The organism is Providencia rettgeri (assembly GCF_001874625.1).
Taxonomy (GTDB): domain Bacteria; phylum Pseudomonadota; class Gammaproteobacteria; order Enterobacterales; family Enterobacteriaceae; genus Providencia; species Providencia huashanensis.
This window is the reverse complement of record NZ_CP017671.1, coordinates 1-57,671: the sequence shown is the minus strand read 5'-3', so window position 1 is coordinate 57,671 and position 57,671 is coordinate 1. Positions and strand designations below refer to the sequence as shown.

The window sequence follows — 57,671 nt, the reverse complement described above, 5'->3', positions numbered from 1 at the left end:
GTGTATTATTTTTATTGGCAATTTCAGCAGCCATTTGTACCGTATCAAGAGGTGACTCTAATTGCATTAAAACAGCATCAGCTTCGATAATTTTTTGTTGATAGCTAGCAAGCCTTTCTGTCGTCAATTGTGCATTTGCGCCTGCACTGATACCAATAATGTTTTCACCTTGTTGGTTCACATAAATCAATGCCACACCAGTAGTTTCATCTTGAATGGCATCAATACACTCAGTTTTAATATTATCCAAACTAAGCTGTTTTTTAATACTAGAACCAATGCCATCATCACCAACACAAGCAATAAAAGTTATGTCAGCACCGCTTCTACCCGCGGCGACAGCTTGATTTGCGCCTTTACCACCAAATGCAACTTGATAGTGATCACCCCTCACCGTTTCACCCGGCTGCGGAAATTGCTTAACATTTAATATATGATCAGCATTGATACTACCGAGAACCACTAGCTTTGCTGTAGCCATAACGTTTATTTCCTTTTTATTGTGACGTAATAACCCACAAACTAAATGAACCGCCGTTATAATAGTAAACGGCGGTTTTTATTTTTTATTGTTTTACCACTAATTCCAATTCAACTGGAACCGTAGATTCAACTTTTTCACCTTTTAAGACTTTATCCGCTATCTGTACTCCAACGATACCGATTTGGTCTGGGCGCTGTGCTATGGTTGCCCCTAATTTACCGCTTTCTACTGCTTTGATGCCATCATTAGTGCCATCAAACCCAACAACAAGAACATCAGAATAACCAGCAGTTTGTAAAGCTCTTAAAGCACCTAGAGCCATTTCATCATTCTGAGCAAATACCGCTTGGACAGTAGGATGTGCCGTTAACAAGTTTTGCATGACGTTCAAGCCTTTTGTTCTATCAAAATCAGCAGGTTGACTCGCCAGTAAATTAAATTTATGCTCTTTTGCTCCAGTATTAAAACCTTCACCACGCTCACGCGCTGCTGAAGTACCGGAAATCCCTTCTAATTGAATGACTTTTGCTTCATTACCCGTTTTTTTTGCGATATAGTCAGCCGCCATTTTCCCACCCATGCGGTTATCTGATGCCACATGGCTGACAACTTCACCTTTATTTGCTGCTCTATCTAATGTGATCACAGGAATGTTAGCTTTGTTAGCCATTAAAATAGAATTCCCGACCGCGTCTGAATCAGTTGGATTGATTAACATAAGTTTTGTGCCACGCACAGTTAGATCTTGTACGTTTGCCAACTCTTTAGCTGGGTTATCTTGAGAATCTAAGACGATCAATTCATACCCCAGTTTATCAGCTTCTTTTTGTGCGCTGTCTTTCATCGTCACAAAGAATGGATTGTTAAGTGTAGAAATAACTAATGCAATGCTATCTTTCGCCATCGCATTAACACTGACCGTTGCACTCAGTGCAACCGCAGATAATAGTGTTGCTAATTTATTCATCTTCATAATAATTTTCCTGTAGGGTTATTTTTTATTATCAACAAGTACCGCAAGTAAGATGACGACAGCTTTTACAATCATCTGATAGTTTGACGAAATACCTAATAAGTTTAAGCCATTATTTAGAAAACCAAGGATCAAGGCACCAATCAAGGTTCCGACAATGCGGCCTTTACCACCAGCAAGGCTGGTACCACCAAGAACAACCGCAGCAATGGCATCCAATTCATATCCATTACCCGCCATTGGTTGTGCTGATGATAAACGCGCAACTTCGATTACACTCGCCAATGCAGCTAACAAGCCACATAAGGCATAAACGATAATTTTAATGCGGTCGACGTTAATACCAGATAGGCGAGTTGCTGATTCATTCCCCCCTAATGCATAGATATAACGACCTAGACGTGTGTGATGCAACATGTACCATGCAGCCGCAAAAACAATGATCATTAACCAAACAGGGGTCGGAATGCCAAATGGACGCCCAATACCAAACCAACCAAATAAATCTGCGTTATCACTAAACCCTGTATTAATAGGGCTTCCGTCGGTGTACACGCGAGTAACCCCACGTAGTAATAACATCATGACTAGAGTTGCAATAAAAGCTTGAACTTTACCTTTTGCGACAATAACACCGGTACATGCGCCAATTGCAGCCCCCAATGCTAATGCACCAGCAACAGCGACTAAAGCATTTACATCAGTACTCACCATAGAAGCTGCCACAGCCCCAGTTAATGCTAATAATGAGCCGACAGACAGGTCAATTCCTGAGGTTAAAATGACCAATGTCATTCCAACAGCCATAATGGCATTCACAGAGGTTTGTTGTAAGATATTGAAAAAGTTATTAACCGTAAAAAAATTAGGGCTTAATGTCGATACGATCGCAATTAAAATTAATAGTGCTATTAATGATTTTTGCTCCATCAGCCATGCTTTGCTGAACCAGCGTTTTGATGATGCGGTAGTTGAACTCATGCTGATAACTCCTGAACTGAGCCATAATGTTTACCCACTGCAGCAGCCATTAAGGCTTCCTGAGTTGCGTCTTTGGCGGAAAACTCCCCACTGATATGACCTTCATGCATAACCAAAATACGGTCACTCATTCCAATCACTTCTGGCATTTCTGAAGAAACTAAAATGATACTCAGTCCTTCTTTCTTAAATTGGTTAATTAATTGATAAATTTCTTTTTTGGCTCCAACATCAACCCCGCGAGTTGGTTCATCAAGGATCAGGACTTTAGGTCGCGTCATTAACCCCCGAGCAATTGCCACTTTTTGCTGATTACCACCAGAAAGGTTGCCAATAATTTGGTCCATTGATGGCGTTTTAATATTGAATAATCGAATGAAATCACTGACAGTTTGTTGTTCTTCTTTATGTTTTAAACTACCACCTACGCGGCTAAAATAACGTAGTGCCGTCAATGACATATTTTCTTTCACTGACATGCCAAGTACTAAACCATCACGTTTGCGGTCTTCAGAAATATAGACAATGCCGTTATTTAGGCCATCTTGAGGAGTTCTTAATGTGACTTCCTTACCTTCAAGAGTAATAGTCCCTGTTTTCTTCGCTGCCGCGCCATAAATAATTTTCATCAATTCCGTGCGACCTGCCCCCATCAACCCTGAAACCCCTAAAATTTCACCACTTTTTAGACTAAAACTGGCATTAGTGACTCCAGGACCGGATATATTTTGCAACTGTAAGCGCACACTACCAGTAGGAACATCAACTCTCGGATACTGATCTTCTAGTTTTCGTCCTACCATCATTTCAATTAGCTTTTCTTCTTCTAATTCGCTAACAGTTTTTTCACCTATAAATTGGCCGTCACGAAAAACAGTTACATCATCGCAAATTTCAAAAATTTCTTTTAGCCGATGAGAAATGTACACAATGCCACAGCCTTGCGCTTTTAAGTCTTCAATAACTCTAAATAAAGAAGCTGTTTCTGTATCAGTTAAAGCATCGGTTGGCTCATCCATGATGATAACTTGGGATTGATAACTCAGAACCTTAGCTATTTCGACCATTTGCTGCTCACCAATAGAGAGCTCAGCAATAGTTTGGTGGCTGTTATAATCAAGATTAAGACGTTGAAGAAGTTTGTCTGATTCACTAAACATCTTTTTCCAGTCGATTTTGCCAAATACATTAACAAATTCTCGACCAAGAAAAATATTCTCCGCGATAGTTAATTCAGGAATAAGATTTAGCTCTTGGTGAATAATACCAATGCCTGCTTCTTGGGAGTTTTTAGGGCCATTAAATTTTACTTCTTTGCCTAGATAGCGGATTTTACCTGCATCTTTGCTATAGATACCGGTTAGTACTTTCATCATGGTTGATTTGCCAGCCCCATTTTCCCCCACCAGCGCCATGACTTTTCCAGGATAGACATTTAATGTCGCCCCATTAAGGGCTTTTACCCCTGGAAATGATTTATCGATCCCGATAAGTTCTAATAAAGGTTGCATAATCACCTCAGAAAGTCACACCAGAACAAAGAATAATGTTAGCGAACGGTGAACATTCTCCGGTGCGGATCACCGCTTTACTGTCATGAGTCAGTTGTTTAAAACGTTCATGGCTGCAATAGATAATTTCAATCGTATTATTTTGAGTGACTTCTAGCTGTTGTAAGTGAGTTAAAATAGCATCTTCCATTTGTGGGTTATTGGTACTAATTTCCTCAGCTAGAATGGCTTTTTCGACTTGCATCTCTTGAGTAATAACACTTAAAACTGACATGAAATCGGGTAAGCCTTGAGTAATGGCTAAATCAATGCGCTCAGTTCCTTGAGAAATAGGCAAACCAGCATCAGCAAGCGTTATTTGGTCCGTATGACCTAACTTGGCAATTACAGAGGTCACGTTGGCATTAAGTAAAACACCCTTTTTCATTTTTCACCGCCATTCTAGTAAGCGAAACGTTTCGCTCATGTAATCATAGTAAAGATGAGTTACAACTCAATATTGATGGTTAATATTTGTGATCAACATCGAAACGTTTCGTTAGCGTTAAAAAAATAAAAAATGATAACTAATTGAATAGCTTAAGCTGAATCGTTTCTATTGATTCATAAATAAACATAAAAAAAACATTCAAAAACAATTAAAAATTGTTTACAAAGATTTTTTGATGAAAAATGCCATTTAAATTCATTTTAAGCTCATTTTATGGTGACATATCAAATGTAATTTAATATAGGTTGAATTATTTATCTTTAACCGTTGCGATAAGGAATAAAAAATGAATATGACATCATCAATAAAATCAGTTAATCCAGCAACAAATAAAGTAGAAAAGATTTATCAAGAAATGAGTGCGGAGGAAGTCGATACAATACTCAGCAAAGCAGATAACGCCTACCTGACTTGGAAAAAAAGCTCATTTACAGAGCGAGCAGTAATTTTACATAACATAGCAAAAACTATGCGAGATAAAAAAGAGCTTCTCGGAAAAATCTGTACAACAGAAATGGGAAAACTATTAAGTGAATCGATAAGCGAAGTCGAATTATGCGCAAATATTTTTGACTACTATGCGAATGAAGGAAGCCGTTTATTAGCGGATAAAGAAATTGATGTTAAACACGGAAAAGCCTTCTTAACTTATGAACCTATCGGAGTACTCCTGACTGTTCAACCATGGAATTTTCCATTTTATCAAATAACTCGAACAGCTGCTGCTAATCTAATGGCAGGGAATACCATTGTTTTAAAGCATGCTTCAAATATTCCCCAATGCGCTGAAATAATGGAAAAAATATTTATTGAAGCAGGCCTACCGGATGGCGTTTACAACAATTTATTCATTCCTGGCTCAAAAGTTTCAGCTCTTGTTTCAGATGAACGAGTCAAAGCCGTATCTTTAACAGGAAGTAAACCTGCTGGTTCCAATTTTGCCTCTGAAGCAAGCAAAGTAATAAAAAAATCAACACTTGAGCTAGGAGGGAGTGATGCTTTTATTGTGCTAGCTGATGCAGATATTGATAGTGCGGTTGCGACAGCGACTGCTGGCCGTCTATGGAATGCAGGGCAAGTTTGTGTTTCACCAAAACGTATTATTGTATTAGAAAACGTTGCGAAAGAATTTATCGCAAAAGCAAAAGCAATCTATGAAAAAATTATTGTGGGTGACCCAATGGACCCAGCTACGCAACTCGCCCCATTAAGTAGCGAAGGAGCAGTAAACGACGTTATTAATCAAGTTGAAGTGGCTGTAAAAGAGGGAGCAACACTGGTATTTGGCGGTAAGCGATTAGAGCGTGAAGGGGCGTTTATGCAACCCACAATATTGACAGATATAAAACCGAATATGAAAGCTTATCATGAAGAAATATTCGGCCCAGTACTTTGTATTTATGCTGTAAAAAATATAGATGAAGCCATTCAATTAGCTAACGCGACTGAATTCGGTTTAGGTGGAACTGTCTTTGGTAAGAATGAAGCGGAAGCAATAAAAGTGGCTCGCCAAATAGTCACAGGGATGGTTTATATCAATCATACGACAGGAATTGCCCCTGAGCTCCCCTTCGGTGGAACTAAGCTTTCTGGTTATGGTCGAGAACAATCACTTGCGGGCATTCGTGAGTTTGTGAATGAAAAATTAATTCGAGTTACCACGCCAGATGCACCTTATTAATAATTATTAATCCTCAGCGCGGGCTCATAGTTTTATACTCATGAGCCCACCCAGTTCAAATCAGCTCTCTTTCGATTAAGATTTTCTCGCCTTAATACAGCTACACACGATTTAAATCAAATAACACAAAAGAAAAATGACAAATTTGATTGCACTGTTTATAAAAGGACGGATAACCTAAGAATTAAGCGTAACTACAACATTATTGAATTTTGTTATTCAATGAAAGGAATATCGATGCAATTATCTGAACGGATAGCTCAACTTAGCAATTACCTTGAAAGCGGTTTATATGAACGCCAGCAGGCTATTCGTTTATGTTTATTAGCCACATTAAGTGGGGAAAGTGTTTTTCTCTTAGGCCCTCCAGGTATTGCAAAAAGCTTGATAGCGAGACGAATGAAATTTGCTTTTCGCCATGCAAATGCGTTTGAATACTTAATGACACGTTTTTCGACTCCCGAAGAAATATTTGGCCCACTATCAATACAGGCACTAAAAGATGAAGGGCGCTACCAACGGCTAACTAAAGGCTATTTACCTGATGCTGAAGTTGTCTTTCTTGATGAGATTTGGAAAGCCGGCCCCGCTATTTTAAATACTTTGCTAACGGCAGTAAATGAACGCAAGTTTCGTAATGGTGACGAAGAAAAACGTATTCCGATGCGGCTATTAGTTACCGCTTCTAATGAACTTCCTGATGCAGATAGTAGCCTAGAAGCACTATTTGACCGTATGTTAGTGCGTATTTGGTTAGATAAACTACAAGAAAAACAAAATTTCCGCGCACTTCTAACTGGAAAATCATCCTTAGATGAAGCACAAGTACCTGAACATTTAAAAATCAGTGATGAAGAATACCAACAGTGGCAACAAGAAATACCGAAAATTACGCTACCCGATCACTGTTTTGAGCTTATTTATCAACTACGTCAACAATTAGATGCAACAGATAAGCAAGTTTATGTTTCTGACAGGCGATGGAAAAAAGCGGTTTATCTACTGCAAGCAAGTGCATTTTTCAATGGTAGAAGTAGTGTATCCCCCCTTGATATTGTGCTACTAAAAGATTGCCTATGGCACGATATGCAATCCATGAACACCTTGCCTAAATTATTGCAATCTCTACTGCAAGAGGATGGCTGGCAACAACGTAAATTAATGCACGAAATAGAGCTAACTTACCAACAATGGATGTCATCAACCCAAGATCAAAACAACCAAGACGCATTTAAAGTAAATAAAAACAATGCAATGTTTGCTCGCAAAGCCTCATATGTACTCCCAGAGAATATTGCTGAAGGGCGTATTACGCTATTTTTACATCGCCCATTGCAGTTACATAATATGAAAGTCACCTTTGTGACAACGGATAAAAAATCCCTGATAAACTTTTTAAATAAAGGAACAACGTTATCAGCTCACCTCAACGGAATTGGTTTTGCCCAAGAATTGGCCGCAGAGATTAATAATTTAAACCAAATTCAATTATTAGATGTGAGTCACCAATCATCGACTTTATATCTACAGGATAAAACAGCAAGTAACATACCTACGATAAATAACCAAGAATGGTTAGATAAGTTGGATAAAATTCAAAATGATATCCAAACAGCTCGCTATCAATTTGAAAAACAGCAACCAAATTTATTTATCGAGCCCCATTGGATAGCAGATATAGAACAAAGCTTTATTAACGTATCCGAGAGACTCATCCAACTACGCAACCAAATCACGGGTAAAGTGGCTGAATAATTATGATGAGTTTAGCCACACTCGAAATGCTACTTTCGGTTAATGAAGGTCAATTAATTGAAGAGATCATTATTTCTCTTCTCGCTACCCCACAATTGGCCGTATTTTTCGAAAAACACCCACGTTTGAAAAAAGCCTTACTAAAAGATTTATCCAGTTGGAAAAAAGATCTCAAACAAAGGATGAAAGATGCACTCGTCCCTTTACAGCTTTCTGAAGAGTTTGAGTTGTATCGCCAGTCATTAGGAATTTCCACTGATGCTTTTTTTACCCAACTCCCTACTGTAATTGAAAAGCTTCATCAACTTGATTCCCCTTTTTATCGTGAAGCTTATCAGTTACAGAGTGGCAAAATAGAAAACCGTAGTGCAAGACAATCACTGTTTGTCCAAAGATGGCGTATTAGCTTAATTTTTCAAGTTACGACTCTTCATAAAGAACTGTTGGAGCAAGAAAAAGAACAGTTGCTGGCGGAATTACAGCGTCGGCTAGCGTTAAGTGGAAATTTAGAAGATATACTCGGTGAAAATGAGCGAGCAGCAGGCCGCTTATGGGATCTAAGCAAAGGTGCCAATATGACCTCAGCTTATAATGACCAATTGTTAAATCGTTATAGTGAGTTTTTACGCCAACAACCTGAACTGGAAAAAATAGCCCAATTGTTAGGGCGCAGCCAAACAGCCCAAGCCATTCCAGATGATAGCGTCATACTTGAACCAATGACTATCATGGAAAAAGTCCCTGAAACTGTCCCCGAACAAGTTAATGGTTTAAATCAAAGCGATGATATTTTACGGTTATTACCCGCGGAATTAGCCATGTTAGGACTTGAAGATATAGAGTTTGAGTTTTATCGCAAATTGCTTGAAAAACAACTTTTGACTTATCGTTTACAAGGTGAGAGTTGGCAAGAAAGAAAAATACTTCTGCCAATCACACATCATCATAACGAAGAGCAACCAAGAGGACCATTCGTTGTATGTATCGATACCTCTGGTTCAATGGGGGGGTTAAATGAACGATGTGCCAAAGCCTTTTGCCTTGCCCTGATGAAAATTGCGCTGGCAGATAACCGGTCATGCCATGTCATGTTATTCTCCACTGAAATAGTGCACTACAATTTATTATCTGCCGATGGCTTAGATCAATGTATTCGTTTTTTACATCAGACCTTTAAAGGTGGGACCGATCTCGCCGCTTGTTTGCAAGAAACAGCAATAAAATTGGAGTCAAAACAGTGGGCTGATGCAGATGCAGTGGTAATTTCTGATTTTGTGGCTCAACGTTTGCCCGATGAATTAATTCAGAAGATTAAATCAATGCAGAAGATGGGGAAATACCGCTTCCATGCGGTATCCGTATCAAATTATGGGAAACCCAGCATCATGAAAGTTTTTGACCATATTTGGCGCTTTGATACTGGGTTAAAAAGCAGGCTACTACGCCGCTTTAATCGCTAATTACAGCATACCTTCAACTGACTCTTGCATTTCTTCGCCCCACACGCCACATTGTACTTGGCCAATGTGTTGACGTTGCAGAAGCAACATCACTAAACGTGATTGACCAATGCCACCCCCAATAGTTTGCGGCATTTCACCTTTCACTAACGCTTGATGCCACTCTAATTCCATACGCTTTTCATCATTTGTCAGGCCTAATTGGTATGTCAAGCACTCAGGACTTACACGAATACCCATAGAGGACAGCTCAAAAGCATCTTGTAATACTGGGTTCCATACAATGATGTCACCGTTTAAACCACAAAAACCATCTTCATTTTTTGTCGTCCAGTCATCATAGTCTGGTGCACGTACATCATGTGATTCACCGCTCGATAACTTACCGCCAATACCAATCAAGAATACAGCACCCAGTTCTTTCGCGATAGCGCGCTCACGACCTTTAGCGTCTAAGTCAGGGTAACGCTGTAGTAACTCTTCACTGTGGATAAAGTGAATTTGGTCTGGCAGGAACGGTGCCAAACCAAATTCTTTACTTACGGCAGCTTCTGTTTCTTTTATTGCCTTATAGATTTTACCCACTGTCTGTTTCAGATAAGGAAGAGTACGCTCCTCATCTGCCATCACTTTTTCCCAATCCCACTGATCAACATAGACAGAGTGGATAGGGGTTAAGCGATCCTCGTCCGGACGCAAAGCTTTCATATGTGTATATAAACCTTGGCCTTTACTAAAACCAAAACGACCGAGCGTTTTACGTTTCCATTTAGCCAATGAGTGAACGACTTCGAAGGTTGCACCTGGAATTGATTTCACTTTTACTTGAACGGCTTTTTCACTACCGGATAAGTTATCTTGTGTACCATCACCTAAACGGCTCAGGATTGGGCCTTGAACCTCAATTAAGCCTAATTCCTTTTCGAGTAAACGTGAGAAATATGATTTAACAAAACTAATTTGTTGCTGATGTTCGATGAATGACTTGTCCATAATTTTGTACCCATAATTTGATTGCTGTATTAGCTGATGTATAGATTAAGCAACAAAACGAGGTATAAATTCAATATACTTCATTAAAAAAAGCCATTGGCGTTTATTTTAATCAAAAAAAAGGGTATAAAAATGAATAATCGTTAAAATGGAGGTGAAATAATGCCTGAAAATTATCAAATCGATAATCTCGATCGTGACATACTTCACGAATTAATGGGAAATGCACGTACACCATATGCGGAATTAGCAAAAAAATTCTCTGTTAGCCCAGGTACAATTCATGTTCGCGTAGAGAAAATGAAGCAAGCTGGAATCATTCAAGGAACTCGTATCGATATCAGCCCAAAACGGTTAGGTTTTGATGTCTGCTGTTTTATTGGCATCATTTTAAAAAGTGCTAAAGATTACCCAACAGCACTAAAAAAACTGGATGCCTTAGAAGAAGTGGTTGAGGTTTATTACACAACTGGGCAATACAGCATTTTTATCAAAGTCATGTGCAAGTCAATTGATGCGTTACAAGACGTACTTATCAACAAAATTCAAACGATTGATGAAATACAATCCACCGAAACGTTGATCTCCTTACAGAACCCAATCTTGCGAACAATTAGCCCTTAGAAAAAAAAATTATATAACCACATTATCCACAGGTAGATCCCAGCTCATTCACAGCGTACAATAGCCAGCAATTATCGTGAAAGAGAATCACCATGACAAAAGTAACCTTAATAAGTGGCAGTACAATGGGCAGTGCGGAATATGTTGCAGAGCATATGGCTGAGATTTTGGACGAATTAGGTTATGAAACAGAAATTCAACATGGTCCTAGTCTTGATGACTTAACACTTGAAGGGTTATGGCTGGTGGTTAGCTCTACACATGGTGCAGGTGATTTACCAGAAAACATTCAGCCTTTATTTGAAAGCATACAAAAAGAATCCCCAGATCTAAGTAAAGTTAAATTTGGTGCAGTCGGGATCGGTAGTTCCGAGTATGACATTTTTTGTGGTGCGATCCACAAACTTGATTCGTTATTAAGCGAAAAAGGGGCAAAAAGGATCGGTGAATGTTTTGAAATTGATGTCCAGCAACACGAAATACCTGAAGATCCCGCGGGGGAATGGGTTAAAATTTGGGCAAACGAACTATGATTTGGTTATTAAACCAGCAGTCAGCTGTGGATAACTCAGGGAAGATCACGGTATTAACCGGTAGTTATCCATAGTATAAGTTTTAGGTCGACCACTGCCTGTGTATAAGTCACCTTTTTGATCCCAGCTTATACGCAATAGGATCACGGATCATTCACAGTATATGATCCTTTACACTTTTATGATCTTTAAAGTGAAAATCCACTTATCCACAGAAACGAGCGATCCTAATAATAGATCTAATAAAGAGATCTTTAAATAAAAAGATCTTAATACTATATAAGGGAGATACCTAAAACTTGGTGTCTTCCTAAAACTTGAGTAGAATCCTCTCCTCAAATGCACAGTCAGCATTTTCTAACGTTTAAGGTTCACACATGTTTTATCCAGAGCAATTTGACGTCATCGTAATTGGTGGTGGTCATGCCGGTACTGAAGCAGCAATGGCAGCTGCACGTATGGGGCGTCAAACCCTATTACTGACTCACAATATTGATACATTGGGCCAGATGTCTTGCAACCCAGCCATTGGTGGGATCGGTAAGGGACATCTGGTTAGAGAAATTGATGCCCTTGGTGGTTTAATGGCAACTGCAACTGACAAAGCTGGCATTCAATTTAGAACATTAAATGCCAGTAAAGGGCCGGCAGTACGTGCAACTCGTGCACAAGCAGACCGCGTTCTTTATCGACAAGCAGTTAGAACCGCTTTAGAAAATCAACCAAACTTAATGATTTTCCAACAACCTGTTGAAGACTTAATTGTTGAAAATAATCAAGTCACAGGCGCTGTTACCCGCATGGGCTTAAAATTTAAAGCAAAAGCAGTGGTATTAACGGTAGGGACTTTTCTTGATGGAAAAATTCATATAGGTTTAGAAAACTACAGTGGTGGTCGTGCTGGTGACCCGCCATCAGTTTCCCTTTCTCAACGTTTAAGGGAATTACCATTACGAGTTAACCGCTTAAAAACGGGAACTCCACCACGTATTGATGCAAGAACCATCGATTTCACCCAGTTAGCACAACAACTAGGTGATAATCCTATGCCTGTTTTTTCATTCCTAGGCTCACAGGATCAACATCCACAACAGATGCCTTGTTACATCACTTACACCAATGAAAAAACCCATGATGTGATCAGAAATAACCTTGATCGTAGCCCAATGTACGCAGGGATCATCGAAGGTATAGGCCCGCGTTATTGCCCATCGATCGAAGATAAAGTGATGCGCTTTGCAGACAAAGACTCACATCAGATCTTCTTAGAACCCGAAGGCTTAACCAGCAACGAAATCTATCCAAATGGTATATCCACCAGCTTACCATTTGATGTCCAAATGCAAATAGTTCATTCCATGAAAGGAATGGAAAATGCAAGGATCATTCGCCCTGGTTATGCTATTGAGTATGATTTCTTTGACCCTAGAGATCTCAAACAAACTCTAGAAAGTAAATTTATTAATGGCCTGTTCTTTGCTGGTCAAATTAATGGCACAACAGGTTATGAAGAAGCTGGTGCTCAAGGGCTACTAGCAGGCCTTAATGCTGCACAATATGCCTTTGGGTTAGAAGGTTGGTTCCCTCGTCGTGACCAAGCCTATATTGGGGTTTTAGTCGATGACCTGTGTACTTTGGGGACTAAAGAACCTTACCGCATGTTCACTTCACGTGCAGAATACCGTTTGATGCTGCGTGAAGACAATGCAGATTTACGTTTAACTGAAAAAGGGCGTGAACTAGGGTTAGTTGATGACGTTCGCTGGGCTCATTTTAATAACAAAGTTGAATTGATTGAAAAAGAGCGTCAACGCTTAAAAGATATTTGGGTTCATCCAAAATCTGATAACCATGCAGAAATCGACGCAATTTTAACGGTACCAATATCAAAAGAAGCTAACGGGGAAGATTTACTACGTCGCCCTGAAATGACCTATAAAATGTTAACCTCACTTAACCTTTTTGCTCCAGGTATTGATGATCCTCAAGCTGCCGATCAGGTTGAAATACAGGTTAAATATGAAGGTTATATCGCTCGTCAAAAAGAAGAGATCGAAAGACAGCTACGGAATGAAAACACGATATTACCTATTGACCTTGATTACAAACAAGTCAAAGGGTTATCTAACGAAGTAATGGCTAAACTGAACGACCATAAACCAACATCCATAGGCCAAGCTTCACGTATTTCAGGTATTACCCCGGCTGCAATCTCTATTTTACTTGTTTGGCTTAAAAAACAAGGCATGTTACGCCGGAGCGCATAAAAATGGATTTATTATCAAAACTTAACCAATTGTTAGCAAAAGCGGATATCAACCTAACAGATAAACAAAAACAGCAATTAATTGGTTACGTTGAGTTATTAGTTAAATGGAACAAAGCCTATAATCTAACTTCTGTACGTGACCCGCAACAGATGCTGATTCGCCATATTATGGATAGCATAGTGGTGAACGGTCAACTCAACGGGACCACGTTTATCGATGTAGGAACAGGCCCTGGCTTACCAGGGGTTCCTTTAGCTATTGTTCGACCTGAGTCCCACTTTGTTTTATTAGACAGCTTAGGGAAGCGCATACGCTTTTTAAAACAGGTTCAACACGAACTTGGTTTGACGAATATCGAACCTATTCAATCTCGTGTTGAAGAATACCCAGTTGGGTCTGGTTTTGATGGAGTTATCAGTCGAGCTTTCGCGTCATTGGATGATATGTTGAGCTGGTGTCACCATTTACCCTCCCCGACAGGGCATTTTTATGCGCTCAAAGGTATGATCCATAATGACGAAATCACCTCATTACCTGAGCAGTTTAAGGTTGAATCAATCATTGAACTGGAAGTTCCTGAACTTGATGAACAACGCCATTTAGTTAAAATATCTATAAAATAAAGTTGCTTCTCGTCAAAAAAATTTATCATTTAGAGCGATAGCCGAAGGTTTAAAAAACTGACGGCTATTATTATTTTTAACGGGGTAGTTAACACTCGAATTTTACGTACTGTTTACACGGCAATAACGAATAAGTTTCCAAAACAGCGTTTTGAAAGTAAATATAGGGTTAATTGCCAATTTTTACTTAATCGATTTAGCTTGATAGTTAGTTAATATTGAAATATTTGCTTTATAGCAGCAGTTTTTTGTTCAAAAATTGAATTCTTTAATTATTTGATTTACAGATTAATTCTATTTTTTCTTACGAAGAAAATTGAATGAATAAATAAAGCGAATAATACGAAGTGTGATATTGATCACGTTTAACTGTAAGTATGTAGCAAATCATTAACTATTTATTAATTATTACTGCGACAATTCTGCGCTAACTCGAAAAAATTAAATATTTATTCACCTTTTCGCTACTTACTGATTGAATTCATTTCGCCTGCCCGTATAATTTGCTCGTTTTTGTCTCTTGACACATTTAAGCAAAGGCAGTTTTATACAACACTTAGCGTTTCTGAGGCTGAGAAGAGCTGGGAGTATCAAAAAAGTTATGTCTGTATCCCTTTATGACAACAAGCATGCTGCAAAGCAGTTGTCTGTTCAGTTTATAACTTTAGTGATCCTCAGTGGGGCTTTCTGTGCAAATAGTATAGAATGGGGGGCCTCTGCTCTTGCTGGTGGGTTAGCATGCTGGTTACCAAATATCGTATTTATGCTGCTAGCACAATTTCAGAAAGCAAAGGAAGAGGATGAACCTGTCCGCATTGCCTGGTTCTTAGCATTAGGAGCAGGGCTAAAGGTTGTTACAACTATCGTTGTTTTAGTTGTTGCTTTCGGTGTGTTCAAAGCGTCATTAACACCACTGGGTTTGACCTATTTAGCGGTGCTAATTGTTCAGATTGTTGCACCAGCCGTTTTTAAACGGTAAGTATTTTTAAACTACAAAAGGGTAAGAGGCATCATGTCTGCATCAGGAGAAGTGATGACTACAGAGGATTACATAGGCCACCATCTGAGAAACCTTCAGTTGGACCTGAGTACCTTTAAGTTGGTCGATCCCCACGCTAGTCCAACATTTTGGACGTTGAACATTGACTCGCTTTTTTTCTCAGTAGTTCTCGGGGCTTTGTTCCTGTGGCTATTTAGAAGAGTTGCAGCCAATGCGACTAGTGGCGTACCCGGTAAGTTACAGACTGCAATAGAACTGATCATTGGTTTCGTTGATAACTCAGTCCGTGATATGTATCACGGGAAGAGCAAAGTTATTGCTCCTTTAGCATTAACTGTGTTCGTCTGGGTATTCTTAATGAACCTGATGGATTTACTCCCAATTGATTTCCTTCCGTATATTGCTGAGCATTATCTCGGGTTACCTGCATTACGTGCAGTACCAACCGCTGATGTTAGTGTCACCTTATCGATGGCTATTGGTGTGTTTATCCTAATCCTCTTTTACAGTATTAAGATGAAAGGAATTGGCGGATTTACGAAAGAGCTCACTATGCAGCCTTTCAACCATCCTGTTTTTATTCCTGTTAACTTGATTCTTGAAGGGGTAAGCCTGCTGTCAAAACCTGTATCACTCGGTCTGCGACTGTTTGGTAACATGTATGCAGGTGAATTGATCTTTATTCTTATCGCGGCTCTGCTTCCGTGGTGGTCACAGTGGTTGTTAAGCCTACCTTGGGCTATCTTCCACATACTGATTATTACGCTACAAGCCTTTATTTTTATGGTTCTGACTGTTGTCTATCTGTCGATGGCATCTGAAGAGCACTAATTTAATTATCAATAATTGTATTAACTGAAACAAACTGGAGACTGTCATGGAAAACCTGAGTATGGATCTGCTGTACATGGCTGCCGCTGTGATGATGGGCTTAGCGGCGATCGGTGCTGCGATCGGTATCGGCATCCTAGGTGGTAAATTTTTAGAAGGTGCTGCTCGTCAGCCAGATTTAATTCCTCTGCTGCGTACACAGTTCTTTATCGTAATGGGTCTGGTCGATGCTATTCCGATGATTGCTGTTGGTCTGGGCTTGTATGTAATGTTCGCTGTTGCTTAATTAACGTTACGGAACACTTTAAGAACATTAATTCACTAATGAATAAGAGGTATTGTCTGTGAATCTAAATGCAACAATCCTCGGCCAGGCTATCGCGTTTGTCCTGTTTGTTTGGTTCTGTATGAAGTATGTATGGCCACCGATTATGGCGGCCATTGAAAAACGTCAAAAAGAAATTGCTGACGGTTTATCTTCCGCAGAACGTGCTAAAAAGAACCTGGAACTGGCGCAAACCGACGCAACCGACCGACTGAAAAAAGCGAAAGCTGAAGCACAAGTCATCATTGAGCAAGCGAATAAACAACGCACTCAAATGATTGATGAAGCAAAAGCAGAAGCAGAAGCAGAACGTGCAAAAATCGTCGCACAAGCGCAAGCTGAAATTGATGCTGAGCGTAAACGTGCACGTGAAGAGTTACGTAAACAGGTTGCGATGCTTGCTATCGCAGGTGCCGAGAAGATCATTGAACGTTCCGTGGATGAAGCTGCTAACAGCGACATCGTTGATAAACTAGTCGCTGAACTGTAAGGAGGGAGGGGCATGTCTGAAATTGCTACTGTAGCTCGCCCCTACGCCAAAGCAGCTTTTGACTTTGCTGTGGAAAACCAATCTGTTGAAAAATGGCAGAATATGCTGGGCTTCATCTCAATGGTGTCGCGTAATGAACAGGTTGGTGAGCTGCTTTCTGGTTCTATTGCACCAGAAACATTAGCTAAAACGTTTATCTCTGTTTGTGGAGATGAAATTGACGAGCATGTTCAAAACTTGATTCGTGTTATGGCAGATAATGGGCGTTTAACTACGCTACCAGAAGTATTAACGCAATTTATTCAATTACGTGATGCTCTGGAATCAACGATTGAAGTTGATGTACTTTCTGCAAACGAGTTGAGTGAACAGCAGTCAGCTAAAATTTCTGCAGCGATGGAAAAACGTCTGTCACGCAAAGTTAAGCTGAATTGCAAAATTGATAAGTCTGTTATTGCTGGAGTGATCATTCGTGCTGGAGACCTCGTCATTGACGGTAGTATCCGCGGTCGCTTAGAGCGTTTAACTGACGTCTTGCAGTCTTAAGGGGACTGGAGCATATGCAACTGAATTCCACCGAAATCAGCGAACTGATCAAACAGCGTATTGCTCAGTTCGATGTTGTGAGTGAAGCTCACAATGAAGGTACGATTGTATCCGTTAATGACGGTATCATTCGTATTCACGGTTTAGCCGAAGTCATGCAGGGTGAAATGATCGCGCTGCCAGGCAACCGTTACGCCATCGCATTGAACTTAGAGCGTGACTCTGTTGGTGCGGTTGTTATGGGTCCTTATGCCGACTTGGCAGAAGGCATGAAAGTAAAATGTACTGGTCGTATTCTTGAAGTTCCAGTAGGCCGTGGTTTACTTGGACGTGTCGTGAATACACTGGGTCAACCAATTGATGGTAAAGGCCCTGTTGAGAATGATGGCTTCTCTCCAATTGAAGTTATTGCTCCAGGTGTTATCGAACGTCAATCCGTTGATCAGCCTGTACAAACTGGTTATAAATCAGTCGATGCGATGATTCCAATCGGCCGTGGTCAGCGTGAGCTTATCATCGGTGACCGCCAGACAGGTAAAACTGCTCTAGCGATCGACGCAATCATTAACCAGCGTGATTCTGGCATCAAATGTGTTTATGTCGCTATCGGTCAGAAAGCATCTACAATTTCTAACGTAGTACGTAAACTCGAAGAACACGGCGCTCTGGAAAACACCATTGTTGTTGTTGCGACTGCATCTGAATCAGCAGCTCTGCAATACCTTTCCGCATACTCTGGATGCGCAATGGGTGAATACTTCCGTGACCGTGGTGAAGATGCACTGATCGTTTACGATGACCTGTCTAAACAGGCTGTCGCATACCGTCAAATTTCACTGTTGCTGCGTCGTCCACCAGGACGTGAAGCATACCCAGGTGATGTTTTCTATCTGCATTCACGTTTACTTGAGCGTGCAGCTCGTGTTAACGCTGAATACGTTGAAAACTTTACTAAAGGTGAAGTTAAAGGCAAAACAGGTTCATTGACGGCTCTGCCTATCATTGAAACTCAAGGCGGTGACGTTTCTGCATTCGTACCGACTAACGTAATTTCGATTACAGATGGTCAGATCTTCCTGGAATCTAACCTGTTTAACTCTGGTATTCGTCCAGCGGTTAACCCAGGTATTTCAGTATCTCGTGTTGGTGGTGCTGCTCAGACTAAAATTATCAAGAAATTGTCTGGTGGTATTCGTACAGCACTGGCTCAGTATCGTGAACTGGCAGCGTTTGCTCAGTTTGCTTCCGACCTTGATGATGCGACTCGTAAACAGTTAAGTCATGGTCAGAAAGTAACTGAATTGCTGAAACAGAAACAATATGCACCGATGTCAGTAGCAGAGCAGTCATTGTCTCTGTTTGCGGCAGAACGTGGATTCTTGGATGATGTTGAGTTAGCGAAAATTGGTGCATTCGAAACAGCATTAGTTTCATATGCACTGCGTGAGCATGCTGACCTTATGAATGAAATCGGCCAGGCTGGTAACTATAACGATGATATCGAAGGTAAGTTGAAAAAACTGCTCGAATCATTTAAAGCAACTCAGTCCTGGTAATACTATTCGGCCCGTGAGTTTTTATGGGCCGTCTGGTTAATAAGGAGAAGCAGTAATGGCCGGCGCAAAAGAGATACGTTCCAAGATTGCCAGCGTGCAAAACACGCAGAAGATCACTAAAGCGATGGAAATGGTCGCTGCGTCCAAAATGCGTAAATCGCAAGAACGCATGGCGGCTAGCCGTCCTTATGCGGAGACCATGCGCAGTGTTATTGGTCACCTAGCGTTAGGTAATCTGGAATATAAACATCCATATCTCGAAGAGCGTGAAGTTAAGCGCGTAGGGTATTTGGTTGTTTCAACAGACCGTGGTCTGTGTGGTGGTTTGAACATTAACCTGTTCAAAAAACTCCTTGCAGATATGAAATCATGGTCTGAGAAAAATGTTCAGGTTGATTTGGCTTTAATCGGCTCTAAAGCGGTTTCATTCTTTGGTTCTGTTGGCGGCAATGTCGTTACACAAGTAACCGGAATGGGGGATAACCCAACGCTTTCAGATTTGATTGGTCCAGTTAACTCTATGCTACAAGCCTATGATGAAGGGCGTTTGGATAAACTGTATGTGGTGACTAACAAGTTCATCAATACAATGTCTCAGGAGCCAACTATTCTTCAATTATTGCCATTGCCTGCAAGCAATGATGAAACATTGAAGAAGAAATCTTGGGATTATATATACGAACCCGATCCTAAGGCGTTGCTGGATACCCTGCTACGTCGTTATATCGAGTCGCAGGTTTATCAGGGCGTCGTTGAAAACCTGGCTAGTGAGCAGGCCGCACGAATGGTAGCGATGAAAGCCGCTACTGATAATGGTGGTAACCTGATCAAAGAGTTGCAGTTGGTTTACAACAAAGCTCGTCAGGCCAGCATTACTCAGGAGCTTACCGAAATTGTTTCGGGTGCTTCCGCGGTTTAACAGCTAGGTTTACGAATTACGTAGAGGATTCAAGATGGCTACTGGAAAGATTATCCAGGTAATCGGCGCCGTTGTGGACGTCGAGTTCCCTCAAGATAGCGTACCAAAAGTGTATGACGCTCTTGAGGTTATGAACGGTAAAGAAAAACTGGTGCTGGAAGTTCAGCAACAGTTAGGCGGTGGTGTTGTCCGTTGTATCGCAATGGGGACATCAGATGGCCTAAGCCGTGGTTTAAGTGTTGTTAACTTAGATCACCCAATCGAAGTACCAGTAGGTAAAGCAACTCTAGGACGTATCATGAACGTTCTGGGTGAGCCTATTGATATGAAAGGTGATATTGGCGAAGAAGAACGCTGGTCAATTCACCGTGCAGCACCTAGCTATGAAGAGTTATCAAACTCAACAGAACTACTGGAAACCGGTATCAAAGTAATGGACTTAATCTGTCCATTCGCGAAAGGTGGTAAAGTTGGTCTGTTTGGTGGTGCGGGTGTTGGTAAAACAGTAAACATGATGGAACTTATCCGTAACATCGCGATTGAGCACTCAGGTTACTCAGTATTCGCAGGTGTTGGTGAGCGTACTCGTGAAGGGAACGACTTCTATCATGAAATGACCGACTCTAACGTTTTGGATAAAGTATCACTGGTTTATGGCCAGATGAACGAGCCACCAGGAAACCGTCTGCGTGTTGCGCTGACTGGTCTGACTATGGCTGAAAAATTCCGTGACGAAGGTCGTGACGTACTGCTGTTCGTAGATAACATCTATCGTTATACACTGGCGGGTACTGAAGTATCAGCACTGTTAGGTCGTATGCCATCAGCGGTAGGTTATCAGCCAACGCTGGCGGAAGAGATGGGTGTTCTGCAAGAACGTATTACCTCAACTCAAACAGGTTCTATCACTTCCGTTCAAGCGGTTTACGTTCCTGCGGATGACTTGACTGACCCATCACCAGCAACCACCTTTGCTCACTTGGACGCAACGGTAGTACTGAGCCGTCAAATCGCATCTTTGGGTATCTACCCAGCGGTTGACCCTCTCGATTCTACTAGCCGTCAGCTAGACCCACTCGTAGTTGGTCAAGAGCACTATGATGTTGCGCGTGGCGTTCAGTCTATTCTGCAACGTTACCAAGAACTGAAAGATATTATCGCAATTCTGGGTATGGATGAGTTGTCTGAAGAAGACAAACTGGTTGTTGCTCGTGCTCGTAAGATCCAGCGCTTCCTGTCTCAACCATTCTTCGTTGCTGAAGTATTTACCGGTTCACCAGGTAAGTTCGTTTCCCTGAAAGACACTATCCGTGGTTTCAGTGGTATCCTGAACGGTGATTACGACCACCTGCCAGAACAAGCGTTCTATATGGTTGGTACCATTGAAGAAGCTGTGGAAAAAGCTAAAAAGCTTTAATCCAGCTGACAGGAGGTTGATATGGTAGCTGCAATGACATACCACCTGACTGTTGTTAGTGCTGAAAAACAAATGTTTGAAGGCCTAGTACAGAAAATTCAGGTGACAGGTAGTGAAGGTGAGCTGGGGATTTACCCGCAGCATACCCCGCTGCTGACTGCCATAAAACCGGGCATGGTACGTATTACCAAGCAGTTTGGTGAAGAAGAACTAATTTACCTCTCCGGCGGTATTTTAGAAGTACAACCAAACGGTGTTATCGTACTCGCTGATACAGCGATCCGTGGTAAAGATTTAGACGAAGCTCGAGCAGTGGAATCTAAACGTAAAGCGGAAGAACACGTCCGTAAAGCACACGGTGATGTTGATTATGCTCAGGCATCGGCAGAACTTGCAAAAGCAATAGCCAAACTTCGAGTGATCGAATTGACTAAAAAGCTAATGTAATGATAGCAGTATAGAAAAAAGCCAGTTGGTTAACCCTAACTGGCTTTTTTATTTGAACGAAATATGTAGTAATTTATAAAGGAAATAGGTTTACTTTCATCCCTAAGTTGGAGTTTCAGGAAAAATGACTGTGCAAAGAAAAAGTGTCGTGATTTTAGCTGCCGGTAAAGGCACACGGATGTATTCAAATCTACCTAAAGTTTTGCATTTACTTGCGGGCAAACCGATGGTGCAGCATGTTATAGATACAGCAAAATCCATTGGTGCATCAGATATTCATCTGGTATACGGACATGGCGGTGATTTACTGAAGGAAAAACTGGGTGAGCAAAACCTAAATTGGGTATTGCAGGCCGAACAACTTGGAACGGGCCATGCGATGCAACAAGCTGCACCAAACTTCCAAGATGATGAAGACATTGTCATGTTATATGGTGATGTCCCATTGATTGCCAAAGATACCTTAGATCGCTTAATTGAAGTGAAACCTGATGGTGGAATTGGTTTACTGACCGTTATCTTAGATAATCCAAGTGGTTATGGACGTATCATTCGTGAAAATAATGAAGTTGTCGGTATTATTGAACAGAAAGATGCGACTGAAGAGCAACGTAAGATCCAAGAAATCAATACTGGTATTATGGTTGCTAGTGGTAAAGATTTTAAACGTTGGTTGGCTCAGCTAAACAACGATAATGCACAAGGCGAATATTACATTACAGATGTCATCGCATTAGCGCATAAAGAAGGGAACAAAATTGCAACTGTTCATCCTAAACATTTAAGTGAAATGGAAGGCGTGAATAACCGTCTGCAATTGGCTGCGTTAGAAAGGGTTTATCAGAAAGAACAAGCTGAAAAACTGTTATTAGCGGGGGTGATGCTAATCGACCCTGCACGTTTTGACCTGCGCGGAACATTGACTCATGGTCGTGACATTATTATTGATACTAATGTGATCATTGAAGGCGATGTGACATTAGGCAATAACGTCCATATTCAATCTGGCTGTATTTTGAAAAACTGTGTAATTGGGGATAACTCAGTTATTAGCCCATATTCAGTAATAGAAAACTCTGATTTATCATCAGAATGCACGGTTGGCCCTTTTGCGCGTTTACGCCCAGGTGCTAAATTAGCGGCCAAAGCGCACGTAGGTAATTTCGTTGAAATGAAAAATGCGTCTTTAGGGTTAGGTTCTAAAGCTGGCCATTTGAGTTACCTCGGTGATGCACAAATTGGTGATAACGTGAATATTGGTGCTGGAACTATCACTTGTAACTATGATGGCGCTAATAAACATAAAACCATTATCGGTGATGATGTATTTGTAGGCTCTGATACCCAATTAGTCGCGCCAGTTTCAGTGGCAAAAGGTGCAACCATTGGTGCTGGTACGACAGTGACTCGTGATGTGAATGAAGATGAGCTTGTTGTTAGCCGTGTAAAGCAAATGCATATAAAAAACTGGCAACGTCCAGTTAAGAAAAAATAAGTAAATATTAAGGAGTGATAGCGATATCTCTCCTATGATAAAAACGCTAATAAATAGCAAAGATTAAAATAGCTACCTAAGGTAGCAATATAAAAATAAATATCCCCATTTTCTACAAGGCTGGGGAACAGTGAAAACTGTACAACAATTAGGTTACGACAAAATAAGGGTCTCTATAGAAAGAGCCTTTTGTCTAGGAATCAATAAAATATGTGTGGAATTGTAGGTGCTGTTGCACAACGTGATATCGCAGAAATTTTGTTAGAAGGTCTTCGTCGTCTTGAATATCGTGGTTACGACTCAGCTGGTATGGCTGTTGTTGATCACGAAGGTCATCTACAACGCTTACGTGAAGTGGGCAAGGTGCAAATGCTGGCGGAAGAAGCGGAAAAGAACCCTGTATCAGGTGGAACGGGGATTGCGCATACTCGTTGGGCGACTCATGGTATTCCAAGTGAACGTAATGCTCACCCGCATACGTCAGGTTATATTGCAGTTGTTCATAATGGTATTATTGAAAACTACTTAGAACTGAAAGAAGAACTGAAAAAACTCGGTTATGTCTTTAGTTCAGAGACTGACACTGAAGTGATTGCTCACCTTGTTCACCATGAACAACAAAAAGGTGGGTCACTGGTGGAAGTGGTTCAACGTGTTATTCCACAATTACGCGGTGCTTACGGTACGGTAATTATGGATAGCCGTATTCCTGAATTATTAGTCGCCGCACGCTCTGGTAGCCCATTAGTTATTGGCTTAGGTGTGGGTGAAAACTTCTTAGCATCGGACCAATTAGCACTACTGCCTGTGACTCGTCGTTTTATTTACCTTGAAGAAGGTGATGTCGCGGAAGTTACTCGCCGTACTGTTCGTATTTTTGATAATAACGGTGCCCCTGTTGAACGCGAGCAAATCGAATCAAATGTTCAATATGATGCAGGTGATAAAGGCGTTTATCGTCATTACATGCAAAAAGAAATTTACGAACAGCCAATGGCAATTAAAAACACCCTTGAAGGGCGTTTTGACAAAGACAATGGCATCGATTTGAGCGAATTAGGCCCTAAAGCTGGTGATATTTTATCTCAAGTTGAGCATATTCAAATTGTTGCTTGTGGAACATCTTACAATGCAGGCATGGTTGCGCGCTATTGGTTTGAATCCTTAGCAGGTATTCCATGTGATGTGGAAATCGCTTCAGAGTATCGTTATCGCAATCCAGCACATCGTAAAAATAGTTTAATGATCACGTTGTCTCAGTCAGGTGAAACGGCGGATACATTAGCGGCATTGCGTTTATCTAAAGAATTAGGTTATCTGACTTCTTTAGCTGTTTGTAATGTTGCAGGCTCTTCATTGGTACGTGAATCAGAATTTGCGTTGATGACAAAAGCGGGTGCAGAAATTGGCGTGGCATCAACCAAGGCATTTACTACACAATTAACTGTTTTACTGATGTTAGTGGCGTATATGGGGCGTTTAAAAGGCGCAAACCCTGAGCTGGAAGAAAATATTTCCCATGCATTACATGCGCTCCCTTCCCGTATTGAAAGCATGTTGTCTCAAGATAAAGTCATCGAAGCATTAGCGGAAGATTTTTCTGATAAGCACCATGCATTATTCTTAGGTCGTGGTGATCAATTCCCTATAGCAGTTGAAGGGGCATTGAAATTGAAAGAAATTTCATATATTCATGCGGAAGCTTACGCTGCGGGTGAATTGAAACATGGTCCATTAGCGTTAATTGATGCAGATATGCCTGTCATTATTATTGCTCCTAATAATGAGTTACTTGAAAAGCTTAAATCAAATATTGAAGAAGTGCGTGCTCGCGGCGGTTTATTGTATGTGTTTGCTGATAAAGACGCGGGATTTGAAGCCAGTGAAAATATGAAAATCGTTTCTTTACCTCATGTTGAAGAACTGATTGCACCAATTTTTTATACTGTCCCATTACAATTACTGTCTTATCACGTCGCATTAATTAAAGGTACTGATGTAGATCAGCCTCGTAACTTAGCGAAATCTGTTACGGTTGAGTAATTAATAAATTGATTAATAAAGGGCTCATTATTTAACCGTAATGAGCTTTTTTTTCAAATTTAAGCAATCTTGAACATATTTGTGTTGATTGTATACGTATAGAAAATAAAAAAGAAAGGCAAGAAAAAGTTGAATATATTGATAACCTCTTCTTTATAAAAAAAGAAAATGCGTTAAGTATCAATGATCTTTCTTTTGAAAATAGTGTTTTTTTACTTGCACTTATACGGTGTTGTGCTGATGAAAACCTAATGTATTTAGATAGCCTTGATAATCGGAGGTATGAAAAATTAACACCGAATTATAATTTTGATCTGTTAATTATAGAACAGCTTTATACCGCTGGTTTAGTCACTCATTTTCCTGCATCAGGGGCATTTTCCTTGTAAGAAAAATGACCCTGTGTTGTGGAATAGTATCGTTAGTAAGGATGTTATTTCACTTTCCTTTCAATTTTGGTAAAAGATCTTCTATTTCAGAATAATAAAAAGGCTTTTCATTATTCGTTTTAAGTGGGTTTATAGTAAATATATCCTTATAAATTTCATGTATTGTTAGGGTTCCTAATGAGGGATATTTTTTTAACCCAGTAGCTTGTGCTACAAAGTCGACATCAATAACATATTTTTTTCCATTATTATCTATTTTAACATTTCCTTCAGAACCATAATCAAATAAAATACGCCCTTTCTCTTTTACAAAGTCAAATGCATTTTTTCCAGTTATAGACTTACCATCGACATATTTGGTAATTAGTACTTGTTTACCATTTTTTAATGTGATTCCTCGAGAAAAATCATTATCCCTATTTATTTCATTTAATACATTTGAACAGCGAGAGTACTCGGTGTTTTTATTACTTTTCTGTATATTGTCATCATTGGGTATTTTGATAACAAAGTTACCTATCCTATAGGCGGCTCCATATACCCCTTTTCCGATGAGATCGCCGGAACATAGGACTATAGTATGATCATTATTCCCTGTTGGAATGAATGTTTTTCGGTGGTTTTTAATTAAATTAATATATTGTGAGGGTAGTATTTTATTTTGTGATTGAGTGTAAATTACATTTTTCTCCCTAATTATTTCAGAAAATAAATCTATATTACCTATACTTTCTATGTTTTTTTTATCGCTTTTTATTTTGTTTGATATAATTTCTTTTTTATAATTTAGTTCTATGTTTTTGTTTGCTATATTTACTATCTTGTTTTTTAGTGTGACCTTGTTGGAAATGTTATATATTTTATTTGGGTTATGTTTATAATCAACATTGATAATAATTGGTCTCATAATAATCTCCATTTAAATATGTTGTATAATGATATTAAAATTAAGAGATTATTTATTTTAAAAAAGGATGTTATGAGTCGTTTTTCAATAAGTTAATCATATCACTAAATATAGATTGCCATTCATTATCATCGATTTCCATTAATCCCATATAGCGCAGCATAAAAGCGCCTTCAGTTGCTAGAAAAATAATTCTTGCCTGTTTGCCTTTTTCTGTGGATGTATCCAGGTTTTCAATACGTTCACGATACCAAATACGTGTACTTTTAAGGTATTCCGGCGTTTGTAATAATGACGCCATTAAGGCCGCACCTTTGGCCATTGAGACTTTATCGTGCTCATGGGTTGCTTGTAGATGGGCTAAAATTTTCCTTTCTGGGCTATTATCTTGCTCAATAACTCGGTTGAATACTTCATCATAGGATCGGCCCCAACGTTCAAACATCGCATCGATAAGGGCCTCTTTATTGCCAAAGCAGTACTGAACTCCACCTTTAGAGATCCCCATTGCTTTTGCAACAGCATCAATAGTCAGGGCTGCGGCCCCTTGTGTAATGACGATTTCTTCAGCGGTATCCAGTACCTTATCGCGATCAATCGTTCGTTGACGTCCCATTTAGAAAAACCTCTTTTCAATACATACGTATGGATTTATATTATAGCACGATCATCAATAAAGCGTGATCAACTAAACTCATTGAGAGAATTTTATGTTAGCCGATTATAAACGCTGGATAGTACTTCTGTTAGTATCAAGTGTGTTATTTCTTATAGTTATTGATGTTACTGTGCTTTATACCGCACTGCCCAAGTTGACTCATGATTTAGGTGCGACCGCATCTGAAAAACTATGGATTATGAATGCTTACCCATTAGTGGTTGCAGGTTTATTGCCTGCTGCGGGAATGTTAAGCGATAAAGTGGGTCATAAGCAGATGTTTTTATTGGGGCTACCATTATTTGGCATAGCGTCATTATGTGCGGCTTTTTCGCCAACGGCGATGAGTTTAATTTTATCTCGAGGCTTCCTCGCGGTTGGTGCTGCTGTAAGTATGCCAGCGACATTAGCGATTGTTAGGAATATTTTTTTAAACCCAAAAGAAAGGGCGCTCGCAATCGGTATTTGGTCTGCTGTGGCATCAGGTGGTGCCGCTATTGGCCCTTTAATTGGCGGTATCTTACTTAACCATTTTTGGTGGGGTTCTGTTTTTTTAATTAATGTTCCTGTTGTGTTATTAGTTTTACCATTTGCTTATTGTTTGGTTCCTAAATGCGGTGGGAATAACAACAAAAAAATCGATGTACTGGGGGCTATTTTAGTTTTGATCGGGCTTATCAGTTCTATTTATACATTAAAAGAAATAGGTAAAGCTTATACAGATTGGACTGCTGTAATGGCTTCAGGGGTTATTGGTGTGGTCTTTTTGGCGGTCTTTAGGCATCGGCAAATCACATCGGAATCGCCAATGATTGATTTTGCCTTATTGAGAAATCCTAAATTTAGTGCTGGTATCTTGATGGCAATTATATCCCTTGTGGTTATTGTTGGGGTCGAACTGCTGCTTAGTCAGCGGTTGCAGTTGGTACTAGGTTATACGCCATTTGACGCGGCGCTTTATATCATGCCTATTCCTATTGCCTCGTTGATCTCAGCCCCTTTAGCGGGGGTGTATTTGCATAAGTTAGGTGAAACAAAATTAGCTGTTTTAGGGTTTACATGTACCTTAATTGGTGTTGTTGGTTTAGCGTGGGTATTTAAAACATCAACAGGTTTATTATTACTTTCATTCTTATTTTTGATTGGCTTTGGGTTAGGGGCTATTTTTACTACGGCTTCTACAACGGTAATGTTAAGTGCATCCGAAGAAAAAGCAGGTATGGCAGCTTCTCTTGAAGAGGTTGCTTATGAAATTGGTAGTGTACTTGGCGTGACTTTTATGGGGGGGTTGATGAGTGCTGTTTATACGTTAAAGCTATCCCTTCCAGATGATTTAGCGGTCAGTAATAAGGTCTATGATAGCATTGATGAAGCGTTGCTGGTTTCTGAAAAGCTACCATTAGACAGTGCTAACAGATTAATTAATCAGGCTAATATTGCTTTTGATCATGCCTTTTTAGTGGTCATGATAGCGACGATTGTTGTCTTGCTTGTTAGCATATTGGCTCTACCGTACTTTATGCGTACTAAAAAACACTGAATTAATTAAAAATGGGAGCTAGGTTGCTCCCATTTTAGTTGGATTTAATTATTTCACTTTACGGATCATGATGATAGCCATCAACGGGCTAAGGGCAAATAACGCAAATAGCCAGATAGATGCCTGTTGTGCCCCCAACATTCCGCCGGGGCTGATTAGCCCACTATTGTTAACAACGACACCAACAAGAGCTGCTGATAAGGCCGTGGCATATAGCTGAATAGTAATTATTGAAGAAGATGCAAGGTTTTCTTCCCCTTTTGGCGCATTATTAAATACACGTAGAACGAGGTGAGGCCAACAAATGCCAATACCTAGCCCAACGCCCGCCATAGCAATTAAGTAAATAATAAATAAAGGTAAAGATTCGATCAGTTTCTGGTTATGCGTCAATACTGCTAGAACAATCAGAGATATAAATATGATGACCGGCCCGACTCTTATAATCTGAATGACTACCTTACCTGTTTTATTTGCACTAAATAGTGCCCCTATTGTCCAGCCAGCAGCCATGATCGCAGTTAAGTACCCTGCATATAATGGTGAAAAGTGATGAATGGTTTGAAGAAAATAAGGTACATAAATTTCTGTTGTCATGCCACCAACAAGTAAGCACATAGTTAAAAAAATCACACCAAGCTGATTTTTTAACGAATAGGAGCCGGTTGGTAATAAACGTTTTCCGTTTTTCCCATCTAACAACACAATAATAATAAGTGTGGCGAGGCCAATGAATAAGCCAATCAGGTTTACTAGTAATTTTTCCGATAAGCTACCAATTGAAATAGCAAGAACTGAGATAACAAGTAATGATATTGCTAAGAAAGGAATTTTAGCCGTTTGAGGTGGCTGGTTTTGCCTTTTTGGTAGTTGTCCGATGACAATTAAGGATAAAAAAACGGCTACAGGGAGTAGGGCCCAAAATGCCCAGCGCCAATGACCTCCCTCTGCAAAAATACCACCAATGGCTGGGCCACATAAGGTCGCTATTCCCCACATACCAGAAACGACGCCCATCGCCCGTGACCATAAATTTTCTGTGAAAACAATTCGGATCAAAGCATAACTTAGTGCGAATAAAATCCCCCCACCAAGTCCTTGTAGCGCTCTCCCTCCAAGTAATATCAACATAGATGGGGAAGCCGCACACCAGATAGACCCAAGGGAAAATAATATTAATGCTATTAAATAGGCAAATTTAGGCCCAAAGCTATCTAAAATTTTGCTGGAAAGCGCTGAACCGACAATTGAAGTTGCCACAAACAACGTGGTATTCCATGCATAATATTCAAGACCACCAATATCGTTAACCACACTGGGTAATATGGTTGTTACGATATAAATATTAATAGCGTGTAAGGCAACGCCTCCAGTGAGCGCTATTGTGAGTAATGCATTGGAACCACTGAGTAAATCAGCCCATTTACCCTGTGCTGTTGTTGGTGTTTTATTGCTCATAGAGAGACCCGCTAGACGGAATAGTCAGAAAAGAGGTATTATCCAAGTAATGTATTGGATAATAGAGTCGTATAATGATTAAAGCAAGTAATTACTTTGATAATTTAAATCTCACTCAAGCCGTAGATAAAGTCCTTTTTTGTATTAAAACGAAAGGGCCAATATCTACAGCAGTAATCGCTAAAGATTTAAATCTGACGGGGGAGGCTGCACGGCAACACCTTCAAAAGTTAGTTACTTTAGGGTTAGTGGAAGGTGCTCAGTGTATGTCACAAACCGGAGCGGGAAGGCCTCGGCAAAATTGGGTTCTCACTGAATTAGGGCACCAGCGTTTTCCTGATACCCATGCGCAATTAGCTCTGCAATTAATTGATTCTGTTCGTACTATTTTTGGTGATGAGGGTTTAGAGCGCCTGATAGGCCAAAGAGAAGAGGAAAGCCGAGATAAATATTTTGCACGTTGTAAAGGTTTGGCATTGCCGGAACGTTTAGCAGCATTAGCAGAAGTCCGGAGCGAGGAAGGCTATATGGCGAAAGTTGAGCAAGATAATGACAGTTGGTTATTTATTGAAAATCATTGCCCAATTTGTGCTGCCGCGACGGTTTGCCAAAACTTTTGCCGTTCGGAATTAACTTTATTTAGCGAGGTAGTCGGTGACGAGGGGAGTGTTGTGCGTGAGCAATACTTGCTAAATGGTGCGGCACGTTGTGTATATCGAGTCACAGTTAAAAACTAAATACCAAGAAGTCTTGGTATTTAGTTATCAAAATAAGCTTATTGATAAACAGTGAGTGTTTCCGTTGATTCTATATGTGGCGCTAGTTCTTGTTTATCTAACCATAATGGTTTTTTACCGAACTGGTTGTACAGTGAAAGCTGGTCTTGGTAATGGGGTGAGCGTTTGCCTTGGGGCGAAATAAAACCACTTTGACCAGGAGCAACAACATCCCACGCTTGAACACCATTTTCAGTAAATACCACAAGGTCATTTTCTGTACCTCTATTATGGTATTCATTTTGATGGAAATTTTCTTTTGCTAGAGCCTGTGGAACCCCAAAGAAATTATTTTCACGGAAAGTTAATGCAGTAGCATTGGTTTGCCAGTTTGCAGGGTCGTCGCCGTATTTATCTTTCATTTTTTGGTAGGTGGTATCCAGTGCTTTTCGGATGATAGTATTCTTGGATTGACCTGAAAAAATATCCACTGTTTGAGGAATAGCGGAGTCATTACCCAGTAGTGATTCATAAAGTAACTTGGCACCCGTGCTAATATTTAATGACCCTGTAGGCCCTTCTTGTGTGGTTTCATAACCACTTGCAAGATACCATTTATCAAATGGGGCTGGGATCGTTTGGCCTAATGTAGTTTTGAGCATCTCTTTTAACCAAATATCAAGGATGGCTGAACCAGGGTGAATATAGTGTTTACCATCACTGGATAATTGGTTTATACCATCCCATTGTTTGAGTATTGAGACTAATTTGGCTGCGTTATCACTAGCTGGTAAGGCTTCAGTAGCTTGGCTTAAATAAGGCATAAATAAACGCCGGTTGAGGTCAACACGGCTAGTCTGTTGTAAAATACTCCACATATCATCTGATGTTAATTTATCATAAGAATCTATGAGGTTATCTATCTCTGTCACTCTATCCGCACTGCCCCAGAGAAAAGCAAAAAGGTCGCTCGCAGGGTAATTTTTTGCGGGGGAATTATTCCAGTTAGCGATATAACCTGATTTAGGGTTATACACTTTAGGGTTGTTTTCGAAGGGTTGCATACCTTTCCAATCCCAATCACCTGTTCCTGGAACAGGTAAACGCGGATCATGGTTAGCTTGGCGATCTGGGTAATGACCGGTGTGAACATAGCCGATGTTTCCGTCTTTATCGGCGTAGTACCAGTTAATTGTGAGGGCTTGGTCCTTTGCTTGGTTTAGCCATTGCTGCCAATTTTGTGCTTGCCCTTGTTTAACCCATGCCATTAATGATGATACTTCTTTCCCATCCCACGCGCGAGATTTACTGTAAGCGGTGTGAGTAGAGTCGTCGCGCTTAATAATATTGCCATGAACTGTACGGTAAACAGCAAAGGTAACCGGTTTTTCGCCTTTTACGTTGATTGTTTCTTGGCGTGTTAGCATTTTTTTCCATTGGCCTTGATGTAAATAATTATTGGGGTTTTCAGGTGAAACTTCTTCAGCAAAGATATCAACACCATCGCCAAACCCTGCCGTTGACCCCCAAGAAATATGGCCATTATGACCGAATAAAATAGCTGGGTAGGCAAAAGGAGTATTTCCAACAATGTTAAACCCTGCACCATGCAAACCAATACCATAGGTATATGCGGGGTTAAACCAACCGAACTGAGGGCCGTTGAGTAAAATAGCGTTTGCGCCAGAAGCTTTATTTTTCCCCACTAACCAAATATTGCTGGTGGTGGGGTAGCCCGCAATCCCATTAGCTCCACCTTGTTCGTACTGTTGGGAAATTAACGCATTGTTTTGTTTAGGGGAAAGAGCAATAAGTTTACCTGAGTTATTTTTAGCGGGTCGATCAAACATGGGAGCCGTTAAACGGTAATCATTAATTTGATTCAATTGTGTTGTTATTTTGTTATTTTTTGAATCTGAATAGGTAAATTCTTGCGGTGAGATGGTTGTTGGTGCATTGGGGTTATTAAGCCAATTAATTTGGTCAAAGACTTTTACTCCCATTTGTTCACCATACTTATCTTTCAGTGCAGTAAGTAATGCAAGGTTATCAATTTCACTGTTCATATCAGAAAAACGATTTGCCATTGTACCAACCATGATCATGGCAACATCAAAGCTATCCCATTGTGAAGGTAAAAAACCATAATCGATAAACTGCTTAGGCATTAATTCATTTGGTTTTTCATTAACTTGTTTTATCCATGCATTCATTCCATCAGCATAACCTTTTAGAATATCTTTCTGTTCTGTCGGTAAATGAGTTATTTGTTGATGAATAGAATCTGGCCAATAGTTAGTTCTAATATCTTTGTCAAAAGCGATGTAATCTTTACCTAACACTTCTGAAACCGTGCCCTGTGTGCTGCGTTTCGCCATTTCCATTTGGAACAGCCTGTCTTGTGCGACAGCATAACCATACCCATAAAAAAGGCTATAAGTATCATCGGCATAAATATGAGGAACACCATAGCTGTCTCGTTCAATTTTCACTTGTGTAGTGTGTGCGGCAAGTGAGGTGAATGACAAGGTGGTTAACCCGAAAACCATTGCGATAGGTATGACTTTTTTTTTCATCGGTTGTGTCTCCATTGTCGTTATTGTTTTTTGAGACTAGCATTATTACATTGTTAATTATTGGTTAATTTTAAGTTAATTATTAATATGTGAATCAAGCTCACAAAAAGGGATACGTAAAATGGGAAAAAAGATAAAAAATGAGTCAAATGGTGGGGTTATTTGAGCGAAGAACAACGCGTTTTTTTGTCGTAACGATTAGCCAACCATGCGTAGGTAATACCAGCTAGGGCACCAGCAATATGGGATTCAGTAGAAATATACAGGTTAATGGGGAGCAAGCCGCTAGCCATCGTACCAAAATAAAATAACACGAATAATGCAATGGCAATATCAACCCATTTTCGCCGTAAAAAGCCTTGGGCAATGAGTAAGCCCCATAGACCAAAAACCCAGCCACTAGCACCGATATGGATAGCATTACGGCCTAGTAACCAAACAGCTAAACCACCAACACTGATAATAAACAATGATGCCAGTAGATAAGCTTTAACTGTGCGATGAAGTAGCAAGGCACTTAAAATGATAAATGGCGGTAAATTGCTGAATAGATGCCCCCAACTACCGTGGATAAAGGGGGCAAAAAAAATGCCTAGTAACCCGGTCATGGTTCGAGGGACAACCCCAAAGGGGGTTAACCCACCCGCTGTTAGACTATTAATTAACTGAACAATAATAAAAATTGCTACCAGAAAAATTAATAGCCTAATACGCGGGTAACCTTGCAAAAAGTTCATCAGGGGTTACCAAGGGCTTGGACGCTTTCTACTAATGAAGCTAGCTGGCCCACGACCCGATCACCAATATCGGCATTATCGCCACCAAGTGCTTTATTACGCATGAAGTCTTTCTTAATTTGCTGCCAGCGTTTAGCATCTTTCTGAGAAAGAGTGCCACGTATTTCAGCCAGTTTAAGTAAGTTTTCTTCTGCACCAGTGGTTAAAAGTTGAGCTTCCCCAAGGTAGTGGTCATCAAGTAACCTTTCTAGCTCATCGTCATTCATAACTGAAGAAACCTTTTCACTCAATTTATTCATGTTTCGATAGCTACCTTGTAGGCGGAAAGCCGGCTCTGTACGGTATTTATCTGATTGGGCTGCACTTGCGATATACTGTTGGTTCACCTTCAATACAATATCTCGTAACTTAATCATTTTTTTGATTACTGAAGTAATTTCATTTATTTCAGCATCAGAATATGGGTAGCTGAGTGAGTTAGTTGAGATTGATTTCCCCATAGCTTTGTCGACAAATAAGTAGAGGTCATTAAGGTCCCGTAACGCTAGAGGGGCTAATACAGGGTTAGATGTGAGGCTATTTTCGATATAACTCAATGCAAAAGCATCATCCATCCCACCTAATACTTCCCCGAGGTTATAGATATCAGCACGGTTTGCTAGCATATCTGGAATACGGAACACTTCTCCTGACTCGGTATAAGGGTTACCGGCCATGACGACACAGAATTTTTTGCCTCGCATATCATAAGTTTTGGTTTTTCCTTTCCAAACCCCTTCAATGCGCCTTGTTCCATCACATAAGGAAATAAATTTCTGTAAAAACTCAGGGTGTGTATGTTGTATATCATCGACATATAGCATCACATTATTCCCCATTTCGAGGGCTAAATTCAGCTTTTCAAGTTCTTGCCTTGCCGTGGCATTAGGTGCTTGTTCGGGGTCAAGGGAAAGCACATCATGCCCAAGAGCAGGGCCATTAACTTTCATAAAAATTAACCCTAAGCGATCTGCCGCGTATTCCATTAAGGTAGTTTTACCATAACCTGGTGGGGATATCATTAATAGTAGCCCCATTAGGTCGGTGCGTTTCCCTTCCCCAAGAGCCCCTATTTGTTTCGCCATATTGTCACCAATAATTGGCAAATAAACATCATTTATCAATTTATTACGAACAAATGAACTCAGTGGTTTGGCTTTGAACTCATGAAGTTTTAAGCGACTACGTTCTGTGGCAATAATGCGTTGTCGTAATGCTTGATACTGGCGAAATTCAGGAATAAAACGTTTCCTTTGCCCACGCATACGACCAAAGTAATTATCTAAACTTAAGGATAAAGTCTGGTTTTCAATCGTTGGATGCTCACCTAGCAAACCGCTAACTTTAAAGTAAAGGTCAGCTTCACTATAACGGGCAGAGGCGACTTTATCTAATATGATAATCGCGATTGCACCTGGTATATAAGGTTCTAGATGAGAAAATTCAGGTACAGAACATAGCCCTTGTAGCCAGTTTTGAATTAATGACCAGCGTTGAGCATAGCGAGTACCTAAGTTTTGTTGTGAACGATTGAAATCGAGCCACATATGCGCATCTTCCAATCGGCTTTGTAATGCGAGCACTAATTCCCTAGCATATTTACTATAAACCAATTCTATGGGTGTTCTCGCTAAGGCAAAACTTAGATATTCAGCAGCCTGAGTCTGTACATACCCTTGGCATTGAATTGGGTTATCTTGTAAAAATAAGCTGATACCAGCTTCAATTTCGGCTTGTAGGTCAAGTAGGGCATTATCATTATGGAATAATTGGTGAATATTCATTGCCGTTCTTGCGCGTTCCGGCCATTGAGCAGGGTAATCTTCGTTTTGTACTTGTTCCCAATAGATTGCAGCAATGGCACGGGCTGTTGGGTTATAACGTAGAAGGTCTGCATTTTCACCGATTGGCAGTAATTTTTTCAGTAGTGCAACGGCATCATGGTCATGAATACCTTTTTCATAGCCTTCTTTGTAACGTGGGCTAGCAAAATCACGGACAATTTTCTCAAGTTTTTCTGGGGAAGTTAACGCACTTTTTAGAAGACTAAAATCCAGCCCGTCTTGGCGCTTGGTTGCCGCATAAATAATAGAATAAGCAAGGTATTCTGAACGATAAACGGTATCAGACTCAGATTCTAGTGATGCACTCCAATAAGGTCGTAACTGTGATAACTCTGCATTCTCAATAGGTTCTTGGAAATCAGTCCCTGTTAGATAAACCCACAGTTGATCATTCTTAGGTAAAATCGTTAGGTCTAGTTCTTGGGTATTCACACTAAAACGGTGACGACCCAATTTAATGATATTGCCGCCATCTTCAAAAATATCTGTTTTATCCCTTAGGACGCGGATAGCTTGGTCGCGAGAGGCTTTTAAACGAGCATCGATATCATCTGCCTTAACGTTATCGTTAATTTCCCTTAGTTTTTCAATAATTTCGCGAGTTTTTAATGCGAGGGGATCAGATGCGAAGAAAGCGTTAAGTTCATCTTGAGATTGTAAACGGGCGGTTCTACGTTGCAAGCTATCGAGTAGGCGATCTGCTGCGGTTAATAAGTTTTGAGCACGACGTTGGCGGTCGTCAATTAGAACTTGTTTATGGGACTCAAAGGTTTCGAGTAATTCTTCACGTTTAGCAAGAATATCATCGAGAAATTCATCATGGCTACTAAACTGGCTTTCCAGTTCTTCTAATTGAACCAGTAATCTTGATAGCTGATCATCACAACTTTCAGGGTCAGAGGCAAGGGAAAGTGCATTGGTGATCCCTTGGCTAAACAAGCGAAATTGAGCCCCAAATTGCGCGACAGTTTCCACGCTACTTTGAGATTTTCGTTTTTGTTGTAAGCGAGCACGAGACTGGTTTAATTGTGCATATATTTGTGAGATAGCATCAATAATACTTGTTTGTTGAGTGACATCGTTAAAAGACAATGATGCCATTAAATTGGATAACATATCTAAATCAGCAGACATTTTTTCCATGTCATTCATGGGGACGTCTAACTGAGCACTGTTTTGTGATTTTTCTATTTGTTCTTCAAAAATAGCAAGCTGTGATTTAAAAGGTAGTAATGCTTTATCGCTTGCAAGGAACGCTGCGGTTGCTTGTGAAACAGATTGCTGAGCTTCAATTATTTCATTTTCCATTTCGCTGAGTTGTTCTAAATCCATATAGCGAAATTCACGTAATGAAATTAAATGCCCTCGATGTGCATTGAGAGAATTTAAGCCATCAACAAACTGTTGAATATCAGTCCAACCATCAGGCAGTGTCAAAGAAAGTAGTGATTTTTGACGACTGACCGCCTCATTCATTGATTTGGCGGATTGTTGCCTAATACTCTCAACTTTTTCATACTCATCAAGAACTAATTCACTAGTCTGAGTAATCTCTTTCAGTAATTTACCAATACTTAGGCACTGGTCATCACTGAGCCAATAATAGAGATCTAATAAATTTTTGGGTTGTTGGCTAAGTTGTTCATAGCGCGCAATAGAAACTTGGTTACCTTCTATCTCTTTTGCAACATGCAAAATTTCTGAAATACCCCTTACTAAATCAGCATTACCTATACGCCCAAAAAAACCACTCCGGGTTGGTTGCTGATCTGCAAACTCTTCTGAGTAAAAAGGTGTTTGCCAAACCTGCATAGGATGCACTCGGGTGGCTTCCTCCCCTTCACCTTCAAACAGTACCATTTTGCCATCTTCAAACATGGCGTAACCATGCCCAATAAGCGGAACGGATAATGTACGTTCGATTAAATTATAGTTAAATAGGGCAAGGCGACCTTGGTTTGGGGAATAGAAAACATATAAGACATCTTCACCATTTGGAGAACGACGTAAACGACGAAAACGCATTCCCTCCATGGGCTGATCAAAGGTTTTGTAATCGCCATTTTGTAAATAGTAGCCACCAGGGAAAATAATGCCGTGATCTTCAGGTAGCTGAACACAAGCTTGCCCAATGGCATCGATGCGTTGTACTGATTGGGATAATGTGTTGTAAACCAGATAACGCCAGCTTTCTTCTCGGTAAGGCAGAACCTTTAATATAATTAAGCTGCCTGTTTGAGCGTATTCAATTTGTGCGTCATCAAGAGACTGGTTTTTATCCAGAACAGCTTCCCGATAAATCCCTAAACCATCTTCAGTATTATTTTCACACTTAATTGTTAAGTCGCCACCGATAGTTTCAATAAATACAGTATCAAGAATATTTAGATGAGGGTAACGACCATTAACCGTGTTTTCGCGTGTGGTTTTATGCCATTCAAAGTCATACGCGGGAGGAAGAGCTATGTCCCGCTCACCTCGATTATCTATATATTCGATACGGCGTTTATCACTTGATATAGACCAACGGAAAACACGGACATCAGTGATGCGGTCACCAATTTGGAAACTGGCGAGAAGTTTCCCATCCCTTTCAACAAGCTGAAGGAGTTGGGTGTTTTTATAGTAAGTGTACAGTTCAGTAAAATCTTGAACAAAGCGATTATCGCTTAAAAAGGTTTCTTCGTAAGGGACGGCTTCAACATCAAATTCGTCCTCACCTTCGACGAGTCGATATAATGAAAAAACATCTTCAAGGTGAGTTTCTTTTTTAAGCCCGAGGAAAACGTTATAACCAAATAAAAGCCATTCACCAACACGAACAATGTCCCTTGCTTGGCAATTATTTTCAGTACGAATACGAATGCGGCCAATAATATCCATTTGGCTTTGGCCAAATTCTTCTAGCCGTTTTTCATTCAGTAACGAAGCTTTTTGATGAAGTTGCTGACCTTGCTCGGTTAGGCGCTTACGCAATATTTCATACGCCCCCCCTTCTGCGACAGCGCTATCGAGTATTTCTTGTTCGCGATCCGTATCCTGAATATCTGACATGGTGCAGCAAATTCCCTTAACTAAGACAATAAAAATGAAAAGCGATTAGGGGTAGAATTACCCCTATATGTGCTGATTACTTAAAGTTGGTCATCTGTCGGTGGAATAGGTTTTGCAGTGACTGTTTTTGCCAGTTGCCCTGCCCCTTTCGCTGCCATAAAGCCATTGATTAGGTCTTGAACTTCAGGGTTTTTTAGTAAAGCGGCAATATCAACTTTCTTATCTTCTTTGCTGCGATTAATTAGTTTTTCAACATTCTCTTTAGCGAAGCTGCTTTTATCCATAAAACCATCAACAGCTTTGCCTAAGCTAAGTGCTTTTGAGAAAGTATTAAAGAAGCTGCCATCACCACCTACAATTTCGATATTGGTTTTGCTCAGTGCAGCAGCCAATACATCGGCTTGTTCACGAGCAATTTCTTTATTCGCATCAATAGAGGCCATGGCTTGTTCAAATTCTTTCTCAAGACGCATACGGAACTCTTCATGAGAACGAGCAGTATCGCTGAGGTGATCCATTGATTTAAATTTATCTGTTAAACCATCAGCTTCGGCTTTCAGGCGTTGGCGGATAACTTCTGCTTGTGCTGAACCTAATTGACCTTCACCGCGAGCTTGTGCTGCCAGTTTTTCTTCAAGGACTTTGGCATCGGCTAAGCCTAATTTTTCTTTAGCGTTAGCTTGTTGTTCTTCACCACGAGCTTGCGCTGCTAATTTTTCTTCAAGAATTTTTGCTTCAGCAAACCCTTGTTGTTGCTCAGCTTTTGCTTTAGCTTCCATAACTTGGGCTTCAGTTAAGCCTTTTTCTTTCAAGCCACGTGCTTCGGCTAGCAGTTTCTCAGCCGTGATATTAGCAAGTACTAAACCTTCTTTTTCTTCGGCTTCCGCAGTTGCTTGGCGAACACGAGCTTCTGCTAAACCTAATGCGGCATGCTCAGCTTCAATACCTTCAGCTAAACGTTTTTTCGATTCAGCTTGTTTTGCTGATGCTTCTAATTCAGCTTGTGCCATCGTACTGATTTCTTCTGCACGGTGTTTAGCGCTAGCTTCATCTGCGGCAGCTTTTTTCACTTGGCGGACTAAAGACTCTTCCGCTTCTGCTTCGGCATTAATGACAGTGACTTTTTTCATACGCTCAGCTTCAGAAACTTCGCGAACTTCTTTAATGCGTTCCTCTTCTTGTGCAACCGTTTTTTCCACTGCTACACGCTCACGGATTACATTAGAGATATTCTTACGTTCTTCTTCCAGCGCTTTTTCTTTTTCAATACGTTGTAATTCAACTTCTCGTTCACGAGCAACGACTTCAAGTTCACGAGCACGGCTAACGCGTTCTTCTTCAATAGCAACAGCGCGAGTGCGGTTCTGTTGAGCCACTTCGACTTCACGCATGCGGTTTTCTTCACGAATTTCAATTTCTTGCTGAGTTTGGATACGTGCTTGTTCTGATTTTAAACGTTCTTCTTCTTGAACACGTAAAGTTTCAGCCTGTTCACGCGCTCGGATATTATCGATTTCACGTTTTTGACGGGCTTCTGCATCAGCTTGTTGACGCTCAAGTGCTAAGCTAGCTTCACGCGTTTCCACATTTTTCTTTTGAATCGCCAGTTCTTGGTCTCGTTCTTTCTGGTTGGTTTCTATATTGTGAATAGCCGTAATTTCAGTAATTTTACGAATACCTTCGGAGTCAAAAATATTATTTGGGTCGAGGGCTGATTTTGGTGTCTGTTCTAGGTAGTCGATAGCGACATCTTCCAGAGCGTAACCGTTGAGGTCTTTACCTATTACATCCACAATGCGGTCACGGAAATCTTGTCTATTTTCAAATAATGTTGCTAAATCTAATTGTTTACCGACAGTTTTTAATGCTTCTGAGAATTTAGCACTAAATAAGGTGCTGACGGCTTGGTGGTCTGATGCGCGGTCAACCCCGATAGCTTTAGCCACTTTCAGTACATCTTCAGTGGTTTCATTTACGCGCAAGTAGAATGCAACCGTGATATCTGCGCGTAGGTTATCATGACAAATAAGGCCATCTTTACCGCGACGGTCAACTTCCAGAGTCAGCAATGAAATACGCATGAACTCTTTTTTGTAGATAACGGGATAAACTAATGCCCCAGTAAAATGTACTTTTGGTTGAGACGACATATCGTTGACAATCAAAGCAGTACCTTGTGGGACTTTGATATAGAAGGCTTTGAATAACCCAAAAAACCCTAAAATAACTAGGATTATCCCTCCGACAATGGTTAAAAAGGGCATTAATGCAGCCAAATCCATATTTTTTCTCCATAGGTTCTGACGATGTCGTCATTTCGATGATTCAAGCAAGTATTATTTTATATAACAACCAATAGCTTTAGTTGCGGAATTCTTTTTCAGTGACAACTTGGTAACTGTGTGAGTCTGCGTCATAGCTAATAATAACAACGCGATCACCCCGTTTTATACCTTCTGTAAATGGCGCTCGTATTTGCAAAATTAGCCCGGCACCACCATCTTCGAGTATGGCTTCACCGTTTTTTTCATTGACGGTACCTGAGCGGACTGTGGCATATTTCCCGATGAGTTGGTGTACTGTTTTGGGTTTATTGAGGCTAATAAGTTTATTCCGTACAGGTTTTAAGCAAAGGGCGGTTAAGTGAAGTGAGATAAATATCGTGATAACAAATACAGCAAAACCAACAAGATAACGCAATAGACTTAAATCAATAAAGCGAATAAAACCATAAACACTAAAGTAGGTGATCACCCAACCAAACAGTGTAAATAATGTCAGAATAATGGTGACAGGGACCCCTGCTAACCCAAGTTTTGTTAACCACCCAGCAAAACCTGTTGCGTCAATACCGCTATCAAATTCAGTATCAACATTGAATAAATCAATATCTAACAGACCAAAAGCAGCGCATAACCAGTAAAACAACACAATAATTAGTAAGCCGCTAAAGATAACTGTTGGAAACATCAAGCTGTTATGGAAAAACAAACTCATAGGATTTTCTCTTTATTCTAAGTATGTATACATAGTATGCAAAAACAGGAACAGCTTGTTTAATTTATCACCATTAAAAAATATAACGTAATAATATATTTTTTAATTAATTACAGTATCAGACTAGTCTATAAGCACTTTTAATTTTTGAGTTTCGTACAATACTGGATTGATATCCAGTGTGATCCTCTGAAGTTATTCCTAAAGTACTTTTTATAATAAGAAGCTACTGACAGAGCATGATTTTATCATTAATAGCTAAGTTGATGATAATCATTCTCAACCAAAGAGGTGGTATTTAAAGGATAAAATGGGGAAAATAGAAATGATTAAAGTGATAAATTTGCGCTTCATTGGCTAAAAGCTTAATGAAGCGCAAAAAAGTACAAAGTTAGTCAATTAAGTTTAGGAATGCTGCCCCTCGAGCCCCACCAGAGTCACCATAACGTGCTTTTTCAATCGCAGGTAATGTTGCGATGCCATAAAGATATTGTGGTAGGACTTCAGGTAGTCGTTGATAGATTTCTTCAAATTGTGAGAGCCCCCCACCAATAACGACTAAATCAGGGTCGAAAACGGTGACGATTTGCCCCATAAACATTGCAAGCAATGATATATAACGGTCGACATGCTGTTTTGCTTGGATATCACCTTGTTTATATTGTTCAATGATTTCGATTGCTGAATGTTTTCTACCAGTAAACGAAGCATAGATACGTTCAAAGCCGGGGCCAGATAAATAAGTTTCAAAGCAAGCGGTTTGCCCACAACCGCAAATGATTTCAGGGACTGTATCACCCAAAAGCTTAGCGCCGCGAACGCTTAAATTCATGTGGCCAATTTCTCCGGCAATCCCATTTTTTCCAGGTAGCACTTTGCCGTTTATGACGAAACCACCACCAACCCCTGTTCCTAGAATTAAGCCTAAGACGGTTGGATAACGTTTGAATTCAGGGTCCCAAGCTTCTGATAAAGCAAAACAATTAGCATCATTTTCCACTTTGACTGGGCGCTGTAAAATATTAGCCAAGTCATGAATTAAAGGTTTATATTGCGCAGTTGGGACGTTTGTTGTGAATACAGTGCCTTCAGCATGGTTGACGATACCTGGCACACCAACTCCTATTTTGCCTAGACAGTTAAATTTTTCATCGGCTTCTTGTGTGAGTGTGAGAAACGCGTTTAACAGTGATTGGTAGTCGTTTTTAGGCGTAGGAACACGTTTTTGCCAGACTTGATTTAACTCTTTGTCAAAGACAGCAAGTTCAATTTTTGTTCCGCCCATGTCAAAGCCGTAATACATTTTCACCTTCCCCTAATGGTTTATTTATTAAAAAGCTAATGTATCTCTTTGATAAATAATAAATGATAGTGCGTAATAGGTTAATTATACAAAAGATCACTAGAGGATAAATTATTGTTTTAGATTTTATTTTTCTTTAGGTGTTTTTAGGTTGATTTGCATTGAACAATAACAGATTAAAAGAGGCCAGTGTGTAACGACTCGCCTTTCGGTGAGGGTTAATCAGTTGTTGTAGGAGCTACAGGAGATTTAAAATTTTTTGCAATAAATTCATTGAGTTTAAGTGCCACAATGGCATGAACTTCTTGTGTTGGATGGACATTATCATTAAATAGATAAGGTGGGGCCGTATCTAGTTGTTCTTTTCCACCAATATAACCGTTAGCAAATGGTAGGTTTGTTTCATAGTTAAGGGTTTTGGCTTGCTGATAAATCTCTGTCATCGTTTTATTAATATCAAAAAAGACGATATTAGTACTATGCAGAGCATTTAATTTTTTTATGCTATTTTCCAATGCTTGATTATGCATAAGAGTTAGCATTTTCATTTTATTTTCATATTCCATCGGTTTTTCGTTCTTAAAGGGGGTTTTACTAGGGTCAGGTATCCCCATTATTAAGATATTCTGTGCACCATGCTTTATCATTTTATTGATTGCTTTGAGCTGACTGGAAATGACTTTATAGGTATTTGTTTTATTGAATGTCATGTAATCATTAGAGCCAATAGAGATAATAGCAAGGTCTGACTTATTGAATTTAATACCTTGTATTTGCCTTTTTATATTGGAAATAAATCTAAATTTAGGGTTTTTTTGGTTGTAAGTTGCGCAGACAGCGCCCCCTTCGGCCTTATTGATAACTTCAACAGGTCGATATGTATTATTTGAATTTTTGTCTTTGTAGCTCATCACTGTTGGTGAAGTTAGGAAGTCTACCCATGTGAAGCCGTTAGTAAAGCGTCCTTTATAGTATTGTGGTGCAGAAGGTAGTAGCCCTAGTGTCTTTTTCAGCATTCTTCCTTCTGAATCTGACAGGCTGTCTCCAACCACAATAACTCTTTCAAAATTATTAATTTTATCTTTTGGCTGGCTATACATACTAACAGCTAATGAAAATAGTTCTTTAGACTGTGAAGAGTCAGTCTCATCGGTATTAATACTATTAGTTGATGGGTTAGACACATTAAAAATAGGTACGCCTCCTAACTGAAAACGGGAATTAAATAACATTTTGATTTTACGAGTGAATGAGGAAGAGGTATTTTCAGGTCGACAATTATTTACTTGATCAGTATGACGAGGGAAAGTGCGTATTGTTTCTATAGGCATTGCTTTTTACCCAAATAATTAATTAAGTACTTATAAAGTTATCAGGTAATTTTTTATTCAAATATCAAATAGTGATAACAGATTTTTGGTTTTTCTAGTATTTATTCTCTTATAAAGTGTTTTAATTCAGTTTGTTATGTTTATTTTGTTGTTTGTGAAATAGTGTTGGTCCATAAAATAGTTGCGTCGTTATTTTAAATAATATATTGTTATATTATAACATAACATTCAGGTGGCTATTATGAAACAGGGGATACATCCACAGTACCGTACAGTGGTTTTCCATGACACAAGTGTTGATGCTTATTTTAAAGTGGGCTCGACGATAAAAACGGCAAAAACGATTGAATTTGAAGGGGAGATTTTCCCTTATGTCACCCTTGATGTGTCTTCTCAATCGCACCCATTCTATACCGGCAAACAAAAAGTGATTTCTCAAGAAGGGAAAACAGCACAATTCCAAAAACGTTTCGGGCGTTTTTTACAAACAGAGGGGAAATAAACGTGAAAGTGTTGAGTTCGTTAAAAACGGCAAAAACGCGTCATCCAGATTGCCAAGTTGTTCGCCGTCGTGGTCGTGTGTATGTGATATGCAAAACAAACCCACGTTTTAAAGCTGTACAAGGCTAACTCCTTGTTAATTTTTTCTGGTGTTTCTTGCTTTTGCCATGGCAACTCATGCTCCTTGCCATGGCATTTTTTATGCATTTACAAAATTGAGAATGCTATTTTTAATTTGTTCTCTTAGCCATAATGTTTTGGAATTATACGAGTTGCGTTTATGCCACAACACTAAAAAGGGGATTTCGAGTTGCTGGTAAAGAATGTCATCAATGGGGAGTGGTAGACAGACGAGATCAAGTTTGAAGTTATTCACATAATGTTGGCAGTATCCGGGAGTACAGGTAATGAGATTGTGTTCAGGTCGTGATGCCATCAGCAGTGATTGTTCAAATGTTGAAAATGAAAGGCTAATTTGGCGATTAAGCCCCATTGTAGACAATAAGTCATCTAGGGCCCATGGAATACGATTACCAAATTCAGTGCTAATATGAGGGTATTTTAGGAAATTGGCTAAACTCCATTCTTCTTTTAGAATGGGGTGATCTCGGCGAATAAAGGCCAGAGGTCGGTCAGTAAACAACACGTCGAAATTAAGGATATTTGGTAAGTGGTTTATTGACTCTTTTGAGCTGTGAAAACTTTCCCTACCTACTAACCCAATATCGGCATCACCTGCCACTAATGCCGCAAGTGAATTATAGTCCCAATCCCGCATAATGACGTCTGATTCAGGATATTGATTGAGGATATTCAAGGATAAATCATGGAGCATGATCAGATTTAATGGAGCTTCCATCATTAACCGGAATGTTATTCCCCGTGGTTTTTCAGTATCACGGATTTCAGTGATATAGCTGGATAAATTCAAAAACTCAGGAAGTGATTTTTCTATATGATACATCAATGGTGTAGGAAGAAGCCCTTGCGGGCTGCGAATAAATAGCGGGTCATCAAACCATTGGCGTAGTTTAGACAATGATTTACTGACAGAAGATGGCGTGATAGCAAGGCGTTGAGCTACGAGGCTAACACTCCGCTCTTCCATTAAATATTGCAAAATAACCAGTAAATTTAAGTCTAAACGATGCAATTGTTTATTCACATGCTATTACCTTTTCATTGACTTGTGTGGCGGGAACTCTGAGCAAGATTATGCCCATAGTACCTGCTGCTAATAGGATAATTAGCAACATACTGATTGATGGTATGCCAATTGCCCCCATTAGCCAAATATACAAAGAGGCGAAGCTGAGTTGCGAAATGGCTAAAATGGAGCTTGCAATACCGGCTTTTCTGGCAAATGGGGATAGCGCTTGGCTCATAATAATCCCAAATTGCATTGAAAAACCCATTCCGCTACAAGCAAAAACAATAAATAGCAAAATCAGGTTGTTAAACGTAAAGAGATACACAGATAAAACAACGGCATTGAATAAAAATAACCCAAGGGCAGTATTGAGCAGTGATTGGCTATTAAATGTTGATAGCAATTTTGGCATTAAGAACGAAGTCCCCATACTCACCATTGCTAGAACGGTCATAGCTGTGGAATATTGACCCGTGGTAAAACCTAGATTACCCATCAGGATAATCGGTGCGACATTCACATAGGTCAGGATCACCGCCATTCCAAAGCAAGAAATAATCAAACGAGTGACAAAGAATAAATTGAAGATTTTTTCTGTGGTGTCTGGCGATGATATGGTGTGTTTGGTTTCTTGGCGAGCCGCAGGTTTAGTTTCTTTTATCGACACTAAGCAGAAAACCATACTCAGTACCGCATAAGCAGCCATAAAGTAAAACATCATTGACCAATGGTAGACCAGTAAAATGGCAAACCCAATGACAGGGGCAAGTACGGGGGCAATACAAGTCACGCCATTCATTGCCGCTAAGACTTTAGTCCGCCTTTGTGGACTAAGTACATCTCGTAAAATAGCGAAAGTCACCACATAACAGAAACCAGCGCCGATGCCTTGTAGGAAGCGAGCCATCAAAAATAGGTCAATCGATGTCGAGTTTCCTGCCATGACAGAGGAAATGGCAAATATTGCCGTCCCCACTAAGACCACGGGTTTACGGCCAACATGGTCGGCGAACCATCCCCCAATGAGCATTGTGGATGCCATGCCTGCAAGGTAAATAGAAAATGCGACATGAAGTTGGCTTTCACTAGCGCTTAAGTCAGCGGCTATATAAGGAATACCCGTTAAGTGAAGGTCGACACCAAGGGGATAGATAAGGACTATCCAAAAGCTAAAAAGAACATATTTGGTCATGAGATAAGCTGTACTGTGAGAGGGATTATTCTAATTTTAAGCTGAGTGAATGATATAACGAATGGATTAATTAGAAAACAGCATTTTCCAAAATGGAAATAAGATATTCATGTGTTTTAGGAGGAGTATTAGCTTTATTACTAATCTTCTTACTATTAGTGATGAAATTCACTTGCACACTGATGCATATTTTGTCAGGTTTAATATATCCGAAAAATTTCTAGCTCCAGCTTTCATGAGCCTCTTATAAATGACAAAAATGCGGTATTGCTTCTTATTAAGTTGGAACAGGAAATTTTTTGGTAAAACTTTAAACAAACAGGGTGAATAAAAATGAAAAATGTAGGGTTTGTTGGTTGGCGCGGTATGGTCGGTTCAGTATTGATGCAGAGAATGGTAGAAGAACGTGATTTTGATGCGATCCGCCCTGTATTTTTTACGACGTCACAACAAGGTGCAGAAGCACCAACTTATGGTGGTCATCGAAGTGTTTTACAAGATGCCTTTGATATCGATGCATTGAAAGCGCTAGATGTTATTATTAGCTGCCAAGGTGGTGATTATACTAATGATGTCTATCCGAAGCTCAGAGCCGCAGGCTGGGATGGCTACTGGATTGACGCAGCATCTTCATTACGTATGAATGATGATGCGATTATCATTCTTGACCCAGTGAATAACCAACACATTCAAGATGGTTTGAATAAAGGTATTAAGACCTTTGTTGGTGGTAACTGTACAGTTAGTTTGATGTTGATGTCTTTAGGTGGTTTGTTCACGAATAATTTAGTGGAATGGGCGTCAGTTGCAACTTATCAAGCCGCATCAGGTGCAGGTGCACGTAATATGCGTGAGCTACTGGCACAAATGGGGTCTTTGCACACACAAGTGGTTAAAGAACTGCAAGACCCAGCCTCTGCTATTTTAGATATTGAGAAGAAAGTCACTGATTTTACACGCAGTGGCGCGATGCCAACAGATGCGTTTGGTGTCCCACTAGCAGGAAGTTTGATCCCATGGATTGATAAAGCGCTCGAAAATGGCCAAAGCCGTGAAGAGTGGAAAGGCCAAGCGGAATCTAACAAAATATTGGCAACAGGTAAAAATATTATCCCTGTTGATGGTTTGTGTGTTCGTATTGGCGCACTTCGTTGCCATAGCCAAGCCTTTACATTGAAATTGAAAAAAGATGTGCCGTTAAAAGAGGTTGAACAATTACTGGCTTCTCATAATGAGTGGGTAAAAGTTGTTCCAAATGATAGAGAAATCACAATGCGTGAACTGACACCTGCTGCAGTGACTGGTACATTAAGTACGCCAGTTGGTCGCTTACGCAAATTGAATATGGGGCCTGAGTATTTATCAGCCTTTACTGTTGGTGACCAATTACTGTGGGGAGCCGCTGAGCCTCTTCGCCGTATGTTAAGGATTTTATTATAATTCCTTAATGAATGTCGGTGGGTTATATAGGTCTGCATATAAAAATATGTTGGCTTTACCCAAGGGGATATTCTTGTTGTACACGAATAATGGCGTCTTGATATGACGCCATTATGTATTTTGGTGATGAATAACCTTTAATTCAATATACTTCACTGGATAGAAAATACGGTTTTTTTAGGTATTGAAACATCATTAGGGGGAAGTATATTCACGTTTCCTCAAGCAGTTTTATATTATGACCCACTGTATTATTGGCAATACTAGGGCGAACAGTATTGGCGACTTCCATGATGCCACTATTTTTCTTTAGATAATGCCAAATATTTTTAGCTTTTATTGAGGGTCTTTTGTTTCCGATGGTAATTGATTAACCGGTAATATGTTACGGTTGCCATCAATCACCTGAATGTTGTTATTGGGTTGATAGCATTCACGCATGGGAGATAAACAAGCTTGTGATGCATGCTGTTGTATTCCTAACCAGTCACTAATTAACCAATAATTATTAGCAGTTGAATAGGGTTGACCCAAAGCTCGTGGGTTTAATGCCGGTTTTGGTATGGTTTGGCTGTACCAGATTAATAAGGGTATCTCATAAGCTTCTTTTCTTGGGTTATTTACGCCATGGTGGTAGTGAATCTTGTTATCACTGTCTAATCGTTGTAATGCATGGTCTGAAAAGTACATCAACGAAGCGGGCTTCCCGTCTAGCTGTTGGAGTAAGTTTTCGATAAATTTATCGGTATAAGCGATAGAGCTGTCATAACAATTATCATCTTCTTGTTCACTGAATTTTTTTAACTCTTTTTCTGGAAAACGGTTACACGCAGGCTCATGGCTCCCATAAGTATGTAGGATGATCAGTTTTTTCTTGTCTGTTGGGTCGTTAATCGCATCATTAAAATGGTCTTGAATTTCCTCATCATAACCCACGAATTCATTCCATTTTTTCTTTTGAGCCATGTTAGCTATCGCAGAGATGACACTGGTTCGTTTATTGGTTTTTCCTTGGTTACTTATCCAATAGGTTTTAAAACCCGCATGATTGGCTAATGAAATAATATTGTCAGCATAGTGTGATTTATCCTGCATTTGGTCAAAGCGAATATTAGACAGTGAGATTGGCACTGACAATATGGTGACCGGAGCAGGAGAATAAGCTTGTTGGAATACCAAAAGCTGTGACTGACGATTATCTAGATTAGGGGTTGTATCATATTGATAGCCATATAAACCCATATGGTCACGACGTAGGGATTCGCCAATGACGAGAACATAGATTTGTGCTTCAGTATCTTTTTTCTCATAGTCAAATGAAACGATTTGGGATGAGATTTTTTTTATGCCGCGGTTTTCATACAAGTTTTTGACGAGAGCAGCTGCATTGTAAAATGGCGTGTTGAGCAAATATTTTTCGGTTATTAACAATGAGCTATCTGGTTTATTGAGTAATGACGCGTAATAAGCAGGGATTGCTAAGAGGTAACCACATAACATCGCGATACTAATCATTGTCGTACGGCGGTTTATATATTTAGTGCATTTATGGATGCTTAATAAATACACTGAAAAAACAAACAAATAAAAGATCACATAACCAATATTGTAGGAGAGCATCCCCACCGTTTCGCTACTATTGGTATTAATAAAGGTTTCGGCAATTGAAGAGGAAAACCGAATATCGTGTTTTTTGTAAAAGAAAAATGAGACTGAAAGATTTAACGCCCAAAGCAATGAGACGAAAACCGTGAATATTTTTCCGATAAGGGACCGATATACGCCAGCACACAGAAGCATAATGAGTGTGCCAGAAATGATAATCGCAGTGTCTGCCATCACATTCGCATCACCACTGAAAAAAACAGGGATGGATGAGAGCAACAAAAAATAAATAGGGATAATCAGTTGTCGTATCATTGTTTTCTTATTACGTATTTTGCTTTTACCTTGAGTGTGTTGGGTTATTGAACATATGGATTTAACCATTAACATCTAATTAACTTAGGGTATTAACCGTTTATAGCACATAAAAAGATAAGATAATCAAAATAGTGGCGTAAAAAACTGTAAAATCTCGTGAGGTTAAGTCATGAGCTTTTCCCTACCAAGAAAATGGCAGCGAAGAAACTTTGTTAAAAGAGAGAGCAATTTGGATCTCAATATCACTGTGATGGTCGCTTTTAGATAAAGACTTACCATAATCGGCTAATAAATTAATGAGTTATTGTTTATTTTAAAATAAGAGGGCTGCTGAATGTCATGTTCAGTGAGCAAATAAGTAGGGGGAAATAAAGAAAAAAATAACCCCACACTTTCGAGTGGAGTTATTTAATATTAGTCAGTAAATATAATGATTAAATATCAATATTTGCTGCTTTTAGCGCATTCTCTTCAATAAATGCACGACGAGGTTCAACAGCATCACCCATCAATGTAGTAAAGAGTAAATCTGTTGCGATAGCATCTTTTACGGTTACGCGCATCATACGGCGAGTTTCAGGGTTCATGGTGGTTTCCCAAAGCTGTTCTGGGTTCATTTCACCAAGACCTTTATAACGCTGTACATACAGACCACGACGCGATTCACGAGATAGCCAAGCGAGAGCTTCTTCAAAGTTATCAATATTCTGACGACGCTCACCACGTTGGATATACGCCCCTTCTTCAATTAAGCCACTGATTAAGTCGCCTAAATGAGTGATACGGCGATACTCGCTACCGTGAACAAAATCGAAGTCGAGGTTGTAATCAGTATCAACACCGTGAGTGCGAATACGGATTGTTGGCTCAAATAATTGGCGCTCACGATTTTCTTTAATTATGTAGCTATATGTGCTGCCGAATTGCTCGTTGTCTTCTAAGCGCTTAACTAATGTTTGAGCCCATTCTTCAACTTTTGCGTTTTCTTTTAAGTCTTCCTCAGTCAGCGTAGACTGATAAACTAAGCTGTTGAGTAAGGCTTGTGGGTATAAGCGCTCAAGGCGACGAATAATACGGTGAGCCGCATTATATTCGACAACCAGCTTTTCTAATTCTTCACCTTTCATTGCTGGAGCGTCGGCACTGAGATGTAACTCTGCACCATCAAGGGCGATAGAAATAAGATAATCGTCCATCGCATCGTCATCTTTTATGTATTGCTCTTGTTTGCCACGTTTTACTTTATACAGTGGCGGCTGAGCGATAAAGATATGACCGCGTTCAACAATTTCAGGCATTTGACGATAGAAGAAGGTTAATAGCAGTGTACGAATGTGTGAACCATCGACGTCCGCATCCGTCATGATAATAATGCTATGATAACGCAGTTTGTCTGGGTTGTACTCATCACGTCCGATGCCACAACCTAATGCTGTGATAAGAGTGGCAACTTCTTGTGAAGAAAGCATTTTATCGAAACGCGCTTTTTCAACATTAAGAATTTTACCTTTTAGTGGCAAAATAGCTTGGTTTTTACGGTTACGGCCTTGTTTTGCTGAGCCGCCCGCAGAGTCCCCTTCCACTAAGTAGAGTTCAGATAATGCTGGGTCACGTTCTTGGCAGTCTGCTAATTTACCCGGTAGGCCGGCTAAGTCTAACGCACCTTTACGGCGTGTCATTTCACGTGCTTTACGTGCGGCTTCACGAGCACGAGCGGCATCGATAATTTTACCGACAACAATTTTAGCGTCATTCGGGTTTTCCAGTAAATACTCAACCAACCGCTCGTTCATGATAGTTTCAACGGCAGTTTTTACCTCAGAAGAAACTAGTTTTTCTTTGGTTTGTGATGAGAATTTAGGGTCTGGAACTTTCACGGAAATAACAGCAATTAGGCCTTCACGCGCATCATCACCTGTAGCGTTGACTTTGCTTTTCTTCTGATAGCCTTCTTTTTCCATGTAGTTATTTAATGTGCGGGTCATCGCTGCACGGAAACCAGCTAAGTGAGTACCACCATCACGTTGTGGGATGTTATTGGTGTAGCAGTACACGTTTTCTTGGAAGCCATCATTCCATTGCATTGAAACTTCAACACCAATACCGTCTTTTTCTGTAGAGAAATAAAATACTGACGGATGAATTGGCGTTTTATTGCGACTTAAATATTCAACAAAGGCTTTGATACCACCTTCGTAATGGAAATGGTCTTCTTTCCCATCACGTTTATCAATAAGCCTGATTGATACCCCAGAGTTTAAGAATGATAGCTCACGAAGACGTTTAGCTAAAATATCATACTCGAATTCTGTGACACCTTTAAAGGTATCCATACTTGGCCAAAAACGTACGAGAGTACCTGTTATGTCTGTTTCCCCAACAACAGTCAGAGGACCTTGTGGTTCACCGTGTTTATAAATTTGCTCATGAACTTTACCGTCACGACGAATGACCAGTTCAAGTTTTTCAGATAAGGCGTTAACAACAGAAACCCCAACTCCGTGTAAACCACCGGAGACTTTATAGGAGTTGTCATCAAATTTCCCCCCTGCGTGCAGGACAGTCATGATAACTTCTGCAGCAGAGACACCTTCTTCTTCGTGTATACCTGTTGGTATCCCACGTCCATCATCCTGTACGGAGATAGAGTTATCGGCATGGATAGTGATCACGATATCGTCACAGAAGCCTGCGAGGGCTTCGTCGATAGCGTTGTCGACAACCTCGAAAACCATGTGATGAAGACCTGTTCCATCGTCTGTATCACCGATATACATGCCCGGGCGCTTACGCACCGCATCCAGTCCTTTTAATACCTTGATACTTGAGGAGTCATATGTATTCGACATCAACGTTTCCTGCTCTTTCTATTCCTGAGGTTGAACTTCTATTTTGCCATGTTCTACACTAAACATCTTACTGTTTGCGTCTATCATATCATTAACTTGTTCAGCTGTAATGGCACTGACAAACACTTGTGCTTGCGTAGCTTTGAGACGTGTCGCTAACAATTGGCGGCGACCCGCATCAAGCTCGGAGGCAAAATCATCCAGCAGATACAGGCACCTTTGCCCGCTCTGACGAGTGAAAAACTCACCCTGCGCTAACCTTAATGCACACATTAATAGCTTTAGTTGGCCCCGAGAAAGCATATCTTCTACAGGGGTACCATTTGCACGAATACGCAAATCTGCTTTATGTGGCCCTGAAGCGGTATAGGTTAGTGCTCTATCACGCTCAAATTGGCGCTCTAATTGTTCTGAATAATCAATTTCTTTATCCCAACCGCGCTGAAAGGATACCGAGAGTGAAAATTCGGGTAAAAACTGCTGACAGGTTTGCTCTATATTTTCGGCAATACCTGCGATGTAGTCATGACGCCATTGGCTAATTTGCTCTGAAATTGGCGCCAGTTGTTTATCCCAGTGACGTATTTGTTCGTAACGGGTAACTTGGCGTAAAGCCGCATTTCGCTGCTTTAATAACCGTTTTAAATCAGACCATACTGAAAAAAACAACGGATCATTGTGAAAACAGCCCCAATCAATGAAGGCTCGACGATATTTCGGGCCGCCATTGAGTAGTGTAAAACCTTCTGGGGTAATTAATTGCATCGGCAACAGTTTTGCAAGCTCTGCAATTTTATGGCCGTCGGTGCCGTCTATGCGAACTTTACTGTCACCCTCGCGATTTTTGCTTAACCCCAATGAAAGGTCATTACGATTTTTATCTAGATGGCTAAGTTTACCATGAAGAATAAATTGTTCTTGCTCATGACGAATAACACGATTCGCTTGAATACTGCGAAATGCGCGGCCATGACCTAAGGTGTACACTGCTTCCAGTATACTAGTTTTGCCACTCCCGTTTGGGCCAATTAAAAAATTGAACCCATTAGCAAGGGCGAGATCCGCATTTTCAATATTTCGAAAATCGCGGATTAATAAACGCGAAAGGATCATAAATACCGATTATAAACGCATTGGCATGACAACATATACCGCCGCTTTGCTTTCAGCGTCTTCAATTTGCACACTGGAAACTGCATCGGTTAATAATAGCTGCACGTTTTCACTTTTCAGTGCATTTAAGACATCTAAGATGTAGCTGACGTTAAAACCAATTTCCATCTCAGTTCCCTGATAGCTAACATCAACAATTTCTTCAGCTTCTTCTTGCTCAGGGTTATTTGCTGTGATGCGTAATTGGTTTTCACTAAAATATAAGCGTACTCCGCGGAATTTTTCATTGGATAAAATCGCCGCACGGGAAAATGCCTGTTTTAGTAAGTCACAACGAGCTTCTAATGTTTTATTTGGGTTTTTCGGTAACACACGGCGATAATCAGGGAAGCGACCATCAACCAATTTAGAGGTAAAAATAAAATCCCCTACGTGGGCGCGTATGTTATTGCTACCGATTTGCAGTTGTAATGGTGAATCGCCACCATCTAACAAGCGCATTAACTCAATCACCCCTTTACGAGGAACAATTACCGAATGAGAAGGTAAAGATTGACCGATGTCCATCGCACAAACTGCTAGCCTGTGCCCATCGGTTGAAACGGTTCTCAGCATTGAGTCTTCAGTTTCAAATAGCATTCCGTTGAGATAATAACGCACATCTTGGTGTGCCATGGAAAACTGAGTTGCTTCAATTAAACGTTTCAGTATTGACTGAGGAAGAGAAAATTCAACTTCACTTTGCCAATCATCTAGGTTTGGAAAGTCTGCTGCTGGTAAAGTAGATAATGAAAAGCGGCTACGACCAGAACGGACGAGCAGTCTATCATCATTGAGTTCTACTAGAATTTCAGAACCTTCAGGTAAACCACGCCAGATATCAAAAAACTTGCGTGCAGGCACCGTTGTTGCACCAACTTCATGTTCCTGCGTTAGAGGAACGTTGGCCATCATCTCCATTTCAAGGTCGGTTCCAGTGAGTTGGAGGGTGCCTTCTTTTACCTGTAATAAAAGGTTACCTAAAATAGGCAGAGTTGGACGCCCACCTAAAGGACCACTAACCTGTTGTAACGGTTTTAATAACTGCTCGCGTTCTATAATAAATTTCATAGCAATTAAGATGATAATGTTCTGATTAAATTAGAAAAATCTTCTTTGATGTCATGGCTCTCTTCCCGTAACTGTTCAATTTTACGACAAGCGTGTAATACCGTGGTATGGTCACGGCCGCCAAAGGCATCCCCGATTTCAGGTAAACTATGGTTGGTCAGCTCTTTTGCCAAGGCCATTGCCATCTGACGCGGACGAGCGACAGAACGAGAACGGCGTTTCGACAGTAAATCTGCCACTTTAATTTTATAATATTCAGCAACAGTTTTTTGAATATTATCAATAGTTACCAGTTTTTCTTGTAGTGCTAATAGGTCACGTAATGCTTCGCGTACAAAATCGATAGTAATTGCGCGACCTGTAAAGTTTGCGTTGGCGATCACACGATTTAATGCGCCTTCTAACTCACGAACATTAGAGCGAAGCCGTTTTGCGATGAAAAAAGCCACTTCACCTGGCAGTTGGATTTCATTTTCATCTGCTTTTTTCATTAATATCGCGACACGGGTTTCGAGTTCTGGTGGTTCGATTGCTACCGTTAAACCCCAACCAAAGCGTGACTTTAAGCGATCTTCAACCCCGTTAATCTCTTTTGGATAACGGTCGGATGTTAAAATAATTTGCTGATTGCCTTCAAGTAACGCGTTAAAAGTATGGAAAAACTCTTCTTGTGAACGCTCTTTGTTAGCAAAAAATTGAATATCATCAATAAGTAATGCATCTACAGAACGGTAATAACGTTTAAATTCTTCAATTGCGTTATTCTGTAGAGCTTTGACCATATCTTGAACAAAACGTTCAGAGTGCATATAAACCACGCGTGCGTTGGCTTTATGCTCCATAATACTATTGCCTACAGCATGTAATAAGTGAGTTTTACCTAAACCTGTTCCACCATAAAGGAATAGTGGATTATAGGCCCCACCCGGATTTTCAGCCACTTGCCTCGCGGCGGCACGAGCCAATTGGTTCGATTTACCTTCAACAAAGTTATCAAAAGTGTGCTTAGGGTTCACATTAGAACGGTAAGCGACTTCCGGTTGTACTTTGGCTGAGTTATCCCAACTTGGTTTAATCGGAGCTGACGGCGCGGCAAATGCAGGTACTTGGTTTGTTGTACGTGCTTGCGTTGCTGCCGGTGCGACGGCAATCGGTTTATTGCCCACTTCAAAGTGTAGAGCAGGCGCGTCAGTTCCACAAAAGTCATTCAATAATTCATTAATATTATTGATGTACTTGTCTCTAACCCAGTCGAGAACAAAACGATTTGGGGCATACAGTGCCAGTGTGTTGTCGTTTAATTCAGCTTGAAGGGGGCGTATCCACATACTGAATTCTGTGGCAGGTAGTTCATCCTGCAATCGGGCAAGACATTGCTGCCAAAGCGAAAGTGACAC

At 40.2% G+C, this 57,671-nt stretch carries 46 protein-coding genes (1 of these 46 running past the window's edge); 23 read left to right on the top strand and 23 right to left on the bottom strand.

Going from position 1 to position 57,671, the window contains the following annotated elements; genetic code table 11:
• The 5 genes from rbsK to rbsD form a co-directional block, all read right to left on the bottom strand.
• On the bottom strand, positions 1–481 hold the 5' portion of the coding sequence (gene rbsK / locus RB151_RS00230) for a ribokinase (RefSeq protein ID WP_042846817.1). The gene continues 449 nt to the left of window position 1, outside the view; 481 of the gene's 930 nt are visible here — the first part of the coding sequence; it begins with the start codon at positions 479–481; the stop codon falls past the left edge of the window.
• Positions 482–566: 85 nt separating this feature from the next.
• Positions 567–1,457, bottom strand: a complete 891-nt coding sequence (gene rbsB / locus RB151_RS00225; RefSeq protein ID WP_042846816.1) for a ribose ABC transporter substrate-binding protein RbsB — start codon at positions 1,455–1,457, stop codon at positions 567–569.
• 18 nt (positions 1,458–1,475) lie between these two features.
• On the bottom strand, positions 1,476–2,438 hold the full coding sequence (gene rbsC, locus RB151_RS00220) for a ribose ABC transporter permease (RefSeq protein WP_042846815.1): 963 nt from the start codon (positions 2,436–2,438) through the stop codon (positions 1,476–1,478).
• Complete coding sequence (gene rbsA / locus RB151_RS00215; RefSeq protein WP_071547559.1) at positions 2,435–3,949, bottom strand: ribose ABC transporter ATP-binding protein RbsA; 1,515 nt, start codon at positions 3,947–3,949, stop codon at positions 2,435–2,437. The genes rbsC and rbsA overlap by 4 nt, the downstream gene beginning before the upstream one ends.
• Positions 3,950–3,956: 7 nt before the next feature.
• Complete coding sequence (gene rbsD, locus RB151_RS00210) at positions 3,957–4,376, bottom strand: D-ribose pyranase (protein WP_071547558.1); 420 nt, start codon at positions 4,374–4,376, stop codon at positions 3,957–3,959.
• A gap of 349 nt (positions 4,377–4,725) precedes the next feature.
• Between rbsD and RB151_RS00205 the strand changes: the two genes are divergently transcribed.
• From RB151_RS00205 to viaA, 3 genes are all read left to right on the top strand, one after another.
• Complete coding sequence (locus RB151_RS00205) at positions 4,726–6,120, top strand: NAD-dependent succinate-semialdehyde dehydrogenase (RefSeq protein ID WP_042846812.1); 1,395 nt, start codon at positions 4,726–4,728, stop codon at positions 6,118–6,120.
• Positions 6,121–6,357: 237 nt separating this feature from the next.
• Positions 6,358–7,875 carry an ATPase RavA gene (gene ravA / locus RB151_RS00200; protein WP_071547557.1) on the top strand — a complete coding sequence of 506 codons (1,518 nt, stop codon included), beginning with the start codon at positions 6,358–6,360 and terminating at the stop codon, positions 7,873–7,875.
• 2 nt (positions 7,876–7,877) lie between these two features.
• Entirely contained in the window at positions 7,878–9,335 is a 1,458-nt protein-coding gene (viaA, locus tag RB151_RS00195; protein WP_071547556.1) for an ATPase RavA stimulator ViaA, read from the top strand.
• Here the strand turns inward: viaA and asnA are convergent, their stop codons facing one another.
• The gene (gene asnA / locus RB151_RS00190; RefSeq protein WP_042846809.1) at positions 9,336–10,328 is read right to left on the bottom strand and encodes an aspartate--ammonia ligase; all 993 of its coding nucleotides are present in this window, start codon (positions 10,326–10,328) and stop codon (positions 9,336–9,338) included.
• A 162-nt stretch (positions 10,329–10,490) separates the two neighbouring features.
• Here asnA and asnC point away from each other — a divergent pair, with 162 nt between their 5' ends.
• The 15 genes from asnC to glmS all read left to right on the top strand — a co-directional run bounded on the left by asnC (position 10,491) and on the right by glmS (position 25,447).
• Positions 10,491–10,952 carry a transcriptional regulator AsnC gene (gene asnC, locus RB151_RS00185; RefSeq protein WP_042846808.1) on the top strand — a complete coding sequence of 154 codons (462 nt, stop codon included), beginning with the start codon at positions 10,491–10,493 and terminating at the stop codon, positions 10,950–10,952.
• A 92-nt stretch (positions 10,953–11,044) separates the two neighbouring features.
• A complete protein-coding gene (gene mioC / locus RB151_RS00180) occupies positions 11,045–11,485 on the top strand; it encodes an FMN-binding protein MioC (protein WP_042846807.1) in 441 nt (146 codons plus the stop codon).
• A 377-nt stretch (positions 11,486–11,862) separates the two neighbouring features.
• Positions 11,863–13,752 (top strand): tRNA uridine-5-carboxymethylaminomethyl(34) synthesis enzyme MnmG, encoded by a 1,890-nt coding sequence (gene mnmG, locus RB151_RS00175; protein ID WP_042846806.1) that lies wholly within the window; start codon positions 11,863–11,865, stop codon positions 13,750–13,752.
• 2 nt (positions 13,753–13,754) lie between these two features.
• A complete protein-coding gene (rsmG, locus tag RB151_RS00170; RefSeq protein WP_042846805.1) occupies positions 13,755–14,378 on the top strand; it encodes a 16S rRNA (guanine(527)-N(7))-methyltransferase RsmG in 624 nt (207 codons plus the stop codon).
• A gap of 601 nt (positions 14,379–14,979) precedes the next feature.
• The gene (gene atpI / locus RB151_RS00165) at positions 14,980–15,357 is read left to right on the top strand and encodes a F0F1 ATP synthase subunit I (RefSeq protein WP_042846804.1); all 378 of its coding nucleotides are present in this window, start codon (positions 14,980–14,982) and stop codon (positions 15,355–15,357) included.
• 33 nt (positions 15,358–15,390) lie between these two features.
• Positions 15,391–16,209: a F0F1 ATP synthase subunit A gene (atpB, locus tag RB151_RS00160; RefSeq protein ID WP_042846803.1), complete on the top strand. Its 819-nt coding sequence runs from the start codon at positions 15,391–15,393 to the stop codon at positions 16,207–16,209.
• 46 nt (positions 16,210–16,255) lie between these two features.
• On the top strand, positions 16,256–16,495 hold the full coding sequence (gene atpE, locus RB151_RS00155) for a F0F1 ATP synthase subunit C (RefSeq protein WP_004093904.1): 240 nt from the start codon (positions 16,256–16,258) through the stop codon (positions 16,493–16,495).
• A 58-nt stretch (positions 16,496–16,553) separates the two neighbouring features.
• On the top strand, positions 16,554–17,024 hold the full coding sequence (gene atpF / locus RB151_RS00150) for a F0F1 ATP synthase subunit B (RefSeq protein WP_042846802.1): 471 nt from the start codon (positions 16,554–16,556) through the stop codon (positions 17,022–17,024).
• A 12-nt stretch (positions 17,025–17,036) separates the two neighbouring features.
• Complete coding sequence (atpH, locus tag RB151_RS00145; protein ID WP_042846801.1) at positions 17,037–17,570, top strand: F0F1 ATP synthase subunit delta; 534 nt, start codon at positions 17,037–17,039, stop codon at positions 17,568–17,570.
• 14 nt (positions 17,571–17,584) lie between these two features.
• Positions 17,585–19,126 (top strand): F0F1 ATP synthase subunit alpha, encoded by a 1,542-nt coding sequence (atpA, locus tag RB151_RS00140; protein ID WP_042846800.1) that lies wholly within the window; start codon positions 17,585–17,587, stop codon positions 19,124–19,126.
• 55 nt (positions 19,127–19,181) lie between these two features.
• Positions 19,182–20,045, top strand: coding sequence for a F0F1 ATP synthase subunit gamma (gene atpG / locus RB151_RS00135; protein WP_042846799.1), 864 nt, complete (start codon positions 19,182–19,184; stop codon positions 20,043–20,045).
• Between the two features lie 34 nt (positions 20,046–20,079).
• Entirely contained in the window at positions 20,080–21,462 is a 1,383-nt protein-coding gene (atpD, locus tag RB151_RS00130) for a F0F1 ATP synthase subunit beta (RefSeq protein WP_042846798.1), read from the top strand.
• Between the two features lie 21 nt (positions 21,463–21,483).
• Positions 21,484–21,909, top strand: coding sequence for a F0F1 ATP synthase subunit epsilon (locus RB151_RS00125; protein ID WP_042846797.1), 426 nt, complete (start codon positions 21,484–21,486; stop codon positions 21,907–21,909).
• Between the two features lie 124 nt (positions 21,910–22,033).
• Positions 22,034–23,404, top strand: a complete 1,371-nt coding sequence (gene glmU, locus RB151_RS00120) for a bifunctional UDP-N-acetylglucosamine diphosphorylase/glucosamine-1-phosphate N-acetyltransferase GlmU (protein ID WP_071547555.1) — start codon at positions 22,034–22,036, stop codon at positions 23,402–23,404.
• A 210-nt stretch (positions 23,405–23,614) separates the two neighbouring features.
• Positions 23,615–25,447 carry a glutamine--fructose-6-phosphate transaminase (isomerizing) gene (glmS, locus tag RB151_RS00115; protein ID WP_042846795.1) on the top strand — a complete coding sequence of 611 codons (1,833 nt, stop codon included), beginning with the start codon at positions 23,615–23,617 and terminating at the stop codon, positions 25,445–25,447.
• 438 nt (positions 25,448–25,885) lie between these two features.
• On the opposite strand, the gene RB151_RS00110 is transcribed toward glmS, so the two are convergent.
• Positions 25,886–26,743: a hypothetical protein gene (locus RB151_RS00110; protein ID WP_052219355.1), complete on the bottom strand. Its 858-nt coding sequence runs from the start codon at positions 26,741–26,743 to the stop codon at positions 25,886–25,888.
• Positions 26,744–26,813: 70 nt separating this feature from the next.
• Positions 26,814–27,359: a TetR/AcrR family transcriptional regulator gene (locus RB151_RS00105; RefSeq protein WP_048605644.1), complete on the bottom strand. Its 546-nt coding sequence runs from the start codon at positions 27,357–27,359 to the stop codon at positions 26,814–26,816.
• Between the two features lie 94 nt (positions 27,360–27,453).
• On the opposite strand from RB151_RS00105, the gene RB151_RS00100 reads away from it, so the two are divergent.
• Positions 27,454–28,941 (top strand): MFS transporter, encoded by a 1,488-nt coding sequence (locus RB151_RS00100; RefSeq protein ID WP_071547554.1) that lies wholly within the window; start codon positions 27,454–27,456, stop codon positions 28,939–28,941.
• Between the two features lie 48 nt (positions 28,942–28,989).
• On the opposite strand, the gene RB151_RS00095 is transcribed toward RB151_RS00100, so the two are convergent.
• Positions 28,990–30,399 (bottom strand): MFS transporter, encoded by a 1,410-nt coding sequence (locus RB151_RS00095; RefSeq protein ID WP_071547553.1) that lies wholly within the window; start codon positions 30,397–30,399, stop codon positions 28,990–28,992.
• Between the two features lie 74 nt (positions 30,400–30,473).
• Here RB151_RS00095 and RB151_RS00090 point away from each other — a divergent pair, with 74 nt between their 5' ends.
• Positions 30,474–31,136 (top strand): helix-turn-helix transcriptional regulator, encoded by a 663-nt coding sequence (locus RB151_RS00090; RefSeq protein ID WP_071547552.1) that lies wholly within the window; start codon positions 30,474–30,476, stop codon positions 31,134–31,136.
• Positions 31,137–31,174: 38 nt separating this feature from the next.
• Here RB151_RS00090 and RB151_RS00085 read toward each other — a convergent pair whose 3' ends face one another.
• The 7 genes from RB151_RS00085 to RB151_RS00055 all read right to left on the bottom strand — a co-directional run bounded on the left by RB151_RS00085 (position 31,175) and on the right by RB151_RS00055 (position 44,996).
• Positions 31,175–33,664, bottom strand: a complete 2,490-nt coding sequence (locus RB151_RS00085) for a penicillin G acylase (RefSeq protein ID WP_225833204.1) — start codon at positions 33,662–33,664, stop codon at positions 31,175–31,177.
• A gap of 185 nt (positions 33,665–33,849) precedes the next feature.
• Positions 33,850–34,428: a rhomboid family intramembrane serine protease gene (locus RB151_RS00080; protein ID WP_071547550.1), complete on the bottom strand. Its 579-nt coding sequence runs from the start codon at positions 34,426–34,428 to the stop codon at positions 33,850–33,852.
• Positions 34,428–39,365 (bottom strand): DNA repair ATPase, encoded by a 4,938-nt coding sequence (locus RB151_RS00075; RefSeq protein WP_071547549.1) that lies wholly within the window; start codon positions 39,363–39,365, stop codon positions 34,428–34,430. Before RB151_RS00075 ends, RB151_RS00080 begins: the two co-directional genes overlap by 1 nt.
• 80 nt (positions 39,366–39,445) lie before the next feature.
• The gene (locus tag RB151_RS00070; RefSeq protein ID WP_042846788.1) at positions 39,446–41,647 is read right to left on the bottom strand and encodes a flotillin family protein; all 2,202 of its coding nucleotides are present in this window, start codon (positions 41,645–41,647) and stop codon (positions 39,446–39,448) included.
• A gap of 79 nt (positions 41,648–41,726) precedes the next feature.
• Positions 41,727–42,362 (bottom strand): OB-fold-containig protein, encoded by a 636-nt coding sequence (locus tag RB151_RS00065; RefSeq protein WP_042846787.1) that lies wholly within the window; start codon positions 42,360–42,362, stop codon positions 41,727–41,729.
• A gap of 391 nt (positions 42,363–42,753) precedes the next feature.
• Entirely contained in the window at positions 42,754–43,665 is a 912-nt protein-coding gene (gene nagK / locus RB151_RS00060; RefSeq protein ID WP_042846786.1) for an N-acetylglucosamine kinase, read from the bottom strand.
• Positions 43,666–43,883: 218 nt separating this feature from the next.
• Positions 43,884–44,996 (bottom strand): SGNH/GDSL hydrolase family protein, encoded by a 1,113-nt coding sequence (locus RB151_RS00055; protein ID WP_071547548.1) that lies wholly within the window; start codon positions 44,994–44,996, stop codon positions 43,884–43,886.
• 241 nt (positions 44,997–45,237) lie between these two features.
• Between RB151_RS00055 and RB151_RS00050 the strand changes: the two genes are divergently transcribed.
• Entirely contained in the window at positions 45,238–45,498 is a 261-nt protein-coding gene (locus tag RB151_RS00050) for a type B 50S ribosomal protein L31 (protein ID WP_071547547.1), read from the top strand.
• A 2-nt stretch (positions 45,499–45,500) separates the two neighbouring features.
• Positions 45,501–45,626, top strand: a complete 126-nt coding sequence (gene ykgO, locus RB151_RS00045) for a type B 50S ribosomal protein L36 (RefSeq protein ID WP_042846784.1) — start codon at positions 45,501–45,503, stop codon at positions 45,624–45,626.
• 70 nt (positions 45,627–45,696) lie between these two features.
• On the opposite strand, the gene yidZ is transcribed toward ykgO, so the two are convergent.
• Both yidZ and RB151_RS00035 read right to left on the bottom strand, forming a co-directional pair.
• Positions 45,697–46,662: an HTH-type transcriptional regulator YidZ gene (gene yidZ, locus RB151_RS00040; RefSeq protein WP_071547546.1), complete on the bottom strand. Its 966-nt coding sequence runs from the start codon at positions 46,660–46,662 to the stop codon at positions 45,697–45,699.
• A complete protein-coding gene (locus RB151_RS00035) occupies positions 46,655–47,839 on the bottom strand; it encodes an MdtL family multidrug efflux MFS transporter (protein ID WP_071547545.1) in 1,185 nt (394 codons plus the stop codon). Before RB151_RS00035 ends, yidZ begins: the two co-directional genes overlap by 8 nt.
• Positions 47,840–48,172: 333 nt before the next feature.
• Between RB151_RS00035 and asd the strand changes: the two genes are divergently transcribed.
• Entirely contained in the window at positions 48,173–49,279 is a 1,107-nt protein-coding gene (asd, locus tag RB151_RS00030; protein ID WP_042846781.1) for an aspartate-semialdehyde dehydrogenase, read from the top strand.
• A gap of 336 nt (positions 49,280–49,615) precedes the next feature.
• On the opposite strand, the gene RB151_RS00025 is transcribed toward asd, so the two are convergent.
• From RB151_RS00025 to dnaA, 5 genes are all read right to left on the bottom strand, one after another.
• The gene (locus RB151_RS00025; protein WP_094301193.1) at positions 49,616–51,199 is read right to left on the bottom strand and encodes a phosphoethanolamine transferase; all 1,584 of its coding nucleotides are present in this window, start codon (positions 51,197–51,199) and stop codon (positions 49,616–49,618) included.
• A gap of 437 nt (positions 51,200–51,636) precedes the next feature.
• Entirely contained in the window at positions 51,637–54,051 is a 2,415-nt protein-coding gene (gene gyrB / locus RB151_RS00020) for a DNA topoisomerase (ATP-hydrolyzing) subunit B (RefSeq protein WP_042846780.1), read from the bottom strand.
• 18 nt (positions 54,052–54,069) lie between these two features.
• Positions 54,070–55,164, bottom strand: coding sequence for a DNA replication/repair protein RecF (recF, locus tag RB151_RS00015; RefSeq protein WP_042846779.1), 1,095 nt, complete (start codon positions 55,162–55,164; stop codon positions 54,070–54,072).
• Between the two features lie 9 nt (positions 55,165–55,173).
• The gene (dnaN, locus tag RB151_RS00010) at positions 55,174–56,274 is read right to left on the bottom strand and encodes a DNA polymerase III subunit beta (RefSeq protein WP_042846778.1); all 1,101 of its coding nucleotides are present in this window, start codon (positions 56,272–56,274) and stop codon (positions 55,174–55,176) included.
• 5 nt (positions 56,275–56,279) lie between these two features.
• Positions 56,280–57,671: a chromosomal replication initiator protein DnaA gene (gene dnaA / locus RB151_RS00005; protein WP_042846777.1), complete on the bottom strand. Its 1,392-nt coding sequence runs from the start codon at positions 57,669–57,671 to the stop codon at positions 56,280–56,282.

Excerpts from the sequence above, each read along its gene's own strand:
- rbsB (WP_042846816.1), bottom strand. The coding sequence starts at position 1,457 with ATGAAGATGAATAAATTAGCAACACTATTATCTGCGGTTGCACTGAGT.
- atpD (WP_042846798.1), top strand. The coding sequence starts at position 20,080 with ATGGCTACTGGAAAGATTATCCAGGTAATCGGCGCCGTTGTGGACGTC.
- asd (WP_042846781.1), top strand. The coding sequence starts at position 48,173 with ATGAAAAATGTAGGGTTTGTTGGTTGGCGCGGTATGGTCGGTTCAGTA.
- RB151_RS00085 (WP_225833204.1), bottom strand. The coding sequence starts at position 33,664 with ATGGTTTTCGGGTTAACCACCTTGTCATTCACCTCACTTGCCGCACAC.
- gyrB (WP_042846780.1), bottom strand. The coding sequence starts at position 54,051 with ATGTCGAATACATATGACTCCTCAAGTATCAAGGTATTAAAAGGACTG.
- viaA (WP_071547556.1), top strand. The coding sequence starts at position 7,878 with ATGATGAGTTTAGCCACACTCGAAATGCTACTTTCGGTTAATGAAGGT.
- RB151_RS00055 (WP_071547548.1), bottom strand. The coding sequence starts at position 44,996 with ATGCCTATAGAAACAATACGCACTTTCCCTCGTCATACTGATCAAGTA.
- ravA (WP_071547557.1), top strand. The coding sequence starts at position 6,358 with ATGCAATTATCTGAACGGATAGCTCAACTTAGCAATTACCTTGAAAGC.
- atpA (WP_042846800.1), top strand. The coding sequence starts at position 17,585 with ATGCAACTGAATTCCACCGAAATCAGCGAACTGATCAAACAGCGTATT.
- glmU (WP_071547555.1), top strand. The coding sequence starts at position 22,034 with ATGACTGTGCAAAGAAAAAGTGTCGTGATTTTAGCTGCCGGTAAAGGC.
- rbsA (WP_071547559.1), bottom strand. The coding sequence starts at position 3,949 with ATGCAACCTTTATTAGAACTTATCGGGATCGATAAATCATTTCCAGGG.
- atpG (WP_042846799.1), top strand. The coding sequence starts at position 19,182 with ATGGCCGGCGCAAAAGAGATACGTTCCAAGATTGCCAGCGTGCAAAAC.
- RB151_RS00035 (WP_071547545.1), bottom strand. The coding sequence starts at position 47,839 with ATGACCAAATATGTTCTTTTTAGCTTTTGGATAGTCCTTATCTATCCC.
- RB151_RS00090 (WP_071547552.1), top strand. The coding sequence starts at position 30,474 with ATGATTAAAGCAAGTAATTACTTTGATAATTTAAATCTCACTCAAGCC.
- RB151_RS00080 (WP_071547550.1), bottom strand. The coding sequence starts at position 34,428 with ATGAACTTTTTGCAAGGTTACCCGCGTATTAGGCTATTAATTTTTCTG.
- RB151_RS00100 (WP_071547554.1), top strand. The coding sequence starts at position 27,454 with ATGTTAGCCGATTATAAACGCTGGATAGTACTTCTGTTAGTATCAAGT.
- RB151_RS00025 (WP_094301193.1), bottom strand. The coding sequence starts at position 51,199 with ATGATACGACAACTGATTATCCCTATTTATTTTTTGTTGCTCTCATCC.
- atpH (WP_042846801.1), top strand. The coding sequence starts at position 17,037 with ATGTCTGAAATTGCTACTGTAGCTCGCCCCTACGCCAAAGCAGCTTTT.
- mnmG (WP_042846806.1), top strand. The coding sequence starts at position 11,863 with ATGTTTTATCCAGAGCAATTTGACGTCATCGTAATTGGTGGTGGTCAT.
- rbsC (WP_042846815.1), bottom strand. The coding sequence starts at position 2,438 with ATGAGTTCAACTACCGCATCATCAAAACGCTGGTTCAGCAAAGCATGG.
- asnC (WP_042846808.1), top strand. The coding sequence starts at position 10,491 with ATGCCTGAAAATTATCAAATCGATAATCTCGATCGTGACATACTTCAC.
- RB151_RS00095 (WP_071547553.1), bottom strand. The coding sequence starts at position 30,399 with ATGAGCAATAAAACACCAACAACAGCACAGGGTAAATGGGCTGATTTA.
- RB151_RS00070 (WP_042846788.1), bottom strand. The coding sequence starts at position 41,647 with ATGGATTTGGCTGCATTAATGCCCTTTTTAACCATTGTCGGAGGGATA.
- RB151_RS00110 (WP_052219355.1), bottom strand. The coding sequence starts at position 26,743 with ATGAGACCAATTATTATCAATGTTGATTATAAACATAACCCAAATAAA.
- atpB (WP_042846803.1), top strand. The coding sequence starts at position 15,391 with ATGTCTGCATCAGGAGAAGTGATGACTACAGAGGATTACATAGGCCAC.
- atpE (WP_004093904.1), top strand. The coding sequence starts at position 16,256 with ATGGAAAACCTGAGTATGGATCTGCTGTACATGGCTGCCGCTGTGATG.
- rbsD (WP_071547558.1), bottom strand. The coding sequence starts at position 4,376 with ATGAAAAAGGGTGTTTTACTTAATGCCAACGTGACCTCTGTAATTGCC.
- glmS (WP_042846795.1), top strand. The coding sequence starts at position 23,615 with ATGTGTGGAATTGTAGGTGCTGTTGCACAACGTGATATCGCAGAAATT.
- RB151_RS00205 (WP_042846812.1), top strand. The coding sequence starts at position 4,726 with ATGAATATGACATCATCAATAAAATCAGTTAATCCAGCAACAAATAAA.
- dnaN (WP_042846778.1), bottom strand. The coding sequence starts at position 56,274 with ATGAAATTTATTATAGAACGCGAGCAGTTATTAAAACCGTTACAACAG.
- RB151_RS00050 (WP_071547547.1), top strand. The coding sequence starts at position 45,238 with ATGAAACAGGGGATACATCCACAGTACCGTACAGTGGTTTTCCATGAC.
- rsmG (WP_042846805.1), top strand. The coding sequence starts at position 13,755 with ATGGATTTATTATCAAAACTTAACCAATTGTTAGCAAAAGCGGATATC.
- mioC (WP_042846807.1), top strand. The coding sequence starts at position 11,045 with ATGACAAAAGTAACCTTAATAAGTGGCAGTACAATGGGCAGTGCGGAA.
- recF (WP_042846779.1), bottom strand. The coding sequence starts at position 55,164 with ATGATCCTTTCGCGTTTATTAATCCGCGATTTTCGAAATATTGAAAAT.
- RB151_RS00125 (WP_042846797.1), top strand. The coding sequence starts at position 21,484 with ATGGTAGCTGCAATGACATACCACCTGACTGTTGTTAGTGCTGAAAAA.
- atpI (WP_042846804.1), top strand. The coding sequence starts at position 14,980 with ATGTCTGTATCCCTTTATGACAACAAGCATGCTGCAAAGCAGTTGTCT.
- asnA (WP_042846809.1), bottom strand. The coding sequence starts at position 10,328 with ATGGACAAGTCATTCATCGAACATCAGCAACAAATTAGTTTTGTTAAA.
- RB151_RS00105 (WP_048605644.1), bottom strand. The coding sequence starts at position 27,359 with ATGGGACGTCAACGAACGATTGATCGCGATAAGGTACTGGATACCGCT.
- RB151_RS00065 (WP_042846787.1), bottom strand. The coding sequence starts at position 42,362 with ATGAGTTTGTTTTTCCATAACAGCTTGATGTTTCCAACAGTTATCTTT.
- nagK (WP_042846786.1), bottom strand. The coding sequence starts at position 43,665 with ATGTATTACGGCTTTGACATGGGCGGAACAAAAATTGAACTTGCTGTC.
- RB151_RS00075 (WP_071547549.1), bottom strand. The coding sequence starts at position 39,365 with ATGTCAGATATTCAGGATACGGATCGCGAACAAGAAATACTCGATAGC.